General features: G+C 71.8%; 51 protein-coding genes and 1 tRNA gene (1 of these 52 only partly in view). 23 read left to right on the top strand and 29 right to left on the bottom strand.

Features of this window, described 5'->3' with window-relative positions:
• Positions 1-794, top strand: partial view of a questin oxidase family protein gene (locus tag AB0B72_RS27020; protein ID WP_367741784.1) — the 3' portion only. 277 nt of this gene lie to the left of the window's left edge; only the last 794 of its 1,071 coding nucleotides appear in the window; its start codon lies off the left edge, out of view; it ends in the stop codon at positions 792-794.
• A gap of 56 nt (positions 795-850) precedes the next feature.
• On the opposite strand, the gene AB0B72_RS27015 is transcribed toward AB0B72_RS27020, so the two are convergent.
• Both AB0B72_RS27015 and AB0B72_RS27010 read right to left on the bottom strand, forming a co-directional pair.
• Entirely contained in the window at positions 851-1,819 is a 969-nt protein-coding gene (locus AB0B72_RS27015) for a CapA family protein (RefSeq protein WP_367741782.1), read from the bottom strand.
• Between the two features lie 62 nt (positions 1,820-1,881).
• Positions 1,882-3,897, bottom strand: a complete 2,016-nt coding sequence (locus tag AB0B72_RS27010; protein ID WP_367741779.1) for a phosphocholine-specific phospholipase C — start codon at positions 3,895-3,897, stop codon at positions 1,882-1,884.
• A 228-nt stretch (positions 3,898-4,125) separates the two neighbouring features.
• Here AB0B72_RS27010 and AB0B72_RS27005 point away from each other — a divergent pair, with 228 nt between their 5' ends.
• Both AB0B72_RS27005 and AB0B72_RS27000 read left to right on the top strand, forming a co-directional pair.
• Positions 4,126-4,563 (top strand): SRPBCC family protein, encoded by a 438-nt coding sequence (locus AB0B72_RS27005; protein WP_367741776.1) that lies wholly within the window; start codon positions 4,126-4,128, stop codon positions 4,561-4,563.
• 411 nt (positions 4,564-4,974) lie between these two features.
• A complete protein-coding gene (locus AB0B72_RS27000) occupies positions 4,975-6,480 on the top strand; it encodes an RICIN domain-containing protein (protein ID WP_367741774.1) in 1,506 nt (501 codons plus the stop codon).
• A gap of 163 nt (positions 6,481-6,643) precedes the next feature.
• On the opposite strand, the gene AB0B72_RS26995 is transcribed toward AB0B72_RS27000, so the two are convergent.
• A complete protein-coding gene (locus AB0B72_RS26995; RefSeq protein ID WP_367741772.1) occupies positions 6,644-7,024 on the bottom strand; it encodes a DUF779 domain-containing protein in 381 nt (126 codons plus the stop codon).
• Positions 7,025-7,032: 8 nt separating this feature from the next.
• Complete coding sequence (locus tag AB0B72_RS26990; RefSeq protein ID WP_367741770.1) at positions 7,033-8,556, bottom strand: aldehyde dehydrogenase family protein; 1,524 nt, start codon at positions 8,554-8,556, stop codon at positions 7,033-7,035.
• 154 nt (positions 8,557-8,710) lie between these two features.
• Here AB0B72_RS26990 and AB0B72_RS26985 point away from each other — a divergent pair, with 154 nt between their 5' ends.
• Positions 8,711-9,877, top strand: coding sequence for an NAD(P)/FAD-dependent oxidoreductase (locus AB0B72_RS26985; protein ID WP_367741769.1), 1,167 nt, complete (start codon positions 8,711-8,713; stop codon positions 9,875-9,877).
• 1 nt (position 9,878) lies between these two features.
• Here AB0B72_RS26985 and AB0B72_RS26980 read toward each other — a convergent pair whose 3' ends face one another.
• The 3 genes from AB0B72_RS26980 to AB0B72_RS26970 form a co-directional block, all read right to left on the bottom strand.
• Positions 9,879-11,135 (bottom strand): GAF domain-containing protein, encoded by a 1,257-nt coding sequence (locus AB0B72_RS26980; RefSeq protein ID WP_367741768.1) that lies wholly within the window; start codon positions 11,133-11,135, stop codon positions 9,879-9,881.
• Between the two features lie 122 nt (positions 11,136-11,257).
• Positions 11,258-12,076: a sulfotransferase gene (locus AB0B72_RS26975; protein ID WP_367741767.1), complete on the bottom strand. Its 819-nt coding sequence runs from the start codon at positions 12,074-12,076 to the stop codon at positions 11,258-11,260.
• Positions 12,077-12,181: 105 nt separating this feature from the next.
• Positions 12,182-13,168 (bottom strand): helix-turn-helix transcriptional regulator, encoded by a 987-nt coding sequence (locus AB0B72_RS26970; protein ID WP_367741766.1) that lies wholly within the window; start codon positions 13,166-13,168, stop codon positions 12,182-12,184.
• A 62-nt stretch (positions 13,169-13,230) separates the two neighbouring features.
• Here AB0B72_RS26970 and AB0B72_RS26965 point away from each other — a divergent pair, with 62 nt between their 5' ends.
• Together AB0B72_RS26965 and AB0B72_RS26960 are read left to right on the top strand one after the other, a co-directional pair.
• Positions 13,231-13,818 carry a DinB family protein gene (locus AB0B72_RS26965; RefSeq protein WP_367741765.1) on the top strand — a complete coding sequence of 196 codons (588 nt, stop codon included), beginning with the start codon at positions 13,231-13,233 and terminating at the stop codon, positions 13,816-13,818.
• Positions 13,815-14,276 carry a VOC family protein gene (locus AB0B72_RS26960; RefSeq protein WP_367741764.1) on the top strand — a complete coding sequence of 154 codons (462 nt, stop codon included), beginning with the start codon at positions 13,815-13,817 and terminating at the stop codon, positions 14,274-14,276. The genes AB0B72_RS26965 and AB0B72_RS26960 overlap by 4 nt, the downstream gene beginning before the upstream one ends.
• Before the next feature lie 193 nt (positions 14,277-14,469).
• Here the strand turns inward: AB0B72_RS26960 and AB0B72_RS26955 are convergent, their stop codons facing one another.
• From AB0B72_RS26955 to AB0B72_RS26940, 4 genes are all read right to left on the bottom strand, one after another.
• Positions 14,470-14,781, bottom strand: a complete 312-nt coding sequence (locus AB0B72_RS26955) for a hypothetical protein (RefSeq protein WP_367741763.1) — start codon at positions 14,779-14,781, stop codon at positions 14,470-14,472.
• A gap of 100 nt (positions 14,782-14,881) precedes the next feature.
• Positions 14,882-16,147 carry a glycosyltransferase gene (locus AB0B72_RS26950; RefSeq protein ID WP_367741762.1) on the bottom strand — a complete coding sequence of 422 codons (1,266 nt, stop codon included), beginning with the start codon at positions 16,145-16,147 and terminating at the stop codon, positions 14,882-14,884.
• A 14-nt stretch (positions 16,148-16,161) separates the two neighbouring features.
• A complete protein-coding gene (locus tag AB0B72_RS26945) occupies positions 16,162-18,252 on the bottom strand; it encodes an HAD-IIIC family phosphatase (RefSeq protein WP_367741761.1) in 2,091 nt (696 codons plus the stop codon).
• 61 nt (positions 18,253-18,313) lie between these two features.
• The gene (locus AB0B72_RS26940) at positions 18,314-19,240 is read right to left on the bottom strand and encodes a TauD/TfdA family dioxygenase (protein ID WP_367741760.1); all 927 of its coding nucleotides are present in this window, start codon (positions 19,238-19,240) and stop codon (positions 18,314-18,316) included.
• A 538-nt stretch (positions 19,241-19,778) separates the two neighbouring features.
• Between AB0B72_RS26940 and AB0B72_RS26935 the strand changes: the two genes are divergently transcribed.
• Positions 19,779-25,283, top strand: coding sequence for an amino acid adenylation domain-containing protein (locus AB0B72_RS26935; RefSeq protein WP_367741759.1), 5,505 nt, complete (start codon positions 19,779-19,781; stop codon positions 25,281-25,283).
• 86 nt (positions 25,284-25,369) lie between these two features.
• On the opposite strand, the gene AB0B72_RS26930 is transcribed toward AB0B72_RS26935, so the two are convergent.
• Positions 25,370-25,921 (bottom strand): RNA 2'-phosphotransferase, encoded by a 552-nt coding sequence (locus AB0B72_RS26930; protein WP_367741758.1) that lies wholly within the window; start codon positions 25,919-25,921, stop codon positions 25,370-25,372.
• An 89-nt stretch (positions 25,922-26,010) separates the two neighbouring features.
• On the bottom strand, positions 26,011-26,604 hold the full coding sequence (locus AB0B72_RS26925; protein ID WP_367741757.1) for a hypothetical protein: 594 nt from the start codon (positions 26,602-26,604) through the stop codon (positions 26,011-26,013).
• A gap of 204 nt (positions 26,605-26,808) precedes the next feature.
• Here AB0B72_RS26925 and AB0B72_RS26920 point away from each other — a divergent pair, with 204 nt between their 5' ends.
• Entirely contained in the window at positions 26,809-27,348 is a 540-nt protein-coding gene (locus AB0B72_RS26920; RefSeq protein ID WP_367741756.1) for a DUF1697 domain-containing protein, read from the top strand.
• Positions 27,349-27,458: 110 nt separating this feature from the next.
• On the opposite strand, the gene AB0B72_RS26915 is transcribed toward AB0B72_RS26920, so the two are convergent.
• Complete coding sequence (locus AB0B72_RS26915) at positions 27,459-28,916, bottom strand: MFS transporter (RefSeq protein WP_367741755.1); 1,458 nt, start codon at positions 28,914-28,916, stop codon at positions 27,459-27,461.
• Between the two features lie 144 nt (positions 28,917-29,060).
• Between AB0B72_RS26915 and AB0B72_RS26910 the strand changes: the two genes are divergently transcribed.
• The 3 genes from AB0B72_RS26910 to AB0B72_RS26900 all read left to right on the top strand — a co-directional run bounded on the left by AB0B72_RS26910 (position 29,061) and on the right by AB0B72_RS26900 (position 32,057).
• Entirely contained in the window at positions 29,061-29,420 is a 360-nt protein-coding gene (locus AB0B72_RS26910) for a YciI family protein (RefSeq protein ID WP_367741754.1), read from the top strand.
• The gene (locus tag AB0B72_RS26905) at positions 29,417-30,679 is read left to right on the top strand and encodes an RNA polymerase sigma factor (protein ID WP_367741752.1); all 1,263 of its coding nucleotides are present in this window, start codon (positions 29,417-29,419) and stop codon (positions 30,677-30,679) included. Before AB0B72_RS26910 ends, AB0B72_RS26905 begins: the two co-directional genes overlap by 4 nt.
• A 169-nt stretch (positions 30,680-30,848) precedes the next feature.
• Positions 30,849-32,057 (top strand): cytochrome P450, encoded by a 1,209-nt coding sequence (locus tag AB0B72_RS26900; RefSeq protein ID WP_367741751.1) that lies wholly within the window; start codon positions 30,849-30,851, stop codon positions 32,055-32,057.
• Positions 32,058-32,072: 15 nt separating this feature from the next.
• On the opposite strand, the gene AB0B72_RS26895 is transcribed toward AB0B72_RS26900, so the two are convergent.
• The gene (locus AB0B72_RS26895; protein ID WP_367741750.1) at positions 32,073-33,032 is read right to left on the bottom strand and encodes a DUF2332 domain-containing protein; all 960 of its coding nucleotides are present in this window, start codon (positions 33,030-33,032) and stop codon (positions 32,073-32,075) included.
• A gap of 126 nt (positions 33,033-33,158) precedes the next feature.
• Between AB0B72_RS26895 and AB0B72_RS26890 the strand changes: the two genes are divergently transcribed.
• Positions 33,159-33,353, top strand: coding sequence for a DNA-binding protein (locus tag AB0B72_RS26890; protein ID WP_367741749.1), 195 nt, complete (start codon positions 33,159-33,161; stop codon positions 33,351-33,353).
• A gap of 46 nt (positions 33,354-33,399) precedes the next feature.
• On the opposite strand, the gene AB0B72_RS26885 is transcribed toward AB0B72_RS26890, so the two are convergent.
• The gene (locus AB0B72_RS26885) at positions 33,400-34,686 is read right to left on the bottom strand and encodes a DUF2786 domain-containing protein (protein ID WP_367741748.1); all 1,287 of its coding nucleotides are present in this window, start codon (positions 34,684-34,686) and stop codon (positions 33,400-33,402) included.
• A 131-nt stretch (positions 34,687-34,817) separates the two neighbouring features.
• Between AB0B72_RS26885 and AB0B72_RS26880 the strand changes: the two genes are divergently transcribed.
• The 3 genes from AB0B72_RS26880 to AB0B72_RS26870 all read left to right on the top strand — a co-directional run bounded on the left by AB0B72_RS26880 (position 34,818) and on the right by AB0B72_RS26870 (position 38,302).
• Complete coding sequence (locus AB0B72_RS26880) at positions 34,818-36,449, top strand: ABC-F family ATP-binding cassette domain-containing protein (protein WP_367741747.1); 1,632 nt, start codon at positions 34,818-34,820, stop codon at positions 36,447-36,449.
• A 63-nt stretch (positions 36,450-36,512) separates the two neighbouring features.
• Positions 36,513-37,106, top strand: coding sequence for a TetR/AcrR family transcriptional regulator (locus AB0B72_RS26875; protein ID WP_367741746.1), 594 nt, complete (start codon positions 36,513-36,515; stop codon positions 37,104-37,106).
• Complete coding sequence (locus tag AB0B72_RS26870; protein WP_367741744.1) at positions 37,103-38,302, top strand: amidohydrolase family protein; 1,200 nt, start codon at positions 37,103-37,105, stop codon at positions 38,300-38,302. Before AB0B72_RS26875 ends, AB0B72_RS26870 begins: the two co-directional genes overlap by 4 nt.
• A 68-nt stretch (positions 38,303-38,370) precedes the next feature.
• Here the strand turns inward: AB0B72_RS26870 and AB0B72_RS26865 are convergent, their stop codons facing one another.
• Both AB0B72_RS26865 and AB0B72_RS26860 read right to left on the bottom strand, forming a co-directional pair.
• Positions 38,371-39,195 (bottom strand): SAM-dependent methyltransferase, encoded by an 825-nt coding sequence (locus tag AB0B72_RS26865; RefSeq protein WP_367741742.1) that lies wholly within the window; start codon positions 39,193-39,195, stop codon positions 38,371-38,373.
• 270 nt (positions 39,196-39,465) lie between these two features.
• The gene (locus tag AB0B72_RS26860; protein WP_367741741.1) at positions 39,466-39,597 is read right to left on the bottom strand and encodes a hypothetical protein; all 132 of its coding nucleotides are present in this window, start codon (positions 39,595-39,597) and stop codon (positions 39,466-39,468) included.
• Between the two features lie 906 nt (positions 39,598-40,503).
• Between AB0B72_RS26860 and AB0B72_RS26855 the strand changes: the two genes are divergently transcribed.
• Positions 40,504-41,361, top strand: a complete 858-nt coding sequence (locus AB0B72_RS26855; protein ID WP_367741740.1) for a hypothetical protein — start codon at positions 40,504-40,506, stop codon at positions 41,359-41,361.
• 263 nt (positions 41,362-41,624) lie between these two features.
• Here AB0B72_RS26855 and AB0B72_RS26850 read toward each other — a convergent pair whose 3' ends face one another.
• From AB0B72_RS26850 to AB0B72_RS26840, 3 genes are all read right to left on the bottom strand, one after another.
• The gene (locus AB0B72_RS26850) at positions 41,625-41,843 is read right to left on the bottom strand and encodes a helix-turn-helix domain-containing protein (RefSeq protein ID WP_367741739.1); all 219 of its coding nucleotides are present in this window, start codon (positions 41,841-41,843) and stop codon (positions 41,625-41,627) included.
• Positions 41,840-42,424: an RtcB family protein gene (locus AB0B72_RS26845; RefSeq protein ID WP_367741737.1), complete on the bottom strand. Its 585-nt coding sequence runs from the start codon at positions 42,422-42,424 to the stop codon at positions 41,840-41,842. The genes AB0B72_RS26850 and AB0B72_RS26845 overlap by 4 nt, the downstream gene beginning before the upstream one ends.
• 67 nt (positions 42,425-42,491) lie before the next feature.
• Positions 42,492-42,565: transfer RNA gene (locus AB0B72_RS26840), tRNA-Lys, on the bottom strand.
• 86 nt (positions 42,566-42,651) lie between these two features.
• On the opposite strand from AB0B72_RS26840, the gene AB0B72_RS26835 reads away from it, so the two are divergent.
• Both AB0B72_RS26835 and AB0B72_RS26830 read left to right on the top strand, forming a co-directional pair.
• The gene (locus tag AB0B72_RS26835) at positions 42,652-43,500 is read left to right on the top strand and encodes an AAA family ATPase (protein WP_367741736.1); all 849 of its coding nucleotides are present in this window, start codon (positions 42,652-42,654) and stop codon (positions 43,498-43,500) included.
• Positions 43,497-44,885: a VWA domain-containing protein gene (locus tag AB0B72_RS26830; RefSeq protein ID WP_367741735.1), complete on the top strand. Its 1,389-nt coding sequence runs from the start codon at positions 43,497-43,499 to the stop codon at positions 44,883-44,885. The genes AB0B72_RS26835 and AB0B72_RS26830 overlap by 4 nt, the downstream gene beginning before the upstream one ends.
• 60 nt (positions 44,886-44,945) lie before the next feature.
• Here the strand turns inward: AB0B72_RS26830 and AB0B72_RS26825 are convergent, their stop codons facing one another.
• Positions 44,946-45,713, bottom strand: coding sequence for a nuclease-related domain-containing protein (locus AB0B72_RS26825; protein ID WP_367741734.1), 768 nt, complete (start codon positions 45,711-45,713; stop codon positions 44,946-44,948).
• Between the two features lie 157 nt (positions 45,714-45,870).
• On the opposite strand from AB0B72_RS26825, the gene AB0B72_RS26820 reads away from it, so the two are divergent.
• Complete coding sequence (locus AB0B72_RS26820) at positions 45,871-46,464, top strand: TetR/AcrR family transcriptional regulator (protein ID WP_367741733.1); 594 nt, start codon at positions 45,871-45,873, stop codon at positions 46,462-46,464.
• A 21-nt stretch (positions 46,465-46,485) separates the two neighbouring features.
• Here AB0B72_RS26820 and AB0B72_RS26815 read toward each other — a convergent pair whose 3' ends face one another.
• The 5 genes from AB0B72_RS26815 to AB0B72_RS26795 all read right to left on the bottom strand — a co-directional run bounded on the left by AB0B72_RS26815 (position 46,486) and on the right by AB0B72_RS26795 (position 51,624).
• Positions 46,486-47,664, bottom strand: coding sequence for an acyl-CoA dehydrogenase family protein (locus AB0B72_RS26815; RefSeq protein ID WP_367741731.1), 1,179 nt, complete (start codon positions 47,662-47,664; stop codon positions 46,486-46,488).
• Positions 47,661-48,833, bottom strand: coding sequence for an acyl-CoA dehydrogenase family protein (locus AB0B72_RS26810; protein ID WP_367741730.1), 1,173 nt, complete (start codon positions 48,831-48,833; stop codon positions 47,661-47,663). The genes AB0B72_RS26815 and AB0B72_RS26810 overlap by 4 nt, the downstream gene beginning before the upstream one ends.
• Before the next feature lie 58 nt (positions 48,834-48,891).
• Positions 48,892-50,097: an acyl-CoA dehydrogenase family protein gene (locus AB0B72_RS26805; protein ID WP_367741729.1), complete on the bottom strand. Its 1,206-nt coding sequence runs from the start codon at positions 50,095-50,097 to the stop codon at positions 48,892-48,894.
• A complete protein-coding gene (locus AB0B72_RS26800) occupies positions 50,097-51,047 on the bottom strand; it encodes a phosphotransferase family protein (RefSeq protein ID WP_367741728.1) in 951 nt (316 codons plus the stop codon). Before AB0B72_RS26800 ends, AB0B72_RS26805 begins: the two co-directional genes overlap by 1 nt.
• A gap of 142 nt (positions 51,048-51,189) precedes the next feature.
• A complete protein-coding gene (locus AB0B72_RS26795; RefSeq protein ID WP_367741727.1) occupies positions 51,190-51,624 on the bottom strand; it encodes an ester cyclase in 435 nt (144 codons plus the stop codon).
• A 224-nt stretch (positions 51,625-51,848) separates the two neighbouring features.
• Here AB0B72_RS26795 and AB0B72_RS26790 point away from each other — a divergent pair, with 224 nt between their 5' ends.
• From AB0B72_RS26790 to AB0B72_RS26780, 3 genes are all read left to right on the top strand, one after another.
• The gene (locus tag AB0B72_RS26790; protein ID WP_367741726.1) at positions 51,849-52,460 is read left to right on the top strand and encodes a GNAT family N-acetyltransferase; all 612 of its coding nucleotides are present in this window, start codon (positions 51,849-51,851) and stop codon (positions 52,458-52,460) included.
• 278 nt (positions 52,461-52,738) lie between these two features.
• Positions 52,739-52,960 carry a hypothetical protein gene (locus AB0B72_RS26785; protein ID WP_367741725.1) on the top strand — a complete coding sequence of 74 codons (222 nt, stop codon included), beginning with the start codon at positions 52,739-52,741 and terminating at the stop codon, positions 52,958-52,960.
• Positions 52,923-53,222, top strand: coding sequence for a helix-turn-helix domain-containing protein (locus AB0B72_RS26780; RefSeq protein ID WP_367741724.1), 300 nt, complete (start codon positions 52,923-52,925; stop codon positions 53,220-53,222). The genes AB0B72_RS26785 and AB0B72_RS26780 overlap by 38 nt, the downstream gene beginning before the upstream one ends.
• A gap of 199 nt (positions 53,223-53,421) precedes the next feature.
• On the opposite strand, the gene AB0B72_RS26775 is transcribed toward AB0B72_RS26780, so the two are convergent.
• Both AB0B72_RS26775 and AB0B72_RS26770 read right to left on the bottom strand, forming a co-directional pair.
• Complete coding sequence (locus tag AB0B72_RS26775) at positions 53,422-53,670, bottom strand: hypothetical protein (protein WP_367741723.1); 249 nt, start codon at positions 53,668-53,670, stop codon at positions 53,422-53,424.
• Between the two features lie 122 nt (positions 53,671-53,792).
• Positions 53,793-54,467: a TetR/AcrR family transcriptional regulator gene (locus tag AB0B72_RS26770; RefSeq protein ID WP_367741722.1), complete on the bottom strand. Its 675-nt coding sequence runs from the start codon at positions 54,465-54,467 to the stop codon at positions 53,793-53,795.
• A 63-nt stretch (positions 54,468-54,530) separates the two neighbouring features.
• Here AB0B72_RS26770 and AB0B72_RS26765 point away from each other — a divergent pair, with 63 nt between their 5' ends.
• Entirely contained in the window at positions 54,531-55,652 is a 1,122-nt protein-coding gene (locus AB0B72_RS26765) for an FAD-dependent monooxygenase (RefSeq protein ID WP_367741721.1), read from the top strand.
• Positions 55,653-55,769: the final 117 nt, after the last annotated feature.

The raw sequence follows: 55,769 nt of genomic DNA, 5'->3' as shown, positions 1-55,769 counted from the left end.
TCGAACGGCAGGTCCGGGAACAGCCGTGGCGGGATGTCGTCGTCACATGGTGGCCGCGCCTGCTCCCGGGGATCGTCGCGGGCACCACCCACGGGGTGATCCGGGTCGGCCACGCGGTGCGCGCCCTCGTCGAGGACGGCGTGGAAGGCCCGGCGGCGCTCACCGAGCTGGCCCACGGCCTGGCGTTCTGGGCGGCACGGGCCCTCCGGGTGCCCGGAGTCCACGACCTGTCGGGCGGGCTGCGCCCGGGTGCCGCCCTGGACGCGGTGGCCCGCATCCCCGACCAGACGGGCAACGTGCGAAGCCGGTTCGGCCAGCTCGCGAAGCTGCCCGAATGGCCGTCCTCGGTCTCCGCCCTGCGGGGGCCGTCCGGTCCTGACGACGTGCGCACGCTGCTCACCGAGCTCGTCACCGCCGCCACGCTGCACTACCTCACCCACGGCCACGCCAGCCCGGTGCTGCTGGTGCACACGGCGACCGCCCCCAACGCCGTGCTGCACACCCTGCCGGTGCTGCCGTACGAGCTGTGGGCGCCGAGCCTGACCGCGATCTGGGCGACCTCCGCCGCGATCGTCTCGGCGTACGCGCCGGCCGAGGCCGCACCGCGCGCCGTGCTGCCGGTCGCGCCGGTCGCCGAGGATCCGGTCGAGGAGGTGCTCGACCGGGCCGTGGCACACGGCGACGAGCACGTCATCAAGTTCACCGACACGGCCGCGGACGTGTACAGGTGGACGGGCGAGCCCGACGCCCTGGCCGCCGCCCTCCGCATCGGCACGCTGATCGGCCGCCCGTGACCATGCCCCGTCTGTGCTCGGTCCCCGTCTCTGCCGGATCCCCCTGAGCGGCCGGCTCAGCGCGTCTCGATGACGAGCTCGCCGTCCTCCTCGGTCACCTCGCATCCGAACCCCCCGCAGGCGGCGCGGAAGCGGTCGCGGATCCAGCGCAGGTCCTCGTCCTGGGCCAGGCGGGTCCTGCCGTACTCGAGCTTGATCGGCACGGCCCGCACGAGCAGGGGCCCCGTCTCGTCGACCCCGACGAGGAAGAGCAGGCCGAGGTCGTTGCGCAGCGTCTCGTCCACGATGTAGTCGTTGATGAAGTCGCCGAGGTCGTAGAGGACGGGCGGGGCGACCCCGTGGAAGACGTGCGCAGAATGCCCCGCCACCAGCGTCGCTCCGGCGGACGTCAGCGCCTGCGCCGCCGCGCGGATGTACGCGCGTGGCCTGTCCACCATGTTCGGGCCCCAGTGCGGCGCCACGAGCACGACGTCGGCACGCTCGCAGAGCTCCTTGACGTTCGCGACGAGCCACGGCGGCACGCCCGACGCGAGATCGGCGTAGGCCACGCCGGGCTGTACGGCGGACGCCGCGAAGTCGGCCGGATGGTCGGTCAGGCCGAGCACCCCCAGGCGCAGGCCGCGTACCAGCATGATCTCCGGTTCGCGGGCCTGGCACTCGTCCGCCCCCGCGCCGACGCTGCGGATCCCCACGCGCCTCAGATGCTCGCGGGTGTCGAGCATCGCGTCCGCGCCGAAATCCATCGCGTGGTTGTTGGCAAGAGTGACGCACCCGACACCCAGCCCGGCCAGCAGCTCAGCCGCCCGCGTCGGGGCCCGGAAGTAGAACGGCTTGCCGGGCACCCGCCACTCGGCGCCGCGATCGGACACGCAGCACTCGAGATTGAGCATGAGGATGTCCGCCTCGTCGATCCGCTCGCGAAGGTCGGGCGAGAAGAAACGGGCCGGGTCGGCCGAGCGGGCGATCATGCCGGCGACTCCCCGCCCCAGCATCGTGTCCCCCGCCAGCGCCAGAGTCAGCGACATCGCATATCACCTACCAGGCTGCACGATCCCCCTACCCCGCCGCGGGCGGCGCGACACGCCGGTCATCCCGTCACGCTCGGCCTCCCGTTCTCGATGTGGCCCATCAGCCGCCGGGCGAAGCCGCCGCCCCCCGCCAGGGCCACCAGGACGTCGTACCAGCCGTCCGGCGCGTGCCAGGGAACCCGCGCCGCGCCGCCGGGCGCCAGCCGCAGGGACCGTGGCGCCCCGCCGTACGCCAGGGGGGTGATCGTCACCTCGACCGGCGATCCGGCGGTGTTCGCGACGGCGATCTCGATGGTCCGCGTCGCCGCGTCGATCGCGCTGGTGACCTCGACGGGGTCACCGGGGCCCCCGCGGAACTCGCGGCGGAAGCCGTTCGGCCCGGTGAGGACCAGGTCGTACGACGGGCAGGGGAAGTAGATCACCTCCCGGGCGCCGCCGAGCACGTCGTAGTGCGACGGCCGGGCCAGCTCGCCCAGGTAGCCGTAAAGGGACAGGTGGGCGCTGGCGCTGCCGGTGTTGCCCATGGAGATCTCGACCGACCGGCCGCGGACCCGGGCCCAGGCGTCCGGCTGGTACGGCAGAGGCCGGGCCGGCCTGACCCCCGGCTCCTGTACGGGCATCCGCTGCTCCTCCGGGGCAGAGGGATACCAGCGGCCGGCGACCGCCGTTCCCGCCGGAGCGGGCGCCACGGAGGCGGCCGGCCCCGGAGCGGAACCGGGCGCGGAGGTGAGGTCCACGACGGAGGCGGAGGTGAAATCGAAGGCCGAGGTGAGGTCGCCCGCCACCGTGCGGCGCCAGCGGCCGATGTCGGGCGCCTTGATGCCCAGCCACGTCTCCAGGAAGCGCACGGTGGAGCTGTGGTCGAAGGTCTGCGAGCAGACGAACCCCCCGGCGCTCCACGGCGACACGACGATCATCGGCACCCGCATCCCCAGCCCCAGCGGGCGGCCGTTGACGAACTCCCCGGCTGTGCCCTCCGGCGGGACGGGCGGCGGGACGTGATCGAAGAAGCCGTCGTTCTCGTCGTAGGTGATGAACACCGCCGTACGCGCCCAGACCTCCGGATGCGACGCGAGAGCGTCGAGCACCTGGTAGACCACCCTTCCGCTCTCGACGGCCGACGACCCCTCCGGATGCTCGGAGTCGGCCAGCGAGGTAACGACGTACGACACCGCCGGAAGGCGGCCGGCCGCCACGTCGGCGGCGAACCACTCCCCCAGGCCACCCGTCCTGGTGCGGCGGAGCGCCCGGTCATAGAGATCGCGGTCGGCCGGTCCGAGCCGTGCCACCCTCTCCTCCAGCTCGGCGAGCAGCGGAGCGGGGTCGTCGGCCACCCGGACCTGCTCGTAGAAGGAGTGCATGCTCGCCAGGCCGAGCTTGGTCATCACGGCCTTGAACGCGGCGAAGAACTCCAGGTTGTTGCACTGGAAGTTGTCCCACTCCTGGTACACCTGCCAGCCGTGGCCCGCCTCACTGAGCAACTCGGGAACGGTCACCCAGTCGTAGCCGGCGTGACCGTCCTCCTCGCAGGCGCCGTTGTCCACGGCCCGCTGCTCCGTCCCCGGCTCATATCCGGTGTATCCGGAGATGTGGTAGTTGCGGTTCGGCGTGGTGGAGCTCAGCATCGAGCAGTGGTAGGCGTCGCAGATCGTGAACGCCTCCGCCAGCTCGTAGTGGAACGGCAGGTCGCGGCGGTCGTAGTAGGCCATGGTGGACGGGCCCTTGTTGGGCACCCAGGCGTCGTTCCACCCCATCGCCCAGGCGTTCTGCGTGCCCAGCCAGGTGTGGTCGTGGGTGTCGACCAGCATCGGGTCGGCCCCCGCGCCGGCGGCGGCCTCCCGGACCGGGAAGGGCAGAACGCCGTCCTGCTCGAAGACGGGGCGCCAGGCGCGGGTGGACACGGCGTTGCGGTCCCCGAAGCCGCGCACTCCCCGCATGCTGCCGAAGTAGTGGTCGAACGAACGGTTCTCCTGCATCAGGAAGACGACGTGCTCGATGTCGGAGAGGGCTCCGGGGGCCACGGGCCGCGCCAGCGCACGCAGCAGGGAAGGGGGCAATGAGGATCCGGCCGGCATGGTCGTCACTCCGCGGAGGCGTCGGGCAATACGCCCAAACCTAACAGCGCCCCCCTCGGTGGCCGGATGGCGCCCACCGGTCCTTCCGGCGACGACCAGGTGAAATGAGCACGATGACGGTCTCGGGCCGGCGGCCGGGAAAGTGAGCCGGGTCGCCGGGGTCACGGCACGGGAGGTACGTTCCCGTCACAGGCGTCCGGAGAGGGCGGCGGAATCGTAGACAGAGACATGAGCCGACTGCTGGTGGCGGTGGACGCGGCGGCGGACCCCGAGCGGGTCTTCGCCGTGCTGACGGACTGGCCGCGGCACCACGAGTGGATGCTGCTCACCCGGGCGTGGGCCGTCAGCGGCTTCGGACATCGCGCGGGTGACCGCCTGGCGGCCTTCACCGGGGTGGGCCCGGTGGGGTTCCTCGACACGATGGAGATCACCGCGTGGGACCCTCCCCACGAGGTCGCGGTCCGGCACACGGGCCGGGTGATCCGGGGCACGGGCCGCTTCCGGGTGCTGCCACGGGCCGCGGGAGCCTCCACGATCGTGTGGGAGGAGGATCTGGACGTCCCCTTCGGCGCCGCCGGGCGGCTGGGGTGGCTGCTGCTCAAGCCCCTGAACCACGCCTTCTTCCGCCGCTCGCTCCGGCGGCTCGCCGCCGTGGCATCAACGTGATCGGCCCGGTCCACCCGGACGGGTAGCGGCGCAAGTCCGCCGCCGCGGGAGGGCGCCACCCCCGCGATGAATGTTTCACGCGCGTCAGCCCCGGCCCCGTGGCTGCCTGATCACGGCCCGGGGCGGCGGCCGGGCCGTACCCGCAGGTGCCCCGTGGATGCCCGGTGGAGACTGGAAAGGAGCCGCGGGCCCGGATCCGCGCAGGCTTCACCACGACTCTTGACCACCCCTCGGCACGTGTCTAGCGTCCCGGATTACGTGCTCAGGGCGTTCATATATGTGTATCGCATCTTGCTATCTGGACTAGCGGGACATGGTGCGCCCCGGCTCGTGAACACCTCCCAGCGGGACCAGGAGTGGCCCTCGCCACCCCCCGGTCAGGGGTCCTGCATGACCCGCAAGGAGCTCGGCTTGAGAACCAGAACCAGAACCGGAGTCAAGGTGATCGGCATCGTCGCAGGGATCGTCGCCCTGGTCGGCGGCGTCTTCAGCGCGGCGCCCGGGGCGGGCGCGTACCAGATCGTGAACGCGGCCGGTGGCCTGTGCCTCACGGTGCCGGGAAGCAGCACGGCGGACGGCGTGCAGCTCACGCAGTCCGGCTGCGACGGCTCGTCCGCCCAGAGGTGGACCCTCGCCGCCCAGGGCGGCGGCTTCCGGCTGACCGCCGGCAACAGCGGCAAGTGCGCGGGCGTCGCCGGCGCCTCGACCTCCGCGGGCAAGGCCGTGGAGCAGGAGTCCTGCACCGGAGCGTCGTCGCAGACGTGGCAGATCACCGCCGGCGGCTCGGCGTACCATGTCGTCAACGTGGGCAGCGCCAAGTGCCTGAACACCAAGGACAACTCGACCGCGCCGGGCGCGCTGGTGCAGCAGAACTCGTGCGACTCGGTCGTGAGCAAGAGCTGGCAGTTCCAGCCCGCCGGTTCCACCCCCACCGGGACGCCCACGGCAACGCCGACACGCACCCCGACGGCCACACCGGCGGCCACGCCGACCAGCAGCCCGACCGGCCCGCCCGCCACCGGGCTGATCGGATGGGCGACGCAGGGCGGCGGCACCAGTGGAGGCGCCGGCGGCTCGACGACCACCGCGACCAGCCTCGCCGCGCTCACGTCCGCCGTCAGCGGCAACGCCGCCAAGACAGTGCAGGTCAACGGCAACTTCACCTGCTCGGACGACGTACGGGTGGGCTCCAACACCACCGTGATCGGCGTCGGGGCGAGCTCCGGGCTCACCGGCTGCGGCCTCAACATGCGCGACGTCAGCAACGTCATCGTGCGCAACATGAAGATCTCGAAGGTCGTGGCGGGCAACGGCAACGGCGACGCGATCCACATGGACGACGCCACGCGGGTGTGGATCGACCACAACGACCTGTCCAGCGACACCACGCACGGCACCGACTACTACGACGGGCTGCTGGACATCACCCACGGCTCCGACTACGTCACCGTGTCCTGGAACAGGCTCCACGACCACGTGAAGTGCTCACTCGTCGGCCACAGCGACGGCAACGCCTCCGAGGACACCGGGCACCTGCGCGTGACCTACCACCACAACGCGTTCCAGACCTGCGCCCAGCGCAACCCGCGGGTGCGCTTCGGCAACCCCGTCCACGTGTTCGACAACTACTACTACAAGGACCCGTCCTCCACCGACTACAGCTACGGCGTCGCCTCCACCTGCGGCGCGGGCGTGCTCGTCGAGGGCAACTACTTCGAGAACATCTCCGAACCCACCCACATAGCTGAGGGTTCGTCGCCGGGCGGCTCGATCGTCGCCCGCAACAACTACTTCGTGAACTCGGGCACGCCGCAGACGGCGGGCAGCGTCGGCTCGATTCCTTACTCGTACACCGTCGACGCGCCCAGCGGCGTGAAGGCGAGCGTCCTCGCGGGGGCGGGCACCGGCAAGATCTAGCGGATCACGCGAGCCCCGGTCAACGGGGTGCGCCCGCCTTCCGGCCGTCGCCGGGAGGCGGGCGCGCTCACGTGGCACGGAAACGGGCCGCGGGGAACCCTGCCGCGGGAACCGGGCCCCAAGAACCAGGCCCCAAGAAACGGGCCGCGGGAACCGTGTCGCTTCAGTCGCCGAGCGCGGCCCGCTCGTCGTCGGTCAGCAGGCGTGACCGGATCAGGAAGCGCACCCCTTCCGGGGCCTCAAGGGAGAAGCCACCGCCCCGGCCGGGGACGACGTCGACGGTCAGGTGGGTGTGCCGCCAGAGCTCGAACTGCCCCGCCCCGATCCAGAACGTGACCGGCTCGGCCACGCCGTCGACGGACAGCGAGGCGAGCAGCACGTCCGACGAACCGGTGCGGAACTCCCCCTCCGGGTAGCACATCGGGGCGCTGCCGTCGCAGCAGCCGCCGGACTGGTGGAACATCAGGGGCCCGTGGGCCTCCCGCAGCCGCCGCAGGAGGTCGGCGGCCGCGGGAGTCAGGTCCACACGTGAGACGTCGGGCATCGGGCGGCCTAGAAGAAGCCGAGCTTGGCCGGCGAGTAGCTGACCAGAAGGTTCTTGGTCTGCTGGTAGTGATCGAGCATCATCTTGTGGTTCTCCCTGCCGATGCCCGACTGCTTGTACCCGCCGAACGCGGCGTGCGCCGGATAGGCGTGGTAGCAGTTCGTCCACACCCGGCCCGCCTGGATCGCGCGGCCCGCCCGGTACGCCGTGTTCACGTCGCGGGTCCACACCCCGGCTCCCAGGCCGTACAGCGTCTCGTTTGCGATCTTGATGGCGTCGTCGAAGTCGGTGAACGACGTCACCGCGACCACCGGTCCGAAGATCTCCTCCTGGAAGACCCGCATGCCGTTGGAGCCCTCGAAGATCGTCGGCTGTACGTAGTAGCCTCCGGCCAGCTCGCCGCCGAGGTCGGCGCGCGCGCCGCCGGTGAGCACCTTGGCGCCCTCCTGCCTGCCGATGTCGAGGTAGGAGAGGATCTTCTCCAGCTGGTCGTTGGATGCCTGCGCCCCGACCATCGTGCCCGTGTCCAGCGGGTGGCCCTGGACGATCTTCTCCGTGCGCGCCACCGCCGCGTCCAGGAAGCGCTGGTAGTGGCCCTGCTGGATGAGCGCCCTGGACGGGCAGGTGCACACCTCGCCCTGGTTGAGGGCGAACATCGTGAAGCCCTCCAGGGCCTTGTCGTAGAACTCGTCGTCCGCGCGGGAGACGTCGTCGAAGAAGAGGTTCGGGCTCTTGCCGCCCAGCTCCAGCGTGACCGGCTTGATGTTCTCGCTGGCGTACTGCATGATCAGCCGCCCGGTGGTGGTCTCACCGGTGAACGCGACCTTCGCCACCCGGGCGCTCGACGCCAGCGGCTTGCCCGCCTCGGCCCCGAAGCCGTTGACGATGTTGACGACGCCGGGCGGCAGCAGGTCGGCGACCAGGCTCATCCAGTAGTGGATCGAGGCCGGCGTCTGCTCGGCCGGCTTGAGCACGACGGCGTTGCCCGCGGCCAGGGCGGGGGCGAGCTTCCAGGCGGCCATGAGGATCGGGAAGTTCCACGGGATGATCTGGCCGACGACGCCGAGCGGCTCGTGGAAGTGGTACGCCACGGTGTCGGCGTCCAGCTCGGCCAGCCCGCCCTCCTGGGCCCGGATGGCCCCGGCGAAGTAGCGGAAGTGGTCGATCGCCAGCGGGATGTCGGCGGCCAGGGTCTCCCTGACCGGCTTGCCGTTCTCCCAGACCTCGGCGACGGCCAGCTCCTCCAGGTGCCGCTCCATGCGGTCGGCGATCCGGTTGAGGACTCCTGCGCGCTCGGCGACCGGCGTCCTGCCCCAGGCCGGCGCCGCGCCGTGCGCCGCGTCCAGGGCCCGTTCGACGTCCTCGGCGGTGCCGCGGGCGATCTCGGTGAAGGTCTCGCCGGTGACGGGGGTGGGGTTGCCGAAGTACTGCCCCTTCTGCGGCGGGACGTACTCGCCGCCGATCCAGTGGTCGTAACGCTGCTCGTAGGCCATGGGCGCGCCCTGCTGTCCCGGCGCCGCGTAACGGGTCATGAGGTGACCTCCCGGACGAGGTGTTCGGCTTGTCGCCCGCGACGTTAGTTGCGGGAATGTTGCCGGTATGTTGCCGTCGTTGTCATGGCGCCCGGCCGCGTTTCCACGGAGCCTTCCGTGGCACCTGCGACCTCTTCCGTGACACCCTCGACAGGTGGACGACGTGTGGGACGTGGTGATCGTCGGCGGTGGTCCCGCCGGCTCGGCGGCGGCCCTGCGCGCCAGGCAGCTCCGCCCGGACGCGCGGGTGTTGCTGCTCGACAAGGCCGCGTTCCCCCGGGACAAGGCCTGCGGCGACGGCATCGCCGCGCACGCCCGCGTCGAGCTCGCGACCCTCGGGCTGCCGGACCTCATCGCGGACTACCGGCCGACCTCGCGCCTGTCGGTGGTGTCCCCCGGAGGGGCACGGGTCCTGGCCACCGTGGCCCGGCCCAACCATGTCGTGCCGCGCAAGGTGTTCGACGCCCGTCTGGTCGAGGCCGTCCGCGCCGCCGGCGTCGAGGTGCGCCACCACCGTGTCCGTTCGGTCGACGCGCGGGACGGGTATGTGCTCGTCGACGGCGCCATCCCCGCACGGGCCGTGATCGCGGCCGACGGCGCCAACTCCGCCGTACGGAGGCTCGCGGGCATCCCGGCCAGCCCGGACGGGCACACGGCGATCGCGGTGCGCGGGTACGCCGACGTGCCTGCCGATGACGACGTCCAGCTCATCGCGATGCAGCGGGAGGGCTGGCCCGCGTACGCGTGGTCGTTCCCGGTGGGGGACGGCACGGCGAACGTCGGCTTCGGCATGCTCCTCCCGGGGCTGCGCGCCACAGGACTGCCGGGCCGCGCGGTCCTGCACGGCCGGCTGGCCGAGCTCCTGCCCCACCTTCCCGCCCGTGATCTGCGGGCCCACCACCTGCCGCTGTCGACCGGGCGCCCGACGCCGGGGGCCGGGCGCGTGCTCCTCGCGGGGGACGCGGGAAGCTTCATCAACCCCCTGACCGGCGAGGGCATCTACTACGCGCTGCTCACCGGCCGCCTCGCCGCCGAGGCGGTCATGCAGTACGGCGAGCAGGGCGGGCACGCTCAAGGGCCGCTCCGCGCCTATCGCAGGAAGCTGAGGAAGGCCCTCGGACGGCACCTCCTCACCACCGACGTGCTGGCCTTCGCCTCCAGGTCGCCGGGCTTCATCGACGCCGCGATCGCCACGGCGGCCCGGCGGGGGGACGTCTTCGACCTGCTCGTCGACGTGGGCCTCGGCGCCGGCACGGTCCCGCTGCCGCTCGCGGCCGCCGTCGTCCGCCGCTGGCTCCTCGACGGCGTACGGCGCCGGTAGCTCAGCGGTGCGGCAGGCCGTACTCCGCGTCGAGCTCGCTCACCCGGCAGGCGACGCGCGTGCGGCTGGGCGAGCCGGGCGGCGTGGCCGCGAGCAGGGCCTGCCAGGCGAGCAGGTCGTCCCTCCCCCACGGCGTCGCCACCCACCGCTCCAGCAGATCGGGGTCGCGGCGGCCGAGCAGCAGATCGTGCAGCCGGTCGTCGAGGACGCGGCGCTGCCACTCGATGCCCGGCGCGTCGGAGCCCGGCAGCAGCGGCCCGCCGTACGCCGCCAGTGCCGCCTGCGCCGCTCCGGCGGCGAGGTGGTCGGCCAGGACGTGGAAGTCGGCGCGGAGCGGCACCCGCAGGCGGTACGGCCGGGAGTCGAGCAGCTCTCCCAGCCGGTGGCGCAGCCGGGACAGCTCCGCGCGCAGCGTGACCGGGTTGAGCATCCGGTCACCGTAGAGCTCCATGCTGAGCTGGTCGCTGCCGAGGCCTTCGGGATGGCATGCCAGCAGCACCACGATCTCGCTGTGCCGGCGGCCCAGCCTGACCCGCCGCCCGCCCCGGGCGAGCACGGCGTCGTCGCGGCCGAGCGCGGTGAGCGTGACGGTGCCGGCCGGCGAGGGCAGGCCGGCCAGGTGCGCCTCGGCCGCCCGTGCCGCGGCCCGCACCAGGGCGAGACTGTAGGGGCTCGCCACCTGGTCGCCGCCGGTGACGTCGACGGCGCCGAGCAGGCGGCCGGTGTGCGGGTCGTGGATCGGCGCCGCCGCGCAGGTCCACCGCTGGACCGGCGTGCTGAAGTGCTCAGCCGCGAAGATCTGCACGGGGTGGTCGACCGAGATGGCCACGCCCGGGGCGTTCGTCCCGGCGTGCGCCTCGTCCCAGCGGGCCCCGGCGACGAAGTGCATCCGCTCGGCCCGCAGCCGCACGTCGCGGTGTCCCTCGACCCACAGGAGCCGCCCGGCCGCGTCGCACACGGCGAGCAGGTGGCCGCCGTCGTCGACCACCGATCCGAGCAGATCCCGGAAGAGGGGCAGGACGGCGGCGAGCGGATGGTCCCGGCGGTAGTCCTCAAGGTCGTCGTCGGACAGCTCGACGGGCGCCAGCGTCCCCGGGTCCACCGACCGCGCCGAGCGCCGCCACGAGTCGGCGACCACCGCGCGCACCCGCCCGTCGATCGCCCCGGCGGACACGAAGCGGGCGTGGGCGCGGCGGAGCTCGCCGGTGCGTTCTGCCGCGTCGGCTCCGGATTCCAGTGCGAGCCATGGGTCGGTCACGGCGCCTCACTCTCCGAGTGCCTCCGCGCCATCGTCACCCCATCACGCGCCGCCGGGCAATACGTCCGGGGAGGAACGGCCGCTTCCGGGCGTCCCTCCGCGTCCACCGGGTGACGTGAGAGCTAGGCCACAGCGCGGTAGCCGCAGGCGTGGATGAGCGACCGCATCTGGGGCGGGTCGAGCAGCCGGCGCAGCGACGCCGGCAGGGCGTGCCACTCCCGGATGTCGCGCGCGAGATGGGCGAAATCCTCGCCGACGTGCACACGTGTGGCGAGCACCTCCGGGTCGAAGGCTCCGGCGTCGAGGCCCGTGTGCCGTGCGATCTTCTCGCAGGCGCCGCCGGGATCGGCGACGAAGTCCTCGTAGCGCAGGCGCAGCACCGGCAGCCCGGCCTCCGGGGGCGCCAGGAAGTCCTCGGCGACGCGTTGCCAGTTCACCACGGCGTCCTCGGTCAGCCGGCGTGTCCAGCGGCCGTTCGTCTTTCGCTCCCACTCGTCCAGGCTGCGGAGCACGGCATGGGGGTCGCGGATGAGCAGGATGACGGCCAGGCCGGGATAGAGCGACCGCAGGCGGCGGGCATCGGCGAGGGTGTAGCGCACCTCCTTCAGGCCCCAGACGGGACGGCCGAGGCGGACGGCGGGCTCGACGTACAAGGTGTCGACGAAAGTGCGGAGCGCGCGCAGGATGACGTCGCGATCGGGCGTGAGGTTGGCCATCCAGCTCTGGTGGGAGTTCCGCGAGAACTCGGCGCGGGCGTCCCCGCCCAGCTCCCGTGACCATGACAGGAGGCTGTCGGCGGCTTCGAGGATGCGGCCGAGTTGCCCGCCGTGCTCGCCCCAGATGAGGACGCCCGGATGGGAGGTCAGCAGGCGCTGCAGGAGCGTGCTCCCGCAACGCTGTCCGGCGGCGAGGACGAGCACCGGCGTGTGCGGTGTGGTCATCCTCCATCTCTATATTCCGCAAGCGCGGGGCGACATCCCCCACGAGGCGATCCACCCCTTCTGTCCCTGGTGCTTCTGTCCCTGGTGCGCCGGAGTGGCGGTGGCTCATGGATCCTCCGGCACCGGTGAGGTCGCCGCGCCGGCCGCCAGGAGCCTGTTCGCCAGTGCGTGGCAGCGCCTCCTGAGCTCCGGAGGGTCGAGCACCTCGAAGTCGTGCCCCAGCAGGAGCATGTGCATGAGCAGGAAGTCGAGGCTGCCGGCGCCACTGAGCACCTCGCAGAGCTCACTCCCTCGCCGTCGTACCACGGCCGCCGACGCCGGAATCTGCGCGCGCACCGTGTCGGCCGGCGCGTGCACGAGGAATCGCGCCTGGTGCTCGTAGACCCGGCTCGCCACCCCCTCCTGCACGTACGCCGCCGCGTCGGGCGCCACGCGCGGGCGGAAGCGCCAGGTCCGTGCGGACACATCGGTCATGCGGTCGACGCGGAAGCTACGCCAGTCGTCACGATCGAGGTCGTAGGCGAGGAGGTACCAGCGCCGGTCGGAGACGACCAGCCGATAGGGCTCGACCCGCCGCCGTCGCACCTCGCTCCCGGACGGGTAGCCGAAGCCGGCCTCGACCTCGTCGCGGCAGGCTCTGGCCAGCGCCATAAGCACCCCGGGGTCGACCGGCGTGCGGCCTCCGCCGAAGGACTCCACCGAGCCCGACAGGGCGCGCACCTCGTCCCTCAGCCGGGCGGGCAGCACCCGGTCGAGCTTGGTCAGCGCCCGGAGTGCGGCGTCGCCGGCGCCGGCGACGCCGCCACCCGCGCCGGCGAGCAGCGAGACCACGGTGGCGATCGCCTCGTCGTCGTCGAGAAGCAGCGGCGGCAGGTCCTGCCCCGGGCCGAGCTGGTAACCGCCGCCGACACCCTGGCTGGCGTGCACCCGATAGCCGAGCGTGCGCAGCCGCTCGACATCACGCCGCACCGTCCGCGGCGTCACGCCGAGCCGGCCGGCGAGCTCGGGGCCGGTCCAGACCTGGCGTTGCTGCAGCAGCCCGAGCAGGGTGAGCACCCGCTCCGTCGTCCCCCGCTCGTCACCTCCGGCCATGTCGTCCACCCTGTCAGAGATAGCGGACCGATTCTGTCCTCCTGTGGTGCCAGGGTGGTCTTATGGACGCGAACGAACTCGACTGGAACCGAGCACTGCGCGAGCAGTTCGAGTTCCACTGGAATCACCAGCTTCGAAGCCGGCTCGACGACCTCACCGACGACGAGTACTTCTGGTCGCCGGCGCCGGACGCCTGGAGCGTGCGGCCGCGCGGCCACTCGGCGGCGCCCATCCAGGTCGGCGCCGGGGACTTCACGATGGACTACGCCTTCCCGGAGCCGGTTCCGCCGGCCTTCACCACGATCGCCTGGCGACTCGGTCACGTCATCGTCGGCGTGCTGGCCGCGCGCAACGCGGCGCACTTCGGCGCGCCGGCCGCGTCGTACGACACCTGGGAGTACGCCGGCGACGCGGCCACCGCCCTCGGCCAGCTTCACTCCCAGCTCGACGTCTGGCTGGCCGGGGTGAAGGGTCTCGGAGAGGCCGGGCTCCGAGTGCCGGTCGGCGCGAAGGAGCCCTACCCCGAAGCCCCCATGGCCGATCTGGTGCTGCACATCCACCGCGAGCTGATCCACCACCTGTCCGAGGTCTGCCTGCTGCGCGACCTCTATCTGCACACGAGACCCGCTGCGAACGGAACGCCCCGATGAGCCGCGAGATCCAGGTCACCTTCGACGCCCACGACCCGCGGGCGCTGTCGTCCTTCTGGTGCGACGTGCTGGGCTACGTCCACCCCTGCCCGCCCGGAGTCGACCTGCCCGAGGACGCCGATCCGCTGGCCGCGTGGGACGACTTCCTCGCACGAGTCGGCGTGCCGGAGGATCAGCGCAACACGAGATCGGCCATCGAGGACCCGGACGGGCACGGCCCGCGGCTGTTCTTCCAGCAGGTGCCGGAGGACAAGGCCGTCAAGAACCGCGTCCACCTCGACGTCCGTACGGCTCCAGGACTGCGGGGCGAGGAGCGGATGGCGGCGCTGGAGGCCGAGTGCGAACGGCTGGTCGAGCTGGGGGCGGCGAGGGTGCGCCGCCACGAGCCCGAACCGCCGATGAGCGGCGGCTTCATCGTGATGGCCGACCCCGAGGGCAACGAGTTCTGCCTGGACTGACACGGCCCGGCTGCGGTCGCGGAAGCCGAGGGGTGGCCGGCGGCCCGGGCGAGCTCCCCGCTCCGCGACCGGCCCCCATCCGCATCGCCGCGATCGGCACCACCCTGGCCCGTACCGGGAACCACGTCGCCGCGAGGCCCGCGACAGCCGATTTCACTGTCACCGGCGCTCTCGTTCTCCGGAGTGCCCGCGCTCATGCCCCGGCCCGGGAGGCGAGCGCGTCGAGGACCGCGACCCGCTCCCGGGGCACCTCGACGTCGACCAGGAGGTCGCCGCCCTCCCGGGCGAAGGAGAAGGTGAAGAAGGAGCAGCAGGCGCTCTCCCTCGTGGCGAGGTCACGGGTGATGAGCTCGGCCTGGCCCGAGCCGTCGAGCCGCAGCCGCAGCAGGGTCGGCGACCGCCGCTCGGCGCCGCGCAGGGCGGTGGCGAACAGCGCGTCGAACTCGGCCACGCGCAGCGGCCGCTCCACGGTCGGCAGCGTGCAGTCCGCGGGTGCCCACTCCATCGGTCCTCCCAGGGTCGCCTGATCCGGTGTCCGCCGGAATCCGTCTCCCGACGGTAACTCCTACCCGCGTACCGGAAGAGCCCAGCGAGGGCAACCCCCTCTACACGTCCCTCCGGGCACGGGCCATCGCGGCCAGGCGGGTCCGCTGCTCGGGGGTGAGGCGCGCGATCCGCTCGCGCGGATCGGGCCGCGTCATGATCTGATCGGTGCCGAGCAGCCCCTCGACGTGCTCGGCGACGACGCGCACAGAGTTCTCCGACGCGGCGTCGGCCGCGAGCGGCGCCATCCGCTCGCGGTACCCGTCGTCGTCGAGCGCTCGGGCGAGCAGTCCGGCCAGCCGTTCCTCGTCCCAGTGGGTCACGGGCAGCCACTCCGCGACGCCCGCGCGGTGGAGCCGCTCCGCGTTGTCCGGACGGTCGACTCCGTGCGCGAGCAGCACCTGCGGAGTGGCCGACGACAGCGCCCGGGCGAGCGTGCCGATTCCCCCGTGATGCAGGACCGCGGCGACGTGGGGCATGACCGTGGCGAACGGCGCCGAGGGCAGCCACTCCACCCCGTCGGGCAGCGACTCGGGAAGGAACGACGGGTGCCGGTTCACCAGCAGGGCCGGCCTCCCGATCCGCCGGCACGCGGCGACCGCCACGTCGTAGAACCGCTCGTGCAGCACCTGCCCGGTGCCACCGGTGATCAGCACGGGCGGCTCGCTCCACTCGGGGACCGGCCCCTCCGCCGTGTCGCCGAGCACGAACCCGCAGCGGACGACGTGCCCCGGCGCCTGCTGCCCCGCGGCGTCGAACCATTCCGGCCACAGCGCGAGCTGGGTCTTGACGCTCATCAGGTATCCGGTCCAGTCGCGGACCGGGCGCAGGCCGAACGACCGGAAGATCTCGTCGTACCCCCGCCCGAGCACGTTCCGGAAGATCTCCCCGACCACCGGCAACGAGACGTACTGGTGCGGCGTGACGGACACCAGCGCCACCGGGACCCCGCGGCGCTCGGCGGCCATCAGCCCGGCCATGCCCGACGTGTGCCGTGCGACCACCACGGTCTCCCCCGGCCGGTAGTGGGCCTCGATCATGCGGACCTCGTCGGCGAGCAGCTCGAAAAGGCCGTTGCGCTGGTAGAGCTCCAGCACCCCGCCGGGGTCCTTGAGGGGATCGAGCATGAACTGCCGGGCGTCGTCCAGGTGCCGGTCGTAGCCCTCCGCGGTGTCGATCGGCAGGTGCCTCAGGCCGGCGGCCGCTATCCGGTCGGCGAACCAGGCGTGCGTCATGACGGTGACCTCGTGGCCGCGCTCCGCCAGCTCACGCCCGATCCGTACGAAAGGGAGCACGTCCCCGTTGGTGCCGTGAGTGATCAGCAGCATCGTCGCCATGCGGATCAGCCGTTCCCGGAGTCGAGCAGGGCCTCGATCTCCTCGTCCGACAGGCCCGCCAGCTCGTCGAGCAGCCCGGCCAGCTCCTCGTCGCCGGTGTCGGCGAGCTGCCGCTCCTCGATGACCTTGGCGACCTCGGCCACCGTGAACGAGGTGGTGTAGAGCGTGTCGAAGGGCAGCTCGACGCCGAACTCGGCCCGCACCCGCGCCATGAACTGCACCAGCCGCAGCGAATGGCCGCCCAGCTCGAAGAAGCCGTCGCCCACCGAGGTCGGCGCCACGTCGAGCAGCTCGGCCCATATCCGCATGACGGTTGCCTCGGCCGGGCTCGCTCCGGCCACCTCCGCCACGGGGCGGGCGGCCCGCATCGCGTCCAGGATCGCCTCGGCGCCGGTGAGCCGGGTCGCGATCCGTTCGACGGCCCCCCATGCGGCGGGAGCCGCCGCGAGTTCGGTGGTCCGGGCGGCCCCCGCCCCCCTCTCCTGGGCCCCCCTCTCCTGGGCCCCCCTCTCCTGGGCAGGGCCCGGCGAGTGGACGACGGCTGCCGCGTCGCCCGCGTCGAGGACGTACCAGGCCGCCTCCTCGCCCCGCGGCTCGACGGCGGCGGGCAGTGTGGCGAGGAAGTCCCTGGCCGGCTGGTTGCGCTCGGTCGCCCGGAAGGACAGGGCCACCCGGGCCAGCCCGCGCTCCCGCGCGAGCGTGCCCAGGTGGGCGAGCATGCGATGCTCCACCCCACGCCCGAGTGCACGGCAGCTCAGCAGGAACGCGCCGGCACGCAGCGTGTCCCCGTCCGCCTGTACGTCGGTGAGGCCGACGACGCCGTAGTCCCCGAACCGGTCGCGCACGTCCACGACGAACTTCTCGTCGCCGTCCAGGCGTCGCGTCCCGGAGAGGTTGAACTGGTTGGTCCGCTCGGCGAGCTGAACGGCCCGGGCCTCGTGCTCGGGGCCAGCCGGGGTGATGGTCACCCTCAGGTCGAGCGTGTCGAAGAAGTCGGCGAGGGACATCTCGCCCCTGGCCTGCTCGCGCCGCCGTTCCTGCTGGTAGTACCGGGTGCGCACGCGGTCGGCCTCGGTGACCGCGGCGAGGTCGAGGGGCCAGCAGTGCCGCAGGAACGCGGCCGCCCCGGCGGCGTCGGCCGGGAGCTGGAGGGTCAGCACCTCAGGGCAGCCGGCCCGGACCTCGGCGCACTCGACCGGGCTGTCGTCGAGGAAGACGAAGGAGTCGAGCCCGAGGTTGAGCTCGGCGGCCAGCGAGCGCAGGGCCGCGGACTTGGCCTCCCAGCCGACGCGCATCGCGGCGACGTCGTCCAGGCCGAACGGCAGCTCGGGATGGCGGGCGAAGACCTCGCGGACGTCCTTCTCCTCGTTCTTGCTGCTCAGGCACACCAGCCGGCCCGCCGCGACCTGGCGGGCCAGCTCCTGCCAGATCTCCATGCGCTCGGGGCCGATCACGACGCCGTCCGGGCCGTCCTCACCGACGACGCCGTCCCACAGCGTGCCGTCGCAGTCCGCGACGACGACCTTGGGACGCGGTGTGGTCGTCGCGTGCAGGCGGCGGGCGAGCGCGGCACCGAGCGCGGCGAAGTAGCGGTCGGTGTAGGGGACGTTGCCGGTCCGGTCGGCGAAGGCGTCGTGGACGGCCTCCGGGTCCGCCGGCTCGTACGGCTCGGCGGAGGTGAGCACGGAGACGGCCCGGTCCCCCTCGAACGCGTGGGAGAGCCTGGCCGCGAGGCGCGCGTGGGCCTCGGGCGAGCCGTGCTCGGGCGAGGCCGGGCAGACCGCGACGAGGTGGACGGCGCCGGCCGCGCCGGCCGAGGTCCGCAGCGCGGCGGCCAGGTCGTCCGCGGCGGCGTCGAGCGCGGACGGATCACTGGCGCTAACGCCGTCGACGAGATCCTCGGCACGGACGAGGACGACCGCGGCGCCGGCCCGTCCGAGCACGCTGCCCGGGTCGAGGAGCGAGGGGAAGACCTGGTCGTACGGAGCGAAGGCGACATCCCCTTCGACGCCCAGTTCGGCGAGCCAGAACCGCAGGGCGTCGCCTAGTGGCTCGGCGGTGAAGGTCGCAGCGACCCCTAGAGCGATGTTGTGCACTGCGGTTTCCCTTTCGCGGGCACGATCAGCCGGACGATCAGCCGGCACGATCAGTGGGACGTCAGTCGGACATGGCGACGAGGACGCGGCGGGAGCCGGTGAAAGGCCGGCGGCCGTGACCGACGAGCACGTTGTCGATCAGCAGCAGGTCGCCCTCCCGCCAGTCGACGTTCACCGCGTTCTCCAGGCCGCGGTCGCGCACCTGAATGACATGGTCGCCGGGGATCGGCGTGCCGTCGGGGAAGGCCACGGACTGCGGCAGCTCCTCCGGCGGCATGAGCTCGGCGAGCATGGCGGCGGTCTCGTCGCCGAGCGAGGCGGGGTGCCACTGGTCCGCCTGGTTGAACCACACCTCCGCCCCGGTCACGGGGTGCCGGGTGGTGGCGGGCCTGATCTGCGTGACCCGCACACCGCCGTCGGGCCGCCACTGCCAGTCCGCCTCCATGCGGTCGAGGATCTCGGCCACCTGGTCGCGGTCCTCGGTCTCGAACGTCTCCTGCCAGCTCTTGCCGAGCCCCTGGCCGGCGTGCAGGTTCTGGGTGTAGCGCACCCCCTTGCCGAACGCCTCCCTGACCTCGTCGTCGAGCGACTCCAGCCAGCGCACGCCGTCCACCAGCGGAGTCGCCCCGCCGCTCTCGGCCGCCTTCTCGCAGTAGAACAGCAACCGGGAGGGCCACGTGGCGGAGTACGACAGCTCGTTGTGCATGGAGATCGTGTACTCGGCCGGGTACTCGGTCGAGGTGTAGACGTTGCCGCCCACCTTGGTGCGGGGCGAGTTGCCGTGGACGTAGGCCAGCCGGTTGGGCAGAAGCATGTTCATGACGGGGTCCAGAGTGCCGGGCGTGACGCCGAACCCCCGGAAGACGAGCGCCTTCTCGCGGACGAGCAGGTCGCCCACGTCCATTCCGCGCAGCCGGTCGAGCAGGCCCTCGGGCGTGGCGGCGGTGCCGTCCGGGGTCAGCTCCAAAGGCTTCCATTTATCGTCCATGAGCGTCCTCCCTCTTCCGCGAGATCCGGTCCCAGCCGGCCACGGTGACATGTCGAAAGGCGGACCTGACCATTCTCGCGGTGACGCCTCCGCTGAAAAAGATGATTCCGGCGGACAACATAAGACGACTCTCCCGGCGCGCGCAAGAATGTAGTTCGATTCGGTAGTCCGGACGGCCGGATGTCAAAAAATCCGACCGGCCGTGTGGTGATCGCAGATTATGATGAACGCTCATGTTGCGCCACCCAAGAATGGTGACGGATTGGCGCGTTCCCCATACGTTTCGCTTGTTTACGCTGCTCAAGGCATTGCCGTATCGCGTGTAGGTGCCGTGTAGATTGCGTGTAGATGCGTCTTGCATCACGTGTATGTTTCCCGTATCGTGAATAAGGCTTGTCATGGGAGCGCTCCCACGCATCCCCTGGCCGAACACCACGGCCACGCATTTGATTCGACTTTCAAGCGTTTTCTCGCATTACCACTATTCCCCTGTGGTCAGTTGTTCTGCGCATTAGTCGCGCAGAGAGGAGAACGCTCGGTGACGATAACGCCGACGACTGACAACGAGCATCTAGTAGCATCGCTTTCCCCACGCCGGCAGGAGGCGCTGCGCCGGCTTCTCGCCACCCGGGCCGCCGCCGCGAACGCCATCACCCCGCGGGGCGAGGGACCGGCCCCCTGCTCCTACGAACAGGCGCAGATGTGGCTCGGCGCACGGCTCGGCGAGGGCGCGCCCGCGCCGAACTCCACCATCGGCCTGCGGCTCACCGGCCCGCTCGACACGGGCGCTCTCACCGTGGCGCTGGACACCCTGGTCGATCGGCACGAGATCCTGCGCACCGTCTACGAGGGCGACGGGAACGAGCCCCGCCAGATCGTCCTCGACCCCGGACCGGCGCCGCTCGACGTCGTCGACCTGCGAGAACTGCCGGTGGACGAGCGGGAGGCCAGGGCACGGGAGATCACCTCCAGGGCCGCGGTGGAGCGGTTCGACCTGGAGAGCGGCCCGGTCCACCGTACGACGCTGGTGCGTCTGGGCGACGAGGAGCACGTGCTGCTGTTCGCCTGCCACCACATCGCGTGCGACGGGTGGTCGGTCGGCATCATCGTGGACGAGCTGACCGCCGTCTACGCGGCCGTGCGCGAGGGCCGCCCGGCCGAGCTCGGCCCGCCCCCGCTCCAGTACGCCGACTACGCCGTGTGGTCCCGGCGCGAGCTGACCGGCGAGCAGCGTGAGCGACGGCTCGGGTACTGGCGCGACCGGCTGGACGGCGCGTCCTCGGTCGAGCTGCCGATCGCCAAGGAGCCGGGCGACGCCCCTTCCGCCGGCATGCGCAGCGACTGCCATCTGTTCACGCTGCCGGACGAGGTGCTGCGGGCGCTGCGGGAGGCGGGCGGCCCCGGAACCACGCCGTTCGTGGCCCTGCTCACCGTCTTCTCGATGCTGCTGGCGCGCTACACCGGCCAGAGCGACCTGACGCTCGCCACGGTGAACGGCGGACGCCGCCGGGTGGAGCTGGAGCCGATACTCGGCTGCTTCGTCAACGCCCTCCCCCTGCGTGCCGACCTGTCGGGCAACCCCTCGTTCCGCCAGGCCGCCGCCGGAGTGCGGCGCCGGCTCGGCGAGGCGCTCACCAACCACCTGCCGTTCTCCGAGCTGACGGAGGCGCTGAGCGACCAGGACGCCCGCAACTTCTCGCTGTCGACCGTGGGCTTCTCGCTGCGTGCCTTCCGTGACCAGCGCGGGCGCTGGCCGGGCATGGAGGCGTCGGTGTGGGAGCACGACGTCGACGACTTCACCTACGACCTCGCGCTGCTGGTGCACCTGAACGAGGCGGACGACGACCCCCAGCTCTACCTGACCTACAAGAAGGACCGCTTCGACGCCGACGCCGTGGTCCGGCTCGCCGGGCACTACCGGGCGCTGGCCGAGCGGATCGCCTCGGCCCCCGGCACGCCGCTCTCCGATCTGGAGCTGCTCACCGACGCCGAGCGCGACGTCGCTCTGGGCACATGGAACGACTCGGCCAGGCCGTACCCCGACGCGGCCCTTCCCGAGCTGCTGGAGCGCCACGCGGACTCCGGCGCGGTCGCGGCCTCCTTCCAGGGCCGCACGACCACGTACGCCGAGCTGCACGCCCGCGCCAACCAGGTCGCGCACCTGCTGCGCGAGCGGGGCGTCGGCCCGGAGGACACGGTGGGCGTGCTGCTCGACCGGAGCCCCGAGCTGATCGCCTGCCTGCTGGGCGTGTGGAAGGCCGGCGCCGCCTACCTGCCGATGGACCCGAAGTTCCCCGCTCAGCGGATCTCCGACATGCTGTCGACCGCCGCGAGCCCGCTCGTGCTGACCTCCGCCGCGTACGCGTCCCTGTTCGACGGCGTCGAGATCGTGGACGTGGACGGCGGAGCATTCGACGAGCTCCCCACCACGCCGGTCGGCGTGCCGTACGACATCGACCGGCTGGCCTATGTGATCTTCACGTCGGGCTCGACCGGACGGCCGAAGGGCGTGCAGGTCACCCACCGCGGGCTGGTCAACCACGTGTGGTGGGCGGTCGAGGACCTGGCGGGCGAGGGGGACGGCGGGGCGCCCCTGTTCGGCTCGGTGGCGTTCGACCTCGTCGTGCCCAACCTGTGGGCGCCGCTGGTCGTCGGCCAGAAGGTGACCGTCCTCGAGCAGGACTTCGACATGGGCGAGCTGGGGGCGCTGCTCGTGGCGGGCGGGCCGTACAGCTTCATCAAGTGCACCCCCGGCCACCTGGAGATCCTCGGCCACCAGATCGACGCCAGGCAGGCCGCCGCGCTCGCCGGGAAGATCGTCGTCGCGGGCGAGGCGCTGCCGGGGCCGATGGCCAACCGCTGGCTGGAGATGCTCGGCCCCGGACGGCTGATCAACGAGTACGGCCCGACCGAGGCGTCGGTGGGCACCTGTGTCTACCCCGTCCGGGACGCCCAGCTCGTCGAGGTCGTCCCGATCGGCAAGCCGCTGCCGAACATGCGGATGTACGTCCTGGACGCCTCGCGGCGGCTTCAGCCGGCGGGGATCCCCGGCGAGCTGTACGTCGGCGGCGTCGGCGTCACCCGGGGCTACATGAACCGGCCCGACCTCACCGAGGAGCGGTTCCTCCCTGATCCCTTCGCCGACGACTTCCCCGGCGGCGGCCGGATGTACCGCACCGGCGACCGGGTGACGTGGCTGCGCGACGGGAACGTCGCCTTCCTGGGGCGCTTCGACGACCAGGTGAAGATCCGCGGCTACCGCATCGAGCTCGACGAGGTCAGGGCGTCGGTGCTCGACCATCCCGGCGTGCGCGACGCGGTGGTCACCGTGCACGCGTTCACCGCCGAGGACAGGCGCCTGGTGGCGTACTACGTCCCCACCGGAGCCGAACCGGGCGATCTCGCGGAGCACTGCGCCGCCCGGCTGCCGGACTACATGGTCCCGTCGATGTTCGTGCCGCTGGAGAGCATCCCGCTCAACCAGAACGGCAAGGTGGACCGCAAGGCGCTGCCCGAGCCCGTCGTGGCCGTCGGGGAGGACCTGGCCGAGCCCACCACCGCGACCGAGATCCTGGTGGCCCAGGTCTGGCGGGAGGTCCTCGGCATCGAGGCGATCTCGATCGACCACGACTTCAACGCCCTCGGCGGCCACTCGCTGCTGCTCATCCGCATGGTCGCCAAGCTGCGCCAGGTGCTCCCCGCGGACGGCTACCAGGTGAGCGTGCTCGACGCGATCGCCAACCGGACCGTGCGGGAGCTGGCCGCTCTGGTCGACCGGGCGAACGCCGCGACCGGCGAGGAGGCGGACGGCCGCCCTCGCGGCCTGCTCATCGAGCTCACCAAGCCTGTCGCCGCACCACAGCTCACCTTGGTCTGCGTCCCGTACGGCGGGGCGAGCGCGATGGTCTACCAGCCGCTGGCCGACGCCCTCCCGCCCGGGCACACGCTGCTCGCCGCCTCACTGCCAGGCCACGAGCTCGGCGTCGAGGAGGAACCCATCGGCTTCGAGGAGGCGGCCCAGCGGATCGCCGACGAGGTGCTGGAGCGGGTGCGCGGGCCGGTCGCCCTGTACGGCCACTGCGTGGGAAGCGCGCTGACGGCGGAGGCCGCCCGGCGGCTGGAGATTGCCGGGCGCCGGGTCGAGGCCGTCTACATGGGCGGCAGCTTCCCCTTCGCCACCCCACGCAAGGGCTTCAACGGGCTGATGGGCCGGATCTTCCGCAGCGAGCGGCTGGACAACCACACGGCCCACGCGAACTGGCTGCGGGCCATGGGCGCCGACCTGCAGGACCTCGCTCCCGAGCAGGTCGACCACATCATCCGTACGATGCGGGTGGACGCCAGGGCCGGTGAGGACTACTTCAGCGACCTGGTCGAACGGCAGAGCCCGCAGCTCCGGGCGCCGGTCGTCTCGATCATCGGCGACCGCGACGCGCTGACCGACTTCTACCAGGAGCGGTACCGGGACTGGCACGCCGTGTCGGAGACGACCGCGCTGGTCGTGATGGCCGAGGCGGGCCACTACTTCCTGCGGTACCGCACCGAGGAGCTCGCCGCGATCGTCACCACCACGCACGAGGCGTTCGACCGGCCGGAGGAGTGGCGTCCGGACGCCGGCGGCGCGGCAACGTGGTGGCGGGAGGCGCTGTCCACCGACCGGAAGAGCCAGGTGGCGGGGGCGCAGCCCGGCCTCGGACGGTTCTTCACGGTCGCGACCGGCCAGATCGTCTCCATGATCGGCGCAGTGATGACCGAGTTCGCCGTGCCGATCTGGGCCTACATCAAGACCGGCTCGCTGGTGCAGTTCGGCCTGTTCGCCATCATCGCGCTGGTGCCGGGGCTGATCCTCGCGCCGCTGATCGGCGCCCTGGTCGACCGGTACGACCGCAAGCGGGCCATGCTCGCCGGCGACGGCGGGTCACTCGTCGTCCAGGCCGCGCTGCTGGCCCTGCTGGTGACCGACACGCTGGCGATGCCCATGCTGTACGGCCTGCTGGTGCTGCTGTCGATATCGGTCACCCTGCAACGGGTGGCCTGGCAGTCGGCCGGGCCACAGCTCGCGCCCAAGCACTACCTGCACCACGTCGGCGGCGTCGTCCAGCTCGGCAACGCGATCGCCCAGCTCATGGTGCCGCTGTTCTCGGTCGCACTGCTGTCGCTCATCGGGATCAACGGCATCCTGACGGCCAACGTGGTCTGCTACGCCTTGGCCTTCACGGTCACGGCGCTGGTCCGCTTCCCCGCGACGATGGCGTGGCGGCGCAGGGAGACCGTGTCCGCCGAGATCCGGGCCGGCTTCCGCTACCTGCTGCGCCGCCGGGGGCTTCGCGCCATGGCGTTCACGATGTTCATCGTCAACTTCTTCCTGTTCACCGGCTTCATCATGATCCCGCCGCTGGTCCTGTCGGTCGGCGAGCTGGCCGACACCGGGCGGGTGGCACTGCTCGCGGGCGTCGGCGCGGTGTGCGGCGGCCTGACCATCGCGCTGTGGGGCGGGCCGAGGAACCGCCGGATGTTCGGCATGCTGTCGGCCGCCGGAGTGCTGGGGATCTTCTGCGCCATCGCGGGGCTCCGCCCGTCGCTCATCCTCATCACGGTCGGCGCCTTCGGGATGTCGCTCATGATGACGATCAGCGACGGCATCTGGCTGACGATCATCCACTCGAAGGTGCCCCAGCGCTACCACGCCCGGGTCATCGCGATCAACCGGATGCTGGCGCTGTCGACCCAGCCCGTCGGCCTGGCCGTGCAGGCGTGGCTGGTGGGGCTGGTCTTCGAGCCGCTGATGCGGGAGGGCGGCCCGCTCGCGGGCTCCGTGGGCAAGGTGATCGGAGTCGGCGACGGGCGCGGGATCGGCCTGCTGTACATCGTGTGCGGGCTGGCGATCGCGATCACGATCACGGTGGCGCTGCGCCATCCGGCTCTCGCGCGCTTCGACCAGGAGACGCCGGACGCCGAGGCGGACGACCTCGTCGGCCTGGAGGCCCTGCGCGCCCGCGGGCAGGCCCCCGCCGCGATGACCGGCGCCGCGTCCCGCACCTGAACGCAGGGCGGGGCCTGAAACGGGACCCCGCCCCCGTGAAGCGAAGCCGGCCTGTCGCCGTGGTCGAACGCGGCGGCTGGCCGGCTTCAGCGGCCGAGGCCGGGAAACCCGACGAAGGACGGCGGGACGTGCGCGACGAGCCATACGCCGTTCTCGCTGCGGTAGAACTCGTGCCCGGCGGCGTGCATCGCGCCCGCGTCCACGGTGAGGACCACCGGCGCGCCGCGGCGGGAGCCGACCCGGGTGGCCGTCGCCGGATCGGGCGACAGATGGACGTGGTGGCGGCTCATCGGCGCGAGCCCCTGCTCGCGGATCGACGGTAGGGCCGCGGCGACGGTGCCGTGGTACAGCGTCCCCGGCGGCTCGACCGGCGACAGACCCAGCTCCACCGGCACCGAGTGGCCCTGGCTGGCCCGGATCCGCCCACCCTGGATCACGTAGCGTCGCTTGTCGTTGCGGGCGACGACCTCGTCCAGCTCCTCCAGGGAGATGGGGAAGCCGTGATCCTTCGCGGCCGCGAGCAGCGTGTCGACGCCGACCCAGCCCGCCGGATCCAGTTCCAGGCCGATCGCCTCCGGCTGATGACGCAGATGCGCGGCCAGGTATTTGGAGATCCGCACCATCCGCCGCTCGTCCATCGCAGTCCCCGGGTCGTCGTGGCCACCCCACGATTGTGGCAGCGACGCGGCCGATCGACGACGGCCGGGGGAAGGGCGGCAAGGAGGGGTCAGGCCTCCTCCGGCTTGCGCTTGCGCGGGTTGACCGCGACCCACTCGGCGTCCCAGGCGGCGTAGCGGCGGTGGTCGAGCCGCCAGCGGAGCAGCAGGAACGAGGCCAGCAGCGCCAGCAGCGCCCCGGACGCCGTCGCCACCCCGGTGACCCACGCGGCGACCAGCGTGTCGGTCCTCTCCGGCGGCCGGGCCTGCGGCCTGCCCGAAGCGTCCACCCACACCCGTACGGCGGTCCCGGCCCTGGTGTGCGAGGGGACCGGGGCCTCGCCCGTCGCGATCCTCCCGGATCCGGACTTCCACGCGACCGTGGTGTGCAGCTGGGTGACCACACCGTCCGCCGACACCCAGGCGGCCTTCGGCACGTCGCGAAGCGCCGTGGCCGTCACCCACCGCCCCGACCGCTGCTGGGCCATCCCGCTCCGGTAGACGCCGTTCCCCACGACGATGGCCGGCACCAGGCTCAGCAGTGACAGGACCAGCACCAGGGCCAGCGCCACCGCCTCGACCTGGTCGGAGACGCGCCGCAGCGGATTGCCGTCCGGCCGGTACAACCGTACGCACCGCATGGCCCGCCGACCCAGCTCTCGCACCACGGCCACCTCCCTGCAACCGTTCTGCCCCGCGCAGCGGGTCTCCAGTCCACGGCGCGCCGGTCGAGCTCAGGGCTCTCGGAACTCGGGGGCGCCCGGCAGCGACCCCGGCGCCCTCCTCCCCACAACGCACGGCCATACCTGACGCGGGATGACACAAACGGGCGATAGCGTCCGAGAGCGTTCGGACCGAAGGAGGAGCAGGTGCGATATGTGGCGCTGCTACGCGGCATCAACGTCAACCCCCGCACGAGGATCGCCATGGCGGACCTCCGCTCGCTGGTGGAAGGGCTCGGGTACACCGAGGTCAAGACGCATCTGCAGAGCGGCAACGTCGTGTTCAGCGGGGACAAGGAGCCGCCGGGACGGGTTGCGGCGGCCGTCGAGCGGCGGATCACCGAGGAGCTCGGCATGTCCGTCGCGGTCATGGTGCGGACGGCCGCCGAGCTGCGAGACGTCGTGGAGGGCAACCCGCTGGAGGTGCGCGACCCCGCCAAGTTCGCCGTGGCGTTCCTGGCCTCCCCGCCCGACAGGAAGGCGCTGGAGAACATCGACCCGGCGCTCTACGCCCCGGAGAAGATGCGCGTCGGGCGGTGCGAGCTGTACATCGACTTCCCCGACGGCCTGCGGCGGCCGAAGCTGCCGCCCCTGCTGGAGAAGCGCTTCACCAACCCCGCGACGCTGCGCAACTGGACCACGGTCACCCGCCTCCTCACCCTGGCCGAGCCCCCGCCCCCGGCCTGACCGCCCATCACCCCGACGGCCAGAGCCTGGCAGCGAGTTGGAGCGCGAGCACCCGCGCCTGCCGCGGCTCACCTGGCACTCCGGCCGGCCCGGGGTGCGGGCGGTGCCCCCTACGGCGTTCGCTTTCGGCGGGAGAGCGTCAGGGCTACGGTGGCGCCCACGATGAGGACGGCGGCGGCCACCTGAAAGGCCGAATGGTAGCCGTCGACGGCAGTCGCGCCGGACGGGGTGGGTCCGGTGTGGCGGAAGGCCAGGGTGGCCAGGCAGGCGAGGCCGATCGCGCCGCCCACCTGTTGCATGGTGTTCTGCACCGCCGAGGCCACGCTGGAGTCCTCGCCGGTGACGCCGTGCAGCGCGGCGTCCAGAAGCGCCGGGAACGTCACCCCGGTGAACAGGCCGACCACGAGCATGCAGGGCAGGACCCCGCCCACATACGAGCCGTCCGCGTCGAGGCGGAGGGTCATGAGGAGTCCTGCGGCGAGGCCGGCGAAGCTGGTGACCAGGAGCGCACGCACCCCGGCGCGCGGCAGCAGGGCGCTGCCGAAGGCGATGCCCGCGCCGATGGCCAGCCCGAACGGCACGTACGACAGGCCGCCCCGCAGCGGCGAGTACCCCAGCACCTGCTGCTCGTACAGGGTGAGCAGGAAGACGAACGTGAAGAACGCGGCCGTGTTGAGCAGGCTGAGGACGTTGGCCGTCACCCGGGTGCGGTCGGCGAAGAGCCGGGGCGGGATCAGCGGCGCGACCGAGCGCGCCTCGACGAGGACCGTGGCCGCGAGCAGGGCGAGCCCGCCGAGCAGTGGCGCCAGCACCTGCCACGAGCCCCACGGATGGGTGGCGGCCTGCTGCAGGCCCGACACGATCGCCACCAGGCCGACCGTGGCGGTGACCGCTCCGGTGAGGTCGAGGCGGCGGTGGTCGCGGGCCATCCGGCTCTCGGTCACCAGGCGCGGCACGAGAGCCAGGACGACCAGCACGACCGGCAGGTTGATGAAGAAGATCCAGCGCCAGGACGCCAGGTCGGTCAGCACCCCGGAGATGATCGTCCCCGCGATCCCGCCGAGGCCGGTGAGCCCGCCCCAGATGCCCAGGGCCTTCGCCCGTTCGCCGGGTTCGGTGAAGAGCAGGGCGATCAGGCCGAGCGCGGCGGGCGCGGCCAGCGCCTCCCCGACGCCCTGCGCGAAGCGTCCCGTCAGCAGCATCCCCGCGCCGGCCGCCGCCCCCGACACGGCCGATGCGAGCGCGAAGACCGCGACCCCGGCCAGGAACAGCCGCCGCCTGCCGTAGATGTCGGCCAGCCGCCCGCCGAGCAGCAGCAGGCCGCCCGCCATGAGCGCGTACCCGTTGACCACCCAGGCCAGGCCCGGTCCGGAGAAGCCGAGGTCATGCTGGATGCGCGGCAGGGCGACGTTCACGATCGTCAGGTCGAGGACGAGCACGAACTGGAAGAGGCCCAGCACGGCCAGTGCCCGCCACCGCCGGCGATCCGGCGCGGCGAGCGGCGGCCCGGCGTCCGATCTCCGCGTGGTCTTCGGGCTTTCCGGGGTCTTCGAAGTCTCCGCGGTCATGAAAGGCGTCCCTTCTCGGGTCCGGTGGTGAGTTCCTGGCGAGGAGCCCGGGATAGGCGGGGTTCTCGCGAAGGGGTGTAGAAACCGGGGCGCCGGTTTCGACATGGTGGTGGGGCGATCCGCCCCGGACGACGAGAGGCGCCGATGAAGTACGTGATCCTCATCCACAGCAACCCCGCCGCCTGGGACGCGCTGACCGAGGCCCAGAAGGTGGAGGTCGGCCGCCGTCACCTGGCCCTCACCGACGACCTGGCCGCGTCCGGCGAGCTGATCGTCACCGAGGCGCTGGCCGACCCGTCGATGACCAGGCACGTCATGGTGCGCGACGGCCGCACGGTCGCGGGCGACGGGCCGTTCGCCGAGGTCAAGGAGCACCTGGCGGGCTTCTATCTGGTCGACTGCGACAGCATGGACCGCGCGCTCTCCCACGCGGCGCGCCTGGCCCCTTACGGCGAGATCGAGGTCCGCCCGGTCATGGACCTGCGCGCCGTCCTCGACGTGTGAGCAGCGCCCATCAGACCTGCGAGCCGGCCCGGGTCGAGGAGCTGCTGCGTACCCTGGCGCCGGCGGTGCTCGGCGTGCTCGTGCGGCGGTACGGCGACTTCGGCACGTGCGAGGACGCCGTCCAGGAGGCGCTGCTGGCGGCGGCCGTCCAGTGGCCCGCCGAGGGGGTGCCGGCCAACCCGCCGGGCTGGCTGGTCAAGGTCGCCGCGCGCCGGTGGACCGAGTTGTGGCGCAACGAGACGGCCCGGCGCCGCCGCGAGGAGGCCGCCGCCCTGCTGGCCCCGCCGGAGCCCGCACCCGCGCCCGCCTCCGACGACACGCTGACCCTGCTCATGTTGTGCTGCCATCCGTCGCTCACCCCGGCGTCCCAGGTGGCGCTGACGCTGCGGGCCGTCGGCGGGCTGAGCACCGCCGAAATCGCCCGCGCCCTGCTGGTGCCTCCCGCGACCGCGGCGCAGCGGATCAGCCGCGCCAAGCAGACGATCCGGGCAAGCGGCGCGACGTTCCGGATGCCTCCGCCGGACGAGCGCTCCACCCGGATGGCGGCGGTCACCGAAGTGCTGTACCTGATCTTCAACGAAGGGTACACGGCCAGCTCGGGCTCGGCGCTGCACCGCGTCGAGCTCACCGCCGAGGCCGTCCGCCTCACCCGGCAGCTCCACGCCCTGCTGCCCCGGGACGGCGAGGTGGCGGGGCTGCTGGCGCTCATGCTGCTCACCGACGCCCGCCGCCCCGCGCGTGTCGGCCCGGACGGCGCGCTGGTCCCGCTCGCCGACCAGGACCGGAGCCGGTGGGACGCCGCCGCCGTCGCCGAGGGCGTCGCGCTGATCAGCCGTACCCTGGCCCGCGGCCCGGTCGGGCCTTACCAGCTGCAGGCCGCCATCGCGGCGGTGCACGACGAGGCTCCTCGGGCCGAGGACACCGACTGGCCACAGATCCTCACGCTGTACGACCTGCTCGACGCCGTCGCGCCGGGGCCGATGGTGACGCTGAACCGCGTCGTCGCCGTCGCCATGGTGCACGGGTCACTGGCCGGGCTCCGGCATCTGGCCGCCGCCGAGGCGGATCCCGCGCTCGCCGACCATCATCGCCTGCACGCCGTACGGGCTCACCTGCTCGACCTCGCGGGCGACCACGAGGCGGCGCGCGCGCACTACGAGCTGGCCGCACGGCGCACGCTCAACCTCCCTGAGCAGCGCTATCTCCGCCTCCGCGCCGCCCGCGCCGGCCACCCACCGGAGGCCGGGACAGGAAGATGAGCGTGCCGGGTCTCTCGAGGTACGTATCCACGGCGTACCCGGGCCCGGGCGCATGGATGCCGGGGCTCCTGGAACGCTTAAGAGTGATCCGGCTGGTCATGTCCACGATCGCCCGCGGTCGATCAGTATGGCGGTGAGGACGACTTGATCCCGATCCGGGGAGGCACCCTTGGCCGCCGAGGAACGCGACGCCCTGATGCGTGACCCCTATCCCACGTACGCGCGGGCGCGCGAGACGCCGGGGCTGACCTTCCTCCCCGAGATGGACGCCTGGCTGGTCAGCCGGGACGCCGACGTCCGCGAGGTGCTGCGCCGCCCGGAGGACTTCTCCTCGGCCAACGCGTTGCGGGGCGACTTCGCCCCCACCCCGGCCGTCGTGGCCGAGCTGTCGCACGGGATCGGAGGGGCGTCCGTGGTCGTCACCTCCGACGGGCCGGCACACCAGCGGTACCGGGCGCCGCTCGTCCGGGGCCTGTCCGCCGCCCGGGTCGCCGCGATGGTCCCGTTCATCGCCGAACGCGCGGAGGCCCTCGTCGGCTCGTTCGCCTCCGCGGGCGGGACCGAGCTGATCGGCGCGTACGCCAAACGGCTGCCGGGCGAGGTCATCGGGCACCTGCTCGGCCTCGATCCCACTGACGTGCCCATGGCGGTACGGACCGGCTACCGGGCGGAGGAGCTCTTCTTCCGCCCCATGGGCGAGGAGGACCAGATCCGCGCGGCCCGGGAGATCGTCGCGCTGCAACACCTGCTCGACGGCTACGCGCGAAGGCGGCGGGAGACCCCGCGGGACGACCTGTGCGGTGAGATGGTCCGCTCGCTGGCTCCCGGCTCCGGCCCTCTCACCCTCCCGCAGCGGGCCGAGCTGGTGTCGAATCTGCAGAACTTCCTGATCGCCGGGCACCTGACCACGACGGCGCTCATCGGCACCGCCGTACTGCACCTGCTGCGGCACCCGGCGCAGTGGGAGCTGCTCCGCGCGCGTCCCGAGCTGATCCCCGGCGCCGTCGAGGAGTGCGCCCGCTACGACAGCGCCATCCAGGCCTTCCGCCGCGTCACGACCCGTCCGGTGACCCTCGCCGGCACCGACTTGCCCGCCGGGGCCTCGGTCATGGTCGCGTACGGCTCCGCCAACAGGGACGGGGAGAGGCATGAGCGGCCCGGCGAGCTCGACATCACGCGAGGGTCGCGCCGGCATGTCGCCTTCGGCCACGGAGTGCACGCCTGCCCGGGGGCGCAGCTCGCCCGGGAACAGGTGCGGATCACCTTGGAGACCCTGATCCGGCGGCTGCCCGGCCTGCGGCTGGCACCGGGCCGGCCCGTCGTCATGGCGCCCACGATGATCCACCGCTCCCCCGAGGCCCTCCACCTGGTCTGGTGAGCTCCCCCGCCGCCGTCAGGCGCCGAGCCAGTGGAGCCACTCGCCGTGCGGGCCGGTCATGGCCAGCGGCCGGCCGTCCAGTGCGGTCAGGAACGTGAGGCGGTCCTCAGGCAGGTCGCGGGTGAGCCGTTCGGACACCGAGGGCAGCCGCGACGCCCCTTCGTTCGAGACCCACCGGACCGGCAGGCCCCGCACCACCGCGACGAACCGGTCGCGCGCCTCCGCGTCCAGGTACGGCAGGACCGCGCTGTGGAACACGACGACCGTGGCGCCCTCCGGCGCCCGCGCGACCAGGCCGGGCAGCCCGGCGGCGGCGTCACCGCGGACGAGGTGCGGCGGGTCCCGCCGCGCCATGCTCAGGGCCCCACGCAGGCGGGCCAGCCGCTCGTCCTGCCCCGGCCACACCAGGCACTCCAGCCAGCGCGTCGCGTCGTCGTCCCGTACGTCGATCGGGTCGAGGTCGAGACCGGCCCTCCATACGACGTCCGGCATCCGCCGGGGCACCGGAACCTCTCCGGCGGTCCGGCAGGTGAGGGTCACCGGCCCGTCTTCGGGCCCGAAGACCGGCAGGTCGCCGTACCGGTACCGGTACCGGTCGGGGTAGAGGCACAAGCCGGCCGAGGCGCCGACCTCGATCAGGGCCAGCGGCTGGGGCAGCGCGGCGAGCACCGGCAGGAGGCTCGCGCACCGGCCGACCTCGTTGGTCTGCGTCCTGCGGGCGAGCATCGCGGCGCGCACCTCGTCCCAGTGGCGCGAGGTCCACGACAGGAACCGGGCGGGATCGTCCACCGGCCCGCCGAGGAAGCGCACCGCGGCGAACAGCAGGTTCGGCTGCCGCTTGATCGAAGGCAGCCCGTCGATCAGGCTCAGCAGCCGGTCGTCGGAGGCCACGCCCCGAGCCAGGCTCTCGTACGCCGGGGAGTGCCCTCTGACCTCCCGTTCGGCGAAATACCGGTACCACTCCGCCGTCTCCATACGTTCCTCCCCACGTCCTTCCCCGCTCGTCCATCGCGTCGCTTAGCCGGGGTCCGTTACCCTGAGGACCCCGGTTACCCGGAGGACCCCGGAGCGGCCCGCCATCGGACTGTGGAGGAGACAATCATGGAGCAGGCGGATCTGCCCAAGCTCGCCGCCCCCGCCCGGCGCGCGCTCACGGGCGCCGGTTACTCCAGCCTGGAGCAGCTCAGCCAGGTCAGCGAGGCAGAGCTTCTCGCTCTGCACGGCATGGGGCCGAACGCGATGGCCGCGCTGCGCGACGCCCTCGCCGAACGCGGCCTGTCCTTCCGCGACGCCTGACCCGGATCACGCCGGCCTGATCGTCCGGGTGCCGGATGCGCGCAGGTCACGTGTCAGCGCGGGACCCAGGCCACCGAGATTCTGGATCTCCGGCGGAGATCTTCGTGTGGACGTCCAGGACGGCCGCGTCGGCCGCGGCCCGCCCCGAGATCCATCCCTCGCGGTTGCTGACCGAACCCGCCCCGACGACCCGCAGCTCGGGAAAGATCTGTCCGACCTTCGCGTCGACCGCCCGGTCTCTGGCCGCGAGCACGGGCAGCAGGTCCCTGCCGGTCTCGGCGGACGCCTGCTGGACGGCCTCCCCCGCCGCCTCCCGGAGCCGCTCCCCGATCCGCTGGGCGTAGGCGGCGAGGAACGACTGCCGGAACGACCGGGTGCGTGACCGGCCCGCGCCGTCCCGGCGGGATCCGGTCAGCGCCATGGCGGCGGTCGCCTGCACCAGCAGGGAGGTGAACAGCACCTCGACGGCCGCCAGATCGGCGTCGAAGCCCAGCACGGTGACGAACCCCAGATCGCGGCTCCAGACCGCCCGGCAGTGGTTGGCCGAGGCGATCACGTCGAGCAGCACCGCCTTGGGCCCCTCGTACGGCGCGTCGATCCCCAGCCGGCGGCCCGACGGCTCGTCGGCGCCGGATCGGCCGGTGGTCCCGGCCGCCAGCAGCGCGGCGTCGATGCTATGCCGCGACATCAGCGACTGGGCGGCGGCCGTGAACGTCTCGGCCTCGGCCTCGAACTCCGTCGACTCCGCCTTGGCCAGCAGCGCGCGGACCCGGGCCAGCATGCGCTCGTCGGTCGCCCGGCTCGAAGGCCCGGCCGTCCGGCGCGCCGTCCCGGGCAACGGGCACAGCCGCTCCAACCGGGGCAGCCCGGCCAGTAAGGAGATCACGTCCAGCGCGCGGGTGATCTGGGTCACCCGGTCCTCGCCTCCGCCCTCACGAAGGATCTCCTCGACCCGCGACCACCAGACGACGGCGTTCAGCGACGCCAGCTGATCCTGCCAGCGGTCGTCGACCGTGGCCGGGGCGTAGGCTCGCATCTCCGCCGCGATCGCATCGGTGGCCAGCCGTACATGACCGGCCCCGAACCGCCGCCCCGCCAGCCGGATCACGTCGGCGGGCTGCCAGCCCTCCCGCCACGCGAACGACACGCGCTCTCGCAGCGCGGCCACCAGGGCGGCGTCCGTGAACGGCCGCAGGCCCTCGTCCGCCAGCACCTTCACGCAACGGCCGGCCTCCTCCTCGTCCCGATGGGCCCGCGCGTCCAGAGCCGCCGCGAGCACCTCGGCGGCCAGCTCGCCGGATGACGGCCGTGACGGCCCCTTCGCCTCGCCCATCAGGTCCCCCTCCTCGCCTGCCGCGGCCCGAGGCGGCCGCGTGAAGACATCATGCGCGACGGGGCGACGCCGCTCGCACGTCATCGCGACGCCTGTGGACGGTCCGGGCGACCGATAATCTTAGGACTCTGATGAGCGCCACTCTCGTTGTGAAAGAACTGGCCGCCGGGCACGGCGACCGCGCCCTGTTCGCCGATCTCGATCTGGTCGTCGCGCCCGGGGACGTCGTCGGGCTGGTCGGAGCCAACGGCGCGGGCAAGTCGACGCTGCTGCGCATGCTGGCCGGGCTCGACGCCCCCGAGCACGGCACCGTACGGCTCAGCCCGCCCACCGCCAACGTCGGCCACCTGCCGCAGGAGCCCGAGCGACGGCCGGGCGAGACGGTCGCCGCCTTCCTCGCCCGCCGGACCGGCGTGGCCGCCGCCCAGCGCGCCCTGGACGCGGCCACCGAGGCCCTCGTCGCCGGCGACCCCGGGGACGCGTACTCGGAGGCCCTGGACCGCTGGCTCGCCCTCGGCGGCGCGGACCTGGAGGAGCGGGCCGCGGAGGTGGCCGCCGACCTCGGGCTCGCGGTCGGTCTGGAGCAGGAGATGACATCCCTGTCCGGCGGTCAGGCGGCCCGGGCGGGGCTGGCGTCGCTGCTGCTCAGCAGGTACGACGTGCTGCTGCTCGACGAGCCCACCAACGACCTCGACCTCGACGGCCTGGAGCGGCTCGAACGCTTCGTCACCGGCCTGCGCGCCGGCGCCGTCGTCGTCAGCCACGACCGTGAGTTCCTCGCCCGTACGGTGAACAGGGTCGTCGAGCTCGACCTCGCCCAGCAGCAGGTCAGGGCGTACGGCGGCGGCTACGACGCCTACCTCAACGAGCGCGAGGTCGCCCGCAGGCACCAGCGCGAGCAGTACGAGGAGTACGCGGAGACCAAGGCGTCACTTGAGGCCCGTGCCCGGACGCAGCGCGCCTGGATGGAGAAGGGTGTCAAGAACGCCCGCCGCAAGGCGCCGGACAACGACAAGGTCGGGCGCGCGTTCCGCACCGAGGCGACCGAGAAGCAGGCCGCCAAGGCCAGGCAGACCGAGAAGCTGATCGAGCGGATGGACGTCGTCGAGGAGCCGCGCAAGGAGTGGGAGCTGCGGATGGAGATCGCCGCCGCCCCTCGCTCCGGCGCCGTGGTGGCGACACTTCGCGGAGCGGTCGTACGGCGTGGCGGGTTCCAGCTCGGGCCCGTCGACCTCCAGATCGACTGGGCGGAACGTGTCGCGATCACCGGGGCGAACGGGTCGGGCAAGACCACCCTGCTCGGCGTGCTGCTCGGCCGGCTTCCCCTCGACGAGGGCGCGGCGGCGCTCGGCCCCGGCGTGGTCGTCGGCGAGGTCGACCAGGCCCGCGCCCTGTTCGAGGGCGACGAGCCGCTGCTCGACGCGTTCGGCGCGCTCGTCGACCTGCCGCCCGCGGATGCCCGCACGCTGCTCGCCAAGTTCGGCCTGCGCGCCGACCACGTGCTGCGCCCGGCGGCCACCCTGTCCCCCGGCGAGCGCACCAGGGCCGCGCTCGCCCTTCTCCAGGCACGCGGGGTCAACCTGCTCGTCCTCGACGAGCCCACCAACCATCTCGACCTGCCCGCGATCGAGCAGCTGGAGGCGGCCCTCGACACGTACAAGGGCACCCTGCTGCTGGTCACCCACGACCGGCGCATGCTGGAGGCGGTCCACACCACGCGCCGCCTCCGCGTCGCCGCCGGGCAGGTCACCGAGACTCCCTGAAATTCCAACTTGCCCACCGGGCAAACTTGCCCGTTGGGCAAACTTCTGCGTAGCATGACGGCTATGCGTACAGACGAGGACGCGGAGACCGGGCTCCGTGCACGGAAGAAGACGACGACCCGGCAGGCGCTCGGGCGGGCGGCGCTCCGGCTTGCGGTCGAGCGAGGGCCGGGGAATGTCCGCAGGGAGGACATCGCCGCCGCGGCGGACGTGTCGCTGCGGACGTTCAACAACTACTTCTCCAGCAAGGAGGAGGCGATCGTCTCGCTCGCGGTGGACCGCGCCGCCGGCGTCGGCCCGAGCCTGCGCGGACGGCCCGCCGGCGAGCCGCTGGGAGAGGCGCTCGTCGCGGCGTTCGCGGAGCAGCACGCGGAAGCGGCGCCGAGCCGGGAGTGGATCGCGCAGATCCGGTCGATCGTCTCCGCGCCCGAGGTGCACGGCGCCTACCTGAACGCGCTCACCGGCATCGAGCGCTCGCTCGCCGAGGCGATCGCGGAGCGCATCGGCGCGGACCTCCACCACGACCTGCGCCCCCGGGTGCTGGCGGCCGCCGCCTGCGGCGCCGAGCGTGTGGCCATCGGCCACTGGCTGGACTCCGGCGGGACCGTCCCCCTGGCCGACGTGCTCCGCCAGGCGATCACACAGGTCGTCCGGTGAAGATCAGTGACGTACGCGTCTTCGACGGCGAACGCGTGCTGCCGCACCGGGACGTCGTCATCCACGACGGTGTCATCGCCCAGGTGACGGAGACGGCGGGGACGGCGGAGACGGCGGGGACGCCGGGCGACGTGGACGGGCGCGGCCGCACCCTCCTGCCCGGCCTCTTCGACGCGCACGTGCATCTGGCACCGGACCCCGATGCGGCGCTGCGCCTGCTCGCCGGATCGGGTGTCACCACGGCGCTGGACATGTTCAGCGGCGGTGAGGCGCTCGACCGCATGGTGCGTCTCAAGGAGGCCGACCCGCCGCACCTCGCCGCGGCGCGGACAGCCGGCACCGGCGCCACCGCCCCCGGGAGCATGCTGGAGAAACTGGCGGGACAGCCCCTGCCGGCCGTGGAGCGTCCCGCGGACGCGGACGCGTGGGTGGACGCCCGCCTGCGGGAGGGCGCCGACTACATAAAGATCATCTACGACGAGCGTGAAGGCGGGCCACTCAGCCTCGCCACGGTGACCGCGCTGGTCCGCGCCGCACATGACCGGGGTGTGCTCGTCGTGGCCCACACGCTCGCCGAGCAGCCGGCGCGGGAGGCCGTCGCCGCCGGCGTCGACGGGCTGGTTCACCTGTTCGTCGGTGAGGCCGTCGGCGACGACTTCGGCCTGTTCGCCGCCGACCACGGCGTCTTCGTCGTGCCGACGCTCATCGTCCTGCGGGGCCTGTGCGGCCACCGCCCGTACGAGCACCTGGCGGCCGATCGGCGGCTGGCCGGCCGGGTCGCCCGCAGCCGGCCGCCGATCCCGGTCAGGCCGGCCGATCCCAGCCGCAACCACCTCTACGCCGCCGCCACAGGCGCGCTGCGCCAACTGGCGTCCGCCGGGGTTCCCGTGCTCGCCGGCACGGACACCGGCCTGCCGACCGCCGCGCTGGGCGTCTTCGGGTACGGCGCGACGCTGCACGGGGAGCTGGAGCTGCTCGTGGACGCCGGGCTGACCCCGGTGCAGGCGCTCGCCGCCGCCACCTCGGCCCCGGCCCGCGCCTTCGGGCTCACCGATCGCGGCCTCATCCGGCCCGGCATGCGGGCCGACCTGGTGCTGGTGGACGGCGACCCGACCCGGGACGTCCGCGACACACGTGATCTCGTCGCGGTCTGGAAGCGGGGAGGCGGCCTGGATCTCACCGAGCCGGGCGGGTGAATGCGGGGCCGGCCGGGTACCGGCCGGCGGGCGAGTGAACGCGGGGCCGGCCGGCGAGTGGGCGCCGGTCAGTCCTTGCGGCCGACGGCGCCGAGGACTCCGGGGCCGGTCAGGTCGACGGGAACGTCCCACGGCACGTCGGGCCGCCAGGCCTGCACCGGGACGATGCCGGGCTCCAGGACGGTCATCCCCTCGAAGTACGACGCGATCTGCGGGACGCTGCGGCTGGTGAGGCCGCCCGACGTCGTGGTGGAGTAGAGCCGTTTGCCCGCCGTGGCGGTCTCCTCGTCGCCGTCGCCCTGGTAGATGTGCGACACCACGAGACCGCTGCCCGGCGTCAGGCGATCCCGGATCTCGGCGACGACCCGGTCGGCGACCTCGTCTTCGGGGACGAAGTGCAGCACCGCGACCAGCAGCACGGCGAACGGCCGGGTGAAGTCGATGTGGTCGCGCACCGCGGGGTCGTCGAAGATGGAGGCCGGGTCCCTCAGGTCGCCGGACATCGCGATCGTGCCGGGGTCGCTGGCCAGGATCGCCCGGGCGTGGACGAGGACGATGGGGTCGTTGTCGACGTAGACCACCCGGGCGTCGGGCGCGTGCCGCTGGGCGACCTCGTGGACGTTCTCCTGGGTCGGCAGCCCGGCGCCGATGTCGATGAACTGCGTGACGCCCGACTCCGCCAGGTGCCGTACGGCCCGGCCGAGGAAGCCACGGTTCTCCCTGGCCCCCTGCCTGGCGTCGACGCCCACCCGCTTGGCGAGGGCGATCAACTGCTCCGCGGCCTCGCGGTCGGACGCGAAGTTGTCCTTGCCGCCCAGATAGTAGTCGTACATCCGGGCGACGCTCGGGACGTTGGGGTCGATCCCTGCCGGTACCCGCGAAGACTCGTCCATGTGTCAATCCTCCACCCGGTCGATCAAGGATCTTAGGGGAAGCGAACGATTCGGACGTCATTTCGGCACATTTGGGGCTTAGTCGGCGCCACCCGGCTCAGCCGCCCTGCCGGGCGTCCGCCTCATCGAGCATCTCCGAGACCGATCCCTGCGGCGCGGCCGAGTAGTTCGCGCAAGCGGCTCCGCTGGCGTAGCTGGTTCACGGTTGGCTCATCCGGGAGAAGTCCCCGCCGCCCTTCGGGACGGCGGGGCGTTTTCGTCGTGCACGGGTCAGACGTTGAACGCGATGGTGCCAGGATTGATCGTCGCGATGACGATAACAATTACGATGATCCAGATGCGGCTGCTCCAGAAAGAAGCGAGCACGCCATTAGACATAGTGATGGTGAGCTGGGCTTTCATAACACCTCCTCGGACCTGGTCAGGGTCCAGACCTGAGGGGCGGTACCAAAAATCGCGCTACACTCTATCCAGCACGGTAGATGGCAGCGCGTTGGACCCCTCAGGTCCAGAAGCCGTCTTCTCGGCCCGGCCTCCGTTCCCGCGGAGTCCGGGCCTTCCTCCTGTTCGAGGTAAAGCATAGTGGACCGCTGCCGCGCGTAGTAAATCTATCGCCAACCGCGTTTTACCAGGTCAGGCAGGGTCCAGATGATTTAGCGATTGTCGTTGCGGGTTTCGCGGGGGTGCCTGGCGCCATTTCCCGTTGCCATTTCATGTCCGTTCATCCCTTTTTGGACCTGCGGACTCGATATTCGTGACGTCCGCGCAGAGATCGAGTCCGGCAGGGTCAAGCTCGACCCCTACCAGGTGGTGATCCTGAGGCTGACGTGGGCTTACTCCTGACCAGCGCACGCCGGTACCCGCACATCGACCTGACCCGCCGCACGGAAAGCCGACGCCGTCGCCCCCGAGACCGTTCCCTGCGGCCAGGCCGAGTAGTTCGCGCAAGCGGTTGGGCTGGCTTATGTTGGCGTAGCTGGTTCACGGTTGGCTCATCCGTAAGAAGCCCCCGCCGCCCTTCGGGACGGCGGGGGCTTCTTCGTGTGCGGGCCGTTTTCGGGGGCTCTGCGCCTCGTGAGCGGACTCCGCTGAGTCGCCGTGATGATTTTTTCTGGGGCCGGAATCGGGTAGCTGCGCCGTCCATGATCATCCGCTGGACCGCGCCCATTGGGGGTCTACCAGTGGTTCTGCCACGTGCATCTTCCACCTAGATATGAGCAGGTTATTCCATACACCCGCTACGGAGCTGCGTCAGCGACAGTGGATAGTTTGCGATCTACCGGTCATTTGCGGTTTCCTGTCCAGGTGATGAACGAGATCGCCGAGGCTCCCGCTACTGCGTATGAGACCCGGGCCTACTTCCTGGATCGCTCGAAGCGGACCTTTGCTCCGGTCCGCTGGTCCTTCGTTCAGCAACCCCGGGGCTCGGAGGTACGGCGGAGCGTCCTGTCGACGTTCGTGCGGAACGGCGACCGTCGAGGTCTTCTCTCCTACCTGTTCATCCTGGGGATCACGAGCAGTCAACAGGAGGAGGGGTGGGTCACCACCTTGGACTCTCGGGTGTGGGCCCGGTGCCTGGGGACCACCGAGGACACCTCCAGCCCTGCCGCAGCTCTCGGAGCCGTGGGCAAGGTCCTAGGCCGGCTGGAGGACCGGAAGCTCATCGAGGCCGAGCGGAAAGGCCGGACGGACATCTCGGTCTTCCTCCGCCGCGAGGATGGCTCCGGCGCGACGTACACCCGGCCGGGAAAGCCGGATGCCGACCTGGAGCAGGAGAGCGAGGAGGAGAGGGCCAGGGACCCCTACCTTCAGTTCCCCCACGACTTCTGGCGCAGCAGGACCCACGACCAGATCAAGCTCCCCGGCCTGGCCATGCTTCTTGTGCTTATGTGCGAGCCAGCCTGGACCTCACTGCCCACCGCGCGTATGCCGTCCTGGTACGGCTGGTCCGCCGACACCGCCGAGCGCGGCTTCAAGGAGTTGCGGGAGCTCGGTCTCCTCTCCTCCCGTGAGCGCATCAGGAAGGCCCCGGCCGCGCCTTTGGGCTACACCAAGTTCTGCGAGTACAAGCTCGCGCTCCCTTACCGCCAGGCACCAGGCAAGGGCGGGAAGCCGCGTCAGCCGGCCGCTGACCCTTCCGGCGGAGGGGGTGAAACCCAAGAGTGAAGAAGCCGCATGAGCCCGGGTGCTGCGAGCACAAGGATCAGACGAACCGGCGCATCATTATCGTCCACGTCGTTGGTCAGGTGCTCGGACTGCTGATCCAGCTGTCGAAGTGAACGGCCCCCATCTGGGGGGCCGCCACCCGAGGGACAGCCGCCACCTTCGCCAAAAGACCGGCGGCTGACTCCTTCAGTTCCGAACACACAGTACATCCGCAGCGTGGATGGGCCCAGAGCGGCCCATCCACGCTGCACGTCAGCGCCCGCTCACTGCGCGGCGGCTTCGACCGCCGCCGGGGAAGCCTTCCGGGCGCCCCCGCGACCGCGGGAACGGAGCTTGACGTGCTTCCGCGTCAGCGTGGCGCGCACGCCGCCGTAGCTACGGCTGACCGCCGTCGCGATGGCGCGGATACTCATGCCATCGCCGTACATACAGACGATGTCGGCGTCGAGCTGCTCGTCGATGGGCTTAGACACTTCGTTCACCCCTTGTAGTTGAAGATCTGGCGGAGTTCGTGGAGGACCTGCACGAGGTCGGTCTGAGCGGCCATCACCTGGTCGATCGGCTTGTACTCGTCGAGGAGCGCGATCGCCCGGTCGGAGTTCCACGTGCGGCCGCGCATCGCCTCCTCGAGCGATTGCGTGGTGAGGGTTTTCCTGGCCTCGGTGCGGGACATGCGGCGGCCGGCCCCGTGGGAGCAGGAGTTGTACGACGCGGGGTTGCCGAGGCCGTGCACGCTGTAGGAGCGGGTGCCCATCGAGCCGGGGATGACGCCGAGGTCGCCCTTGTCGGCCTTGATGGCGCCCTTCCGGGTGATCCACATCTCCCGGCCGTGGTGCGTCTCGGCCACGGTGAAGTTGTGGTGGCAGTTGATCGTGCGGGCCCGGGAGCCACGACCGACGACGGAGAACAGCGCGTCGCTCAAGACGCGGTCCATCCGGGCGCGGGACGCGTAGGCGTACTGCTGTGCCCACAGCATGTCGCGGATGTAGGAGCTGAACTCCGGGGTGCCCTGTACGAGGTACGCCAGGTCAGGATCCTCCAGGGCGATGAAGTACCTCCGCATGAGCTGCACACCTGAAACGCGAACGGCGCATCCCTGGGATCAAGGGATGCGCCGTTCAGAACCACTGTGCGCCGCCAGGGACTCGAACCCCGGACCCGCTGATTAAGAGTCAGCTGCTCTAACCAACTGAGCTAGCGGCGCAGAGCCCTTAGAGGTTATCGCACTGCCCAGAGCTGTCCAAACCGGGCTACAGTAGAACATCATTCGGTCTACGGTCGGGAGCGCAGATGTGGTTCGCCTCGCCTGACGAGGTCCGGGAACGGCTGGCGGCCGTCGACTACCTTGCCGACGACGGCATCACGACATCGGTGTTCCTCGCGGGGGCGCTGGGCAAGCCGCTGCTCGCCGAGGGGCCCGCCGGAGTCGGCAAGACCCAGCTCGCCAAGGCCGTGGCCCAGGCCGCCGGCGCCCGCCTGATCCGCCTCCAGTGCTACGAGGGACTCGACGAGGCGCGGGCCCTCTACGAGTGGAACTACAAGAAGCAACTCCTGCGCATCCAGGCCGACGACGACGCGTGGGAGGACATCTTCTCCGAGGAGTTCCTGCTCGAACGCCCCCTGCTCAAGGCCATCAGGAGCGACGAGCCGACGGTCCTGCTCATCGACGAGACGGACAAGGCGGACGTCGAGGTCGAGGGCCTGCTGCTGGAGATCCTCTCCGATTACCAGATCACGATCCCCGAGCTGGGGACGATCACCGCCGCCCGCCGACCGTACGTCGTGCTGACCTCGAACGCCACGCGGGAGCTGTCTGAGGCGCTGAAGCGGCGCTGCCTCTACCTCCATCTCGGCTATCCGACGCCCGAACGGGAGCGCGACATCGTGCTCGCCCAGGTGCCGGGTCTCGCGGAGAGCATCGCCGAGCAGCTCGCCCGTACGGTGGCCATGCTGCGCGGCCTGGAGCTGAAGAAGTCGCCGTCGATCGCCGAGACCATCGACTGGGCCCACACGCTGCTCGCGCTGGGCCGCACCGAGCTCGACGAGGCCCTGATCGGCCAGACCCTCGGTGTGGTGCTCAAGCACAACTCCGACCAGCTTCGGGCGGCCAAGGAGCTCGGGCTGCCCGCACGGTCGTGAACACCCCTCAGGCGTCGCTGATCGAGCGGCATGTCGGGTTCGTCCAGGCGCTGCGGCAGGCGGGGCTGCCGGTCTCCCCGGCCGAGGGGCTCGACGCGGCCACCGCGCTGACCGTCATCGACCTGGCCAGGCGCGAGACGCTGCGCGAGATGTACGCGGCGACGCTGGTGAAACGGCCCGCGCACCGGCCGGGCTTCGACACGCTCTTCGACCTGTGGTTCCCGCCGGTGATCAGCCCCGGCGACGGCGGCACGACCGGCGGGGGCGCCAACCCGGACGCCGACGATCCCGGCCGGGGCGAGCTGCCGGAGCTGCGGGACCGGCTGGCCGATCTGCTGATGGGCGATCCCGGCGACCCGGCCATCCAGCGGTTCGCGCGGGCGATGGTCGGCCGCTTCGGCCGCCTGGAGGCCGCCGCCGGGAGGCAGTCGTGGTTCTCGTACCCGGTGCTGCGGACGCTGTCCCCCGAGACGCTGGTGGCCCGGATGCTCACCGCCATGCTCGCCGAACGCGGCGGCCTGCCGGAGAAGATCGCACGCCGGCGGATCACGCGGAACATCGAGATCTTCCAGGAGGCCGTCGCCTCCGACGTACGCAGGAGGATCGCCGAGGAGTCGGGGATCGAGAAGATCGCCAAGTCGAGCGTGCGCCCCCCGATCGACCAGGTCGACTTCCTCCGCGTGACCAAGGCCGAGCTCGCCCGGCTCCGCAGGGAGGTCCACCCGCTGGCCCGCAGGCTCGCCACCCGCCTGACGATCCGGCACAAACGAGGCCACCGCGGGCGGCTGGACTTCCGGCGCACGGTCCGGTCGTCGCTGTCCACCGGAGGCGTCCCCCTCACCACCCACCTGCGGCCCCCGCGCCCGCACCGGCCCGAGCTGGTCGTCCTGTGCGACGCCAGCGACTCGGTCGCCACGTTCTCGCACTTCACGCTGCTGCTCACGTTCGCGCTGCGTGAGCAGTTCACCAAGGTCCGGGCGTTCGCGTTCGTTGACACGGTCGACGAGATCACCAAGCTCTTCGCGCCCGGCGCCGACGTCCTCGACGCCATCGGACGGATGGCGGAGGAGGCCGACATCGTCCGGTTCGGGCGGACCGACTACGGCCACGTGTTCCAACGGTTCGCCGAGCGCCACGCGGACGCGATCGGGCCCCGGACGTCGCTGCTGATCCTCGGCGACGCCCGGTCCAACTACCGGCCCCCGGCCCTGGACGCGCTGAAGCGGCTGGCCGGGCGGGCCCGCCACGCGTACTGGCTCAACCCCGAGCCGCACGCCCAGTGGGACACCGGCGACTCGCTCGCCACGGCGTACGGCGCGGTCGTGCCGATGCACGAATGCCGCAACGTCGCCCAGCTCGCCGCCTTCGTCGAGACCCTCGCCTGACCGGTCGCGCCGTATCGACACCCTTCGCCTGAGTCGATTCCCGGCCCGCCCCGTGGCGCGTCAGGTCATGCGGCGCAGGATCCGGGCCGCCGTACGGGCGAGCAGCTCGATCTGATCAGGGCTCAGCTCGGCGTCGTGCTGCGAGCGGATCCACCGGGCCACCTTCCGCGGGTAGGCGACCGTCAGGCCCTCGCCGGTGATCGTGCCGCTCCACCCCTTGATCTTGCCGCTGTGCACGGCGAGGACCGGCGCGATGGTCACCTCGATGCCGGTCTCCTGGCTGAGGCGCACGGCCATCGACTCCGCGGCCCCGATGAGCCCCTTGGCCACCGATGTGCCGAACTTCTCGTCGAAGAACAGCCGCTCGCCGTACCGGGCGATCAGGACGTCCGGCGCCCACGCCTCGTTGTCGACGATCCACACGCCGCCAGGCCCGATGACCAGGTGGTCGATCGAGGCCTCACCCGGCACCGCGCGGCCGTCCATGACGCGGTAGCCGTGCCTGCGCAGGCCCCACCGCAGGAGGCGGCCCGTGCGGACCTCCCCCCGCCGCTTTCCGCGCCACACGGCCGTGCGCTCATGGAGGCGCCAGGCGACGACGAGATCGGTGAGGGCGGCCACGGCGGCCAGCGCCAGGCCGGTGGCGAACCCGTCCAGCCCGAGGCTCGGGCCGAGCAGGTTGCCGAGGACGAGGCCCGCGACAGCGATGGCGGCGCGTATGCGCAGCCTGTTCTTGCGCCCCGCGAACCAGAACGTCTCGTACAGGTTCTGAGGCGAGGCCCCGGTGAACTTCTCGTCACGCGGGACATAGATCGACCCGTTGGGCACGCTGACTCCCCACATAGTCCGGCCGCTTTCCCAGGGGATACCCGAGAGGGAACCCCAACTCTCCTAAGGTGAGGGAAGTCCCGCATTTCCGCCAGTACGACTGGGTTGACCGACCAGTCGGTATCCTTGGAGCCGGGACCAACCAAGGAGGCCGGGGATGGCGCGTGGTGCGACAGTGGAGGAGCCGGTACGGCGGCGCCTGCTCGCGGAGGCCACCCGGCTGTTCGCCGAGCGCGGCTTCGAGAGCACGTCTGTGCAGGAGATCGTGGCCGCGGCGGGGGTCACCAAAGGCGCCATGTACCACTACTTCGACTCCAAGGACGACCTGCTCCACGAGATCTACGGCCGCGTCCTGCGCATGCAGATGGAGCGGCTGGGCCGCTTCGCCGACGCCGAGGCGCCGGTGGCCGAGCGGCTGCACGGAGCCGCCGTGGACGTCGTCGTCACCACGGTCGAGAACCTCGACGACTCGAAGATCTTCTTCCAATCGATGCACCAGCTCTCCGCCGAGACGTACAAGAGCGTCCGGGCGGAGCGGCGCCGCTACCACGAGCGCTTCCGCGACCTCATCGTGGAGGGGCAGCGGGCCGGGGTGTTCCGCGGCGACATCCCGGCCGACATGGTGGTCGACTTCTTCTTCGGCTCGGTCCACCACCTGGGCACCTGGTACCACCCCGACGGCCCGCTGTCCGGCCCCGAGGTCGGCCGCCACTTCGCCGACCTCCTGATCAGCTCCCTCCGCCCCGCCTGACTCGGGGACGGGCCACCCGGCTCAGGGGCGGACCGGCGCCGGCAGGTCGGCGAGCACCGCGAGAGCCTCCCGGTGGTCGCCCGGCGTGCCCAGCGCGATCTGGTCGGCCTTCGCCCGCTTGAGGTAGAGATGCGCGGGATGCTCCCAGGTCATCCCGATCCCACCGTGGAGCTGCACGCACTCCTCCGCCGCGTGCACGGCGACCACCCCGCAGTGGGCCTGCGCCACCGCGACGGCGACGGCGGCCTGCTCGACCGGCCCGGACGCCAGCAGGGCGGCGGCCTCGCGAGCGGCCGCCCTCGCTCCGGCGATCTCCAGCCAGACGTCCGCCAGGCGGTGCTTGATCGCCTGGAAGGAGCCGACCGGGCGGGCGAACTGCTTGCGCTCCTTGACGTACGCCACCGTGGTGGTGAGGCACCACTCCGCGAGGCCGAGCTGCTCGGAGGCGAGCAGCCCCGCGCCGCACGCCAGGGCCTCCCTGACGCCGGGAGCCGCACCGGTCGCCGCCGTGGCGACCAGCCGTGCCGGGGCACACGCCAGCGACAGCGTCGCGATCGGCCGCGTCAGGTCGAACGAGGTCACGGGGGTCACCGTCACGCCGGGCGCACCGGCGTCCACCGCGTACAGCGCCGTCCCCCGCCGGAGCCGTACGGGGACGAGCAGGACGTCGGCGACCTCGGCGCCGGCCACACCCGTGACCGTGCCGGTCAGCGCGTCCGTCCCCTCATCGGTCCCCGCGCCTTCTTCCGCCAGGGTCACGGCCGGGGCCGGCGGCGCGTACGGGAAGGCCGCCAGCGGAGCCGCGAGCGCGGCGGTCGCCTCGCCGGCGGCGAGCCGCTCCAGCAGCTCGGCGGCGACGGGCCCGCCTGCGGCGAGCAGCGCCTCGGTGGCGAGGACCGCGCTGGTCAGGAACGGCACGGCGGCGACCGTGCGGCCGAGCTCCTCCAGCACCACCGCGGCCTCACGGGCGGAGGCGCCCGCCCCGCCGAGCTCCTCGGGGATCAGCAGCCCGGCGGCGCCGATGTCGCGGGCGAGCGCCTTCCACAGGTCCATGTCGTACGGCACGCCGCCCGTGGCGGCCGCCTCCGCCCGGGCCAGCACGGCGGACGGCCCGCTCCGGTCGGCGAGCAGGGCGCGGACTGCCGCCCGCAGCTCCTCCTCGACCTCGGTGTAGAGCAGGCTCCGCAGGTCTTCTGTCATCGGGGAAGGTCCTTCCAGGCCACGTCCTTGTCGGCGCGCGGCTCGGCCGGAAGCCCGAGGACGCGCTCGGCGATGATGTTCCGGAGGATCTCCGAGGTGCCGCCCTCGATGGAGTTCCCCTTGGCCCGCAGATAGCGGTAGCCCGCCTCCCGGCCGATGAAGTCGACGGTGTCGGGCCGGCGGAAGGTCCAGTCGTCGTAGGCCAGGCCCTCCTCGCGCAGCAGCTCGACCTCCAGGCCGGACACCTCCTGGTGGAGCCGGGCGAAGGACAGCTTCATGCCCGAGCCCTCGGGCCCGGGATGCCCGGCGGCGAGCTGCTCACGCAGGCGCGCCGCCGTCAGCCGCATCACCTCGGCGTCCACCCAGAGCCTCAGCAGCCGCTGGTGGAGGTCGTGGGTGCGCAGCTCGGGGCGCGAGCGCCAGGTGCCGGCGACGACGCCGATCATCGTACGGCGGGTGGGCGCGCCGCCGATGGCCACCCGCTCGTTCATCAGCGTCGTCTGCGCGACCCGCCAGCCGTCGCCGACCTCGCCCAGCCGCAGGGAGTCGGGCAGTCGCACCCCGGTGAGGAACACCTCGTTGAACTCCGCCTCGCCGGTGATCTGGCGCAGCGGCCGCACCTCGACGCCGGGCGCCGTCATGTCGCAGACGAAGTACGTCATGCCGCGGTGCTTGGGGACGTCGGGATCGGTGCGGGCGACGAGGATCGCCCAGCGCGAATGGTGCGCCCCGGACGTCCATACCTTCTGCCCGTCCACGACCCACTCGTCACCCTCCCGTACGGCTCGGGTGGCGAGTGTGGCGAGGTCGGAGCCGGCACCCGGCTCGCTGAAGAGCTGGCACCAGACCTCCTCCCCCGTCCAGAGCGGCCGCAGGAACCGTTCCTTCTGCTCCGCGGTGCCGAAGGCGAGGATCGTCGGGGCGGCCATGCCGAGGCCGATGCCGATCCGGCCGGGCTCGTTGTCCGGGGTGCCCTTCAGCTCCAGGTCCACGACGGCCTGCAGGCCCCGGGGCGCGCCGAGGCCGCCGAGCCCTTCGGGGAAGTGCACCCACGCCAGCCCGGCGTCGAACCGTGCGCGGAGGAATTCGAGCCGGTCCACGGTCCCCGGGTCGTGCCCGGCCAGGAAGGCCCGGGCGCGCTCGGCGATCGACGTCTCATCCCATGCCACTAAATATCACCTCAAAGCTTGGCGGAGGGTTGGTGGAGCAGCGTCCCCAGAGCGGGTGTCATTCCATGTGCTTCTTGAGCTCGCGGTACGCCAGGGAGCGCTTGTGCACCTCGTCGGGGCCGTCGGCGAAGCGCAGCGACCGCACCCCCGCCCACATCCCGGCGAGCGGGAAGTCCTGGCTGACGCCCGCGGCGCCGTGCACCTGGATGGCCTTGTCGAGGATCCACTCGACCGCCGCGGGAGTCGCGATCTTGATGGCCTGGATCTCGGTGTGGGCGCCGCGGTTGCCGACGGTGTCCATCAGCCAGGCCGTCTTGAGAACCAGCAGGCGGATCTGCTCGATCCTGACCCGGGACTCGGCGATCCAGTCCTGCACCACGCCCTGCTGCGCGATCGTCTTGCCGAACGCGGTGCGCGACAACGCCCGCCGGCACATCATCTCCACGGCGCGCTCCGCCATGCCGATGAGGCGCATGCAGTGGTGGATGCGGCCGGGCCCGAGCCGGGCCTGGGCGATGGCGAAACCGCCGCCCTCCTCGCCGATCAGGTTGTCGACGGGCACCCGGACGCCTTCGAACGCGACTTCGGCGTGACCGCCGTGGTCGGCGTCGTCGTAGCCGAACACGGTCATCCCGCGCCGGACCGTCAGGCCGGGAGTGCCCCGGGGCACGAGGACCATGCTCTGCCGGCGGTGCGACGGCGCCTCGGGATCGGTCTGGCCCATGACGATGAAGACCGTGCAGTTGGGATTCATCGCGCCCGTGATGTACCACTTCCGGCCGTCGATGACGTACTCCCCGCCGTCCCTGCGGATCGAGGTGGAGATGTTCGTCGCGTCGGAGGAGGCCACATCGGGCTCGGTCATCGCGAAGGCGGATCTGATCTCGCCTTCGAGCAGGGGCTCCAGATACTCCTTGCGCTGCCACTCGCTCCCGAACTGCGCGAGCAGCTCCATGTTGCCGGTGTCGGGCGCGGCGCAGTTGGTCGCCGCCGGGGCGATGCCGGGCGACCTGCCCATGATCTCCGCGAGCGGCGCGTACTGCAGGTTGGTCAGGCCGGCGCCGCGCTCGCCCGGCAGGAACAGGTTCCACAGACCGCGCCTGCGCGCCTCGGCCTTGAGATCCTCCAGCATCGGCGGAGGGCCCCACCCACTCCCGGCGGCCTGCTCGTGGAAGGCCGGCTCGGCGGGCAGCACGACCTCGTCCATGAAGGCGAGCAGCCGCTCCCGGAGCTCCTCGGTCCTGGTGTCGAACCCGAAATCCATCAGACCTCCATGAGCCCGCGGGCCACGATGGGGGCGACCTGCTCGCCGACCTCGGCGAAGCCCTCCCCGACCGTGAGCCCCTGCGTGTAGCGGAAGTGGATGCCCTCGGCGATCACCGCGAGCTTGAAGCAGGCCAGGCCGACGTACCAGCCGAGCCGGGACAGGTCCCGGCCGGACGCCTCGCCGTAATGCGCCGTCAGCTCCCGGCCGTCCGGCGCCTCTCCCGGCGTGCCGCTGTCGAGGGCGACGAACTCGCCGTACAGCAGGAACAGCGCCAGGTCGGTGAGCGGGTCGCCGATCGTCGACATCTCCCAGTCGAGGACGGCCCTGACCCGGCCGCCGGCGATGAGCGTGTTGCCGAGTTTGAAGTCGCCGTGGACGATCGCCGGCTTGCCGGAGTCGGGGATGTCCCGCGCGAGCCCGTCGTACAGCTCGTCGATCCCGGGGACGTGACGGCTGCGGGACGCGTCGAGCTGCCGCTTCCACCGGCCCACCTGGCGCCGCAGGAAACCCTCGGGCCTGCCGAAGTCACCGAGGCCGACGCTGTCGGGGGTGATCGAGTGCAGCGCGGCCAGCACGTCGACGAGCTCGTGGGCGAGCCGGGGGTCGAGCGGCGGCTGGCCGCCCTCGACGTACTCCATGACGTAGAAGGGCGCGCCCAGCACCTCCGGGTCCCGGCAGAGATGGAAGGTGCGCGGCACCGGCACGGGGGTGCCGGCGAGCGCGGTCAGCACCCGGTACTCGCGGCCCATGTCGTGGGCCGTCGCCAGGACGTGGCCGAGCGGCGGCCTGCGGACCACGAACGCGCGGTCGCCGTCCCGGACCACGTAGGTGAGGTTGGACTTGCCGCCCGTTATCAGCTCGGCGGTGAGCGGCCCGCGGGTGAGGCCCTTCCGCCCCAGGTGATCGGCGAGACGGGTGAGGTCGAGGCCGGGCAGCTCTTCGTTCACACCCGTCAGCGTACCGACCAGACGGTATGCATGTCGACCACGGCCCGAGCCGCCGGGCGGCTAGCTGGAACAGGGCGAAATCGCTGATCAGGGGCGTCGGCCCCGCCGATGCGGCCGGGCATGACCGCGAGGGTGAAGACGGTCAGGCCACGGTCTCCGGCAGGCAGAGGCCAAGCTGGCTGTACAGCTCCAATTGATCGTAATAGTCCCGATCGGTGATGATCTGACCGTTCTCTATGGAGGCGATCCCTGCCGCACGGATCGTGATGCGGCGTCCCGTTGCTTCCAGCACCGAGCCCCCGGGAAGGAGAAGCGGCCCGAGATGCGTACCCGTCATCGTGTACTCCACGACAGCCGGTTCGGAATCCCCAGCGATCAACTGCCACGGTGTCAGGTGCAGATCGGGAAAAGCCTTGAGCAGGTGGTCGAAATACCAGACGATCTGCTCGCGCCCTTCGGTGACGCCTACGGGGTTGACGTAAACAGCGTCCGGGGCGAAACACTCAAGTAGCGCGTCGAAATCATGGTCGTTGAGAGCCTTGAACACTCGATCTTTCACTTCTCGAGCGGTGACCATCGTTATCGCCCCCTCGCGACAGGGATCACCGAGGCACATGACACCACGCTAACGCGGCTCAGAGGGGAGGAGCAATGCCGCGACCTGCGGAGAAGCCATGAGGGGAGAGCTTCCCTGTGTCCACCCCGGGTGACCGGCCACCCCGTCCGCCGCGCGGCCGGTTCCCCGGAAATAAGCGGAAGTGGCTGTTCAGCACCGCGTGGCGCGCCGCTAGCGTTTCGGACGTGACCGCCACCATGCCTTCACCGGTAACCCTGCACGGCCGCGCCGTACGACTCGTGCCACTGACCCTGGATCACGCGCCCGGCCTGCTGGCCGCGGGCGGCGGGGACGAGGAGATCTGGCGCTGGCGGCCGTCGGCGCCCCCCGCGTCGCAGGAGGCGATGCGGCGCCACATCGCCTCGCTGCTCGAACGGCAGGCCGGCGGCCGGACCGTCCCGTTCGCCGTGGTTCTGCGAACGACGGGCGAGGCGATCGGCTCTACCTGCTTCCACGACGTCGAGGGGTTCGACGAGAGCGTCGAGATCGGCTCCACCTGGTACGGCAAGGCCCACTGGGGGACGGGCGTCAACGCCGAGTGCAAGGTCCTGCTGCTGGACCACGCCTTCGGCCCGATGGCGTACACCCGGGTGATGTTGCGGACCGATGTCCGCAACCTCCGGTCGCGGGCGGCGATCGAGCGGATCGGCGGCACCCTGGAAGGGGTGCTGCGCAGGCAGTACCGCCGGCGGGACGGCACCTGGCGCGACAGCGCCGTCTACTCCATCCTCGACGACGAGTGGCCCGCCCACCGCGCACGTCTCACCGGCACGCCCTCGCCGGCCGAATACGCATGAAGGCGCATCCCGAAGTCCGACCGGACCGCCGCCCTCCGCCGCCCCCGACGCCGAGAAGCTCCGGACTCCGCATTTCCGGAACGCGCCCCTTGCATCGCATATAACGTCCGTGTTATTGACTGGGGAGAGGTGGAACTGGAGCCGGAGATCGATGAGTGGTTCGACGCACTTGATCAGGAAGGCCAGGAGACAGCAGCGTTTCACATCGACCTGTTGGCCGAGCGCGCGTACTGCTCGACGAGCCCTGCACGCGTCAGCTTCGCGGCAAGCTTCGCGAGTTGCGCTTTCACCTCGACAGGGAGGCAGTGCGGATCACGTACTGGCTCGCCAAGGACAGGCGGATCATCCTGTTGACGGTGTTCCGGAAGCAGCGGATGCGCGAGCCCGCCGAATCGAGCGTGCGTGGCGTGCCCTGCGGCGATGCGCCGCTGAGGCTCACACGGCGGATGAGGAGTGAACGGCATGGCCGAGCGCAGGGCATGGGCCGAGAAGCGAGCTGAGATCATGGGCCGTCCCGGAGCCGGTGCGGCGTATGAGGCGGCCAGAATCCGGTTCGAGCTTGGTGAGGCGGTACGGCTGCGCCGTGAGCAGCTCGGGTTGACACAGGCCGACCTGGCCGACCGCACAGGGCTGAAGCAGCCCGCGGTGGCTCGCTTCGAAGCGGGCGGGACGATGCCGACCATCCCGATGCTGGAAAGGCTCGCGGAGGCGTTGGAGATGCGGCTCAGCGTCCAGTTTGAGCCTCTACGTGATGCGAGCTGAGCACTGAAAGCACAGATCGAAGTCCCACCGACGGGACGGCACCTGGCGCGACAGCGCCGTCCATCCATGCTCGACGACGAGTGGCCCGCCCACCGCGCACGTCTCACACCCGCACGCCCCGGCCATACGAGCGGAGCACGCTGTGGCGACGCCCACATGAGGCACAGTGCGATATGTCCGGGCATCGAAGCCAGGTGATTCAGGCATCGGCGGTGGGAAGAAGGGCGGGCCGGCGATGCCCGGCCTCATGCAGCCCGCTCAAAGCGGCGAGGTCGTTCTTCACCAGCACCTGCGCGAGCCGCGCCGCCACGGCCAGCACAACCGGCCAGCCCGGCGATTCCAGGCTCTTTCCCAGCCAGAAACTCGGATCGTCTGCGTCGCAGAAGTCGTCGAACAGGACATGCACCACGTAGCCGAGAACCTCGAACTCGCCCGGATCCAGCCACACCTCTCGCTGCCAGGACGGGCTCGCCAGTGCGACGACGGCTGGGACGACATGGAGGCGGTACTGAGGAACCTTATGCCGTAGTCGATCCCCCGAAGAGGGTACGGGGACAAGACTCGGCAGCCCTAGCCTGACGAGGGCAGGAAGGGCTGGAGGAACTCGCGGAAGGCCGTGTGGAGGTCCTCCAGCGAGGGGGTCTCCCCCGCCCCCACCACGGCGTCGAACAGCAGGCCCTCCGCGTAGGCCACGAGCTGCCTGCCGTGCCGTACGGGATCGGGCGAGCCGGCGGCGGCCAGGAGGGCGGCGGCGGGCTCCCGGAACCGGCGGCCCATCTCGTCGTACACCTTGCGCAGCTCGGGACGCCGGGCGGCCTCCAGTGCCAGCTCGTACCGCGCGATCGTGCTCCGCCGATGCTCGGTCAACGCGGCGTGGGTCGCCCGGGCCAGCATCCCGGCGAGCCCGGCGAGCCCGGCGAGGCTCTCCGAGCGCCCTGAAGGCGCCACGGCAGCCCCGGAAGGCACCACGGGAGGCACCACGGGAGGCTCGGAAGGCGCGACGGGAGGCTCCCCTGCCGGAGCGCCGGACAGCACGGCGGACAGAGCGGCCTCCTCCAGCTGGGCCAGGCGGACCAGCGCCAGCTCCAGCAGCGCGGCCCGGGTCCGGGCGTGGTTGGACGTGGACCCCGCGGGCAGGCCGGCCGCCTCGTCGACCGCCCGGTGGGTCAGGCCGCGCATCCCACGGCCGGCCAGGATGCCGATTGCCGCGTCCGCGACGAGGGCCGCCCGCTGACTGATCACCATCCGATCCTACCGGCCTCACTACAGGCGTAGTAAGCTCAAACTACAGATGTAGTAGGAGGCGTCATGGCACGAGCAGTGGTGATCGGGGCGGGCATCGGCGGCCTGACGGCGGGCGTCGCCCTGGAGGCGAAAGGCTGGGAGGTGACGGTCCTGGAGCAGGCCGCCTCCGTCGAGCCGGTCGGCGCCGGGCTGGCCGTGGCGCCGAACGCGTTGAAGGCGCTCGACGTCATCGGCGCCGGCGACGACGTCAGGAAGCTCTCGGCGATCCAGGGAGACGCCGGCATCCGCAGGGCGAGCGGCCGCTGGCTGTCCCGGACGAGCGCCGAGGCGGCCACCGCCCGGTACGGCGATCCGACCGTGCTGCTCCTGCGCTCGACGCTCGTGGACATCCTCGCCGGCCGCCTGTCGCCCGGCGCCCTGCGCGTGAACACCCGCGCCGAGGCCGCCGACCCCGGGACGGGCCGCGTCACGACGGCGGAAGGGACGCTGGAGGGAGACCTGGTGGTCGCCGCCGACGGCATACGTTCGGCGGTCAGGAAGGCGCTGTTCCCCGGCCACCCGGACCCGGTGTACGCGGGGGTGACGAGCTGGCGCCTGGTCGCGCCCGCGCCGGGGCCCCTGTCCGCGTCGGAAACGTGGGGCCCGGGTCTCGTGTTCGGCGTCATGCCGCTCGCCGGCGGCCAGGTCTACTGCTACGCCACCGCGACCGTCCCCGCCGGGGAGCGGGCGGCCAGTGAGAAGGACGAGCTGATCCGCCTGTTCGGCGGATGGCACGAGCCGATCCCCGCCCTGCTCGCCTCGGCCGACCCGGCCGCCGTGCTGCGGCACGACATCAACTGCCTCGACGAGCCGCTGCCCGCCTTCCATCAGGGCAGGATCGCGCTGCTGGGTGACGCCGCCCACGCGATGACGCCCAACCTCGGGCAGGGCGCCTGCCAGGCGATCGAGGACGCGGTCGTGCTGGCGGAGGTCGCGGGCACCCCCGGCGGTCTCGCGGCCTACTCCGCCGCCCGTACGGCGAGGACGAGGCCCATCGTCCGGCGGTCCCGCGCGATCGGGCGGCTCACCCGCTGGCGCAATCCGGTGGCCGTGGCGGCCCGCGACGGGCTGATGGCGGCGGCGGGCGGGCTCGGCCCGAACGTCACCCTCCGCCAGTTCGACGACGTGTTCAACTGGCCGGGGTGACCGGTGGGCCGGTGCGGTGGAGCACCACGTATCCCTCCCGGTCGAAGACCACCTCGTAGCCCATCGCCTTGAGCTCCTCGACCCGCTCCTGGCGGGAGTCCGTGGGCAGCCACGTCC

The organism is Microbispora sp. NPDC049125 (assembly GCF_040802045.1).
GTDB lineage: Bacteria > Actinomycetota > Actinomycetes > Streptosporangiales > Streptosporangiaceae > Microbispora.
The sequence above is the reverse complement of the archived record's forward strand: the minus strand, read 5'-3'. Positions and strand labels throughout refer to the sequence as shown.

Excerpts from the sequence above, each read along its gene's own strand:
- AB0B72_RS27015 (WP_367741782.1), bottom strand. The coding sequence starts at position 1,819 with ATGTCGCTGACTCTGGCGCTGGCGGGGGACACGATGCTGGGGCGGGGA.
- AB0B72_RS27010 (WP_367741779.1), bottom strand. The coding sequence starts at position 3,897 with ATGCCGGCCGGATCCTCATTGCCCCCTTCCCTGCTGCGTGCGCTGGCG.
- AB0B72_RS27005 (WP_367741776.1), top strand. The coding sequence starts at position 4,126 with ATGAGCCGACTGCTGGTGGCGGTGGACGCGGCGGCGGACCCCGAGCGG.
- AB0B72_RS26995 (WP_367741772.1), bottom strand. The coding sequence starts at position 7,024 with ATGCCCGACGTCTCACGTGTGGACCTGACTCCCGCGGCCGCCGACCTC.
- AB0B72_RS26990 (WP_367741770.1), bottom strand. The coding sequence starts at position 8,556 with ATGACCCGTTACGCGGCGCCGGGACAGCAGGGCGCGCCCATGGCCTAC.
- AB0B72_RS26975 (WP_367741767.1), bottom strand. The coding sequence starts at position 12,076 with ATGACCACACCGCACACGCCGGTGCTCGTCCTCGCCGCCGGACAGCGT.
- AB0B72_RS26970 (WP_367741766.1), bottom strand. The coding sequence starts at position 13,168 with ATGGCCGGAGGTGACGAGCGGGGGACGACGGAGCGGGTGCTCACCCTG.
- AB0B72_RS26965 (WP_367741765.1), top strand. The coding sequence starts at position 13,231 with ATGGACGCGAACGAACTCGACTGGAACCGAGCACTGCGCGAGCAGTTC.
- AB0B72_RS26960 (WP_367741764.1), top strand. The coding sequence starts at position 13,815 with ATGAGCCGCGAGATCCAGGTCACCTTCGACGCCCACGACCCGCGGGCG.
- AB0B72_RS26955 (WP_367741763.1), bottom strand. The coding sequence starts at position 14,781 with ATGGAGTGGGCACCCGCGGACTGCACGCTGCCGACCGTGGAGCGGCCG.
- AB0B72_RS26950 (WP_367741762.1), bottom strand. The coding sequence starts at position 16,147 with ATGCTGCTGATCACTCACGGCACCAACGGGGACGTGCTCCCTTTCGTA.
- AB0B72_RS26940 (WP_367741760.1), bottom strand. The coding sequence starts at position 19,240 with ATGGACGATAAATGGAAGCCTTTGGAGCTGACCCCGGACGGCACCGCC.
- AB0B72_RS26930 (WP_367741758.1), bottom strand. The coding sequence starts at position 25,921 with ATGGACGAGCGGCGGATGGTGCGGATCTCCAAATACCTGGCCGCGCAT.
- AB0B72_RS26915 (WP_367741755.1), bottom strand. The coding sequence starts at position 28,916 with ATGACCGCGGAGACTTCGAAGACCCCGGAAAGCCCGAAGACCACGCGG.
- AB0B72_RS26910 (WP_367741754.1), top strand. The coding sequence starts at position 29,061 with ATGAAGTACGTGATCCTCATCCACAGCAACCCCGCCGCCTGGGACGCG.
- AB0B72_RS26895 (WP_367741750.1), bottom strand. The coding sequence starts at position 33,032 with ATGGAGACGGCGGAGTGGTACCGGTATTTCGCCGAACGGGAGGTCAGA.
- AB0B72_RS26890 (WP_367741749.1), top strand. The coding sequence starts at position 33,159 with ATGGAGCAGGCGGATCTGCCCAAGCTCGCCGCCCCCGCCCGGCGCGCG.
- AB0B72_RS26885 (WP_367741748.1), bottom strand. The coding sequence starts at position 34,686 with ATGGGCGAGGCGAAGGGGCCGTCACGGCCGTCATCCGGCGAGCTGGCC.
- AB0B72_RS26880 (WP_367741747.1), top strand. The coding sequence starts at position 34,818 with ATGAGCGCCACTCTCGTTGTGAAAGAACTGGCCGCCGGGCACGGCGAC.
- AB0B72_RS26875 (WP_367741746.1), top strand. The coding sequence starts at position 36,513 with ATGCGTACAGACGAGGACGCGGAGACCGGGCTCCGTGCACGGAAGAAG.
- AB0B72_RS26865 (WP_367741742.1), bottom strand. The coding sequence starts at position 39,195 with ATGGACGAGTCTTCGCGGGTACCGGCAGGGATCGACCCCAACGTCCCG.
- AB0B72_RS26860 (WP_367741741.1), bottom strand. The coding sequence starts at position 39,597 with ATGAAAGCCCAGCTCACCATCACTATGTCTAATGGCGTGCTCGCTTCT.
- AB0B72_RS26855 (WP_367741740.1), top strand. The coding sequence starts at position 40,504 with ATGAACGAGATCGCCGAGGCTCCCGCTACTGCGTATGAGACCCGGGCC.
- AB0B72_RS26845 (WP_367741737.1), bottom strand. The coding sequence starts at position 42,424 with ATGCGGAGGTACTTCATCGCCCTGGAGGATCCTGACCTGGCGTACCTC.
- AB0B72_RS26835 (WP_367741736.1), top strand. The coding sequence starts at position 42,652 with ATGTGGTTCGCCTCGCCTGACGAGGTCCGGGAACGGCTGGCGGCCGTC.
- AB0B72_RS26820 (WP_367741733.1), top strand. The coding sequence starts at position 45,871 with ATGGCGCGTGGTGCGACAGTGGAGGAGCCGGTACGGCGGCGCCTGCTC.
- AB0B72_RS26815 (WP_367741731.1), bottom strand. The coding sequence starts at position 47,664 with ATGACAGAAGACCTGCGGAGCCTGCTCTACACCGAGGTCGAGGAGGAG.
- AB0B72_RS26805 (WP_367741729.1), bottom strand. The coding sequence starts at position 50,097 with ATGGATTTCGGGTTCGACACCAGGACCGAGGAGCTCCGGGAGCGGCTG.
- AB0B72_RS26795 (WP_367741727.1), bottom strand. The coding sequence starts at position 51,624 with ATGGTCACCGCTCGAGAAGTGAAAGATCGAGTGTTCAAGGCTCTCAAC.
- AB0B72_RS26780 (WP_367741724.1), top strand. The coding sequence starts at position 52,923 with ATGGCCGAGCGCAGGGCATGGGCCGAGAAGCGAGCTGAGATCATGGGC.
- AB0B72_RS26770 (WP_367741722.1), bottom strand. The coding sequence starts at position 54,467 with ATGGTGATCAGTCAGCGGGCGGCCCTCGTCGCGGACGCGGCAATCGGC.
- AB0B72_RS26765 (WP_367741721.1), top strand. The coding sequence starts at position 54,531 with ATGGCACGAGCAGTGGTGATCGGGGCGGGCATCGGCGGCCTGACGGCG.